Source organism: Streptomyces sp. NPDC030296 (assembly GCF_055572815.1).
In genome coordinates, this window is sequence record NZ_JBVICQ010000006.1 from 229057 (window position 1) to 286204 (window position 57148).

Annotated in this window: 48 protein-coding genes and 1 pseudogene (1 of these 49 cut by a window edge); 25 read left to right on the forward strand and 24 right to left on the reverse strand. The window is 70.7% G+C overall.

What is annotated here, in order from left to right:
- Positions 1-33 precede the first annotated feature (33 nt).
- The 4 genes from ACZ4Z3_RS19205 to ACZ4Z3_RS19220 form a co-directional block, all read right to left on the reverse strand.
- Positions 34-843 (reverse strand): carbonic anhydrase, encoded by an 810-nt coding sequence (locus ACZ4Z3_RS19205; protein WP_468502095.1) that lies wholly within the window; start codon positions 841-843, stop codon positions 34-36.
- 205 nt (positions 844-1048) lie between these two features.
- Positions 1049-1738, reverse strand: coding sequence for a class F sortase (locus ACZ4Z3_RS19210; protein WP_468502096.1), 690 nt, complete (start codon positions 1736-1738; stop codon positions 1049-1051).
- 132 nt (positions 1739-1870) lie between these two features.
- A complete protein-coding gene (locus ACZ4Z3_RS19215) occupies positions 1871-2359 on the reverse strand; it encodes a hypothetical protein (protein ID WP_468502097.1) in 489 nt (162 codons plus the stop codon).
- A gap of 238 nt (positions 2360-2597) precedes the next feature.
- Positions 2598-3134: a DUF4396 domain-containing protein gene (locus tag ACZ4Z3_RS19220; RefSeq protein ID WP_468502098.1), complete on the reverse strand. Its 537-nt coding sequence runs from the start codon at positions 3132-3134 to the stop codon at positions 2598-2600.
- Positions 3135-3332: 198 nt separating this feature from the next.
- Here ACZ4Z3_RS19220 and ACZ4Z3_RS19225 point away from each other — a divergent pair, with 198 nt between their 5' ends.
- Positions 3333-4040: a DUF5134 domain-containing protein gene (locus ACZ4Z3_RS19225; protein WP_468502099.1), complete on the forward strand. Its 708-nt coding sequence runs from the start codon at positions 3333-3335 to the stop codon at positions 4038-4040.
- Positions 4041-4072: 32 nt separating this feature from the next.
- Here ACZ4Z3_RS19225 and ACZ4Z3_RS19230 read toward each other — a convergent pair whose 3' ends face one another.
- Both ACZ4Z3_RS19230 and ACZ4Z3_RS19235 read right to left on the reverse strand, forming a co-directional pair.
- Positions 4073-5203 (reverse strand): sensor histidine kinase, encoded by a 1131-nt coding sequence (locus tag ACZ4Z3_RS19230; protein WP_468502100.1) that lies wholly within the window; start codon positions 5201-5203, stop codon positions 4073-4075.
- Positions 5200-5865: a response regulator gene (locus tag ACZ4Z3_RS19235; RefSeq protein ID WP_468502101.1), complete on the reverse strand. Its 666-nt coding sequence runs from the start codon at positions 5863-5865 to the stop codon at positions 5200-5202. Before ACZ4Z3_RS19235 ends, ACZ4Z3_RS19230 begins: the two co-directional genes overlap by 4 nt.
- Before the next feature lie 188 nt (positions 5866-6053).
- On the opposite strand from ACZ4Z3_RS19235, the gene ACZ4Z3_RS19240 reads away from it, so the two are divergent.
- The gene (locus ACZ4Z3_RS19240; RefSeq protein WP_468502102.1) at positions 6054-7283 is read left to right on the forward strand and encodes a DUF418 domain-containing protein; all 1230 of its coding nucleotides are present in this window, start codon (positions 6054-6056) and stop codon (positions 7281-7283) included.
- Positions 7284-7465: 182 nt separating this feature from the next.
- On the opposite strand, the gene ACZ4Z3_RS19245 is transcribed toward ACZ4Z3_RS19240, so the two are convergent.
- Positions 7466-8377, reverse strand: coding sequence for a M56 family metallopeptidase (locus tag ACZ4Z3_RS19245; protein ID WP_468502103.1), 912 nt, complete (start codon positions 8375-8377; stop codon positions 7466-7468).
- Positions 8374-8742: a BlaI/MecI/CopY family transcriptional regulator gene (locus ACZ4Z3_RS19250; RefSeq protein WP_055521724.1), complete on the reverse strand. Its 369-nt coding sequence runs from the start codon at positions 8740-8742 to the stop codon at positions 8374-8376. The genes ACZ4Z3_RS19245 and ACZ4Z3_RS19250 overlap by 4 nt, the downstream gene beginning before the upstream one ends.
- Before the next feature lie 111 nt (positions 8743-8853).
- Here ACZ4Z3_RS19250 and ACZ4Z3_RS19255 point away from each other — a divergent pair, with 111 nt between their 5' ends.
- Together ACZ4Z3_RS19255 and ACZ4Z3_RS19260 are read left to right on the forward strand one after the other, a co-directional pair.
- Positions 8854-9312 carry a DUF6153 family protein gene (locus ACZ4Z3_RS19255; protein WP_468502104.1) on the forward strand — a complete coding sequence of 153 codons (459 nt, stop codon included), beginning with the start codon at positions 8854-8856 and terminating at the stop codon, positions 9310-9312.
- A gap of 98 nt (positions 9313-9410) precedes the next feature.
- Entirely contained in the window at positions 9411-10058 is a 648-nt protein-coding gene (locus ACZ4Z3_RS19260) for a DUF305 domain-containing protein (protein WP_468502105.1), read from the forward strand.
- 179 nt (positions 10059-10237) lie between these two features.
- On the opposite strand, the gene ACZ4Z3_RS19265 is transcribed toward ACZ4Z3_RS19260, so the two are convergent.
- Entirely contained in the window at positions 10238-11767 is a 1530-nt protein-coding gene (locus tag ACZ4Z3_RS19265; protein WP_468502106.1) for a helix-turn-helix domain-containing protein, read from the reverse strand.
- Positions 11768-11984: 217 nt separating this feature from the next.
- Here ACZ4Z3_RS19265 and ACZ4Z3_RS19270 point away from each other — a divergent pair, with 217 nt between their 5' ends.
- The 3 genes from ACZ4Z3_RS19270 to ACZ4Z3_RS19280 all read left to right on the forward strand — a co-directional run bounded on the left by ACZ4Z3_RS19270 (position 11985) and on the right by ACZ4Z3_RS19280 (position 13944).
- Positions 11985-12290, forward strand: coding sequence for a hypothetical protein (locus tag ACZ4Z3_RS19270; RefSeq protein ID WP_468502107.1), 306 nt, complete (start codon positions 11985-11987; stop codon positions 12288-12290).
- Between the two features lie 133 nt (positions 12291-12423).
- Complete coding sequence (locus ACZ4Z3_RS19275) at positions 12424-13233, forward strand: sigma-70 family RNA polymerase sigma factor (RefSeq protein ID WP_468502108.1); 810 nt, start codon at positions 12424-12426, stop codon at positions 13231-13233.
- Positions 13234-13377: 144 nt separating this feature from the next.
- A complete protein-coding gene (locus tag ACZ4Z3_RS19280; protein ID WP_468502109.1) occupies positions 13378-13944 on the forward strand; it encodes a hypothetical protein in 567 nt (188 codons plus the stop codon).
- 373 nt (positions 13945-14317) lie between these two features.
- On the opposite strand, the gene ACZ4Z3_RS19285 is transcribed toward ACZ4Z3_RS19280, so the two are convergent.
- The gene (locus ACZ4Z3_RS19285; protein WP_185093521.1) at positions 14318-14521 is read right to left on the reverse strand and encodes a DUF4236 domain-containing protein; all 204 of its coding nucleotides are present in this window, start codon (positions 14519-14521) and stop codon (positions 14318-14320) included.
- Positions 14522-15317: 796 nt separating this feature from the next.
- Between ACZ4Z3_RS19285 and acnA the strand changes: the two genes are divergently transcribed.
- Entirely contained in the window at positions 15318-18035 is a 2718-nt protein-coding gene (gene acnA / locus ACZ4Z3_RS19290; protein ID WP_468502110.1) for an aconitate hydratase AcnA, read from the forward strand.
- Between the two features lie 289 nt (positions 18036-18324).
- Entirely contained in the window at positions 18325-19398 is a 1074-nt protein-coding gene (locus ACZ4Z3_RS19295) for a lytic polysaccharide monooxygenase (protein ID WP_468502111.1), read from the forward strand.
- 267 nt (positions 19399-19665) lie between these two features.
- On the opposite strand, the gene ACZ4Z3_RS19300 is transcribed toward ACZ4Z3_RS19295, so the two are convergent.
- On the reverse strand, positions 19666-23463 hold the full coding sequence (locus ACZ4Z3_RS19300; protein ID WP_468502112.1) for a GH92 family glycosyl hydrolase: 3798 nt from the start codon (positions 23461-23463) through the stop codon (positions 19666-19668).
- A 482-nt stretch (positions 23464-23945) separates the two neighbouring features.
- Between ACZ4Z3_RS19300 and ngcE the strand changes: the two genes are divergently transcribed.
- The 9 genes from ngcE (at position 23946) to ACZ4Z3_RS19345 (ending at position 36317) form a co-directional block, all read left to right on the forward strand.
- Positions 23946-25415: an N-acetylglucosamine/diacetylchitobiose ABC transporter substrate-binding protein gene (gene ngcE, locus ACZ4Z3_RS19305; protein WP_468502113.1), complete on the forward strand. Its 1470-nt coding sequence runs from the start codon at positions 23946-23948 to the stop codon at positions 25413-25415.
- Positions 25416-25551: 136 nt separating this feature from the next.
- Positions 25552-26481 (forward strand): carbohydrate ABC transporter permease, encoded by a 930-nt coding sequence (locus tag ACZ4Z3_RS19310; RefSeq protein WP_055540133.1) that lies wholly within the window; start codon positions 25552-25554, stop codon positions 26479-26481.
- 19 nt (positions 26482-26500) lie between these two features.
- On the forward strand, positions 26501-27433 hold the full coding sequence (locus tag ACZ4Z3_RS19315; RefSeq protein ID WP_468502114.1) for a carbohydrate ABC transporter permease: 933 nt from the start codon (positions 26501-26503) through the stop codon (positions 27431-27433).
- Between the two features lie 209 nt (positions 27434-27642).
- Positions 27643-28842: an ROK family transcriptional regulator gene (locus ACZ4Z3_RS19320; RefSeq protein ID WP_055517883.1), complete on the forward strand. Its 1200-nt coding sequence runs from the start codon at positions 27643-27645 to the stop codon at positions 28840-28842.
- A 136-nt stretch (positions 28843-28978) separates the two neighbouring features.
- Entirely contained in the window at positions 28979-30064 is a 1086-nt protein-coding gene (locus ACZ4Z3_RS19325; protein ID WP_468502115.1) for a sugar ABC transporter substrate-binding protein, read from the forward strand.
- A 270-nt stretch (positions 30065-30334) separates the two neighbouring features.
- Positions 30335-31126, forward strand: a complete 792-nt coding sequence (locus ACZ4Z3_RS19330) for an ATP-binding cassette domain-containing protein (protein ID WP_468094229.1) — start codon at positions 30335-30337, stop codon at positions 31124-31126.
- Positions 31123-32478 carry a sugar ABC transporter permease gene (locus ACZ4Z3_RS19335; RefSeq protein WP_468502116.1) on the forward strand — a complete coding sequence of 452 codons (1356 nt, stop codon included), beginning with the start codon at positions 31123-31125 and terminating at the stop codon, positions 32476-32478. Before ACZ4Z3_RS19330 ends, ACZ4Z3_RS19335 begins: the two co-directional genes overlap by 4 nt.
- 221 nt (positions 32479-32699) lie before the next feature.
- Positions 32700-34619, forward strand: a complete 1920-nt coding sequence (gene dxs / locus ACZ4Z3_RS19340; RefSeq protein ID WP_055540138.1) for a 1-deoxy-D-xylulose-5-phosphate synthase — start codon at positions 32700-32702, stop codon at positions 34617-34619.
- A gap of 183 nt (positions 34620-34802) precedes the next feature.
- On the forward strand, positions 34803-36317 hold the full coding sequence (locus ACZ4Z3_RS19345; protein WP_468502117.1) for an amino acid permease: 1515 nt from the start codon (positions 34803-34805) through the stop codon (positions 36315-36317).
- Positions 36318-36429: 112 nt separating this feature from the next.
- On the opposite strand, the gene ACZ4Z3_RS19350 is transcribed toward ACZ4Z3_RS19345, so the two are convergent.
- The 5 genes from ACZ4Z3_RS19350 to ACZ4Z3_RS19370 all read right to left on the reverse strand — a co-directional run bounded on the left by ACZ4Z3_RS19350 (position 36430) and on the right by ACZ4Z3_RS19370 (position 43902).
- Positions 36430-36798, reverse strand: coding sequence for a PIN domain-containing protein (locus tag ACZ4Z3_RS19350; RefSeq protein ID WP_468502118.1), 369 nt, complete (start codon positions 36796-36798; stop codon positions 36430-36432).
- A gap of 123 nt (positions 36799-36921) precedes the next feature.
- A complete protein-coding gene (locus tag ACZ4Z3_RS19355) occupies positions 36922-39051 on the reverse strand; it encodes a 3-hydroxyacyl-CoA dehydrogenase NAD-binding domain-containing protein (RefSeq protein ID WP_468502119.1) in 2130 nt (709 codons plus the stop codon).
- Entirely contained in the window at positions 39048-40265 is a 1218-nt protein-coding gene (locus ACZ4Z3_RS19360; protein WP_468502120.1) for a thiolase family protein, read from the reverse strand. Before ACZ4Z3_RS19360 ends, ACZ4Z3_RS19355 begins: the two co-directional genes overlap by 4 nt.
- Before the next feature lie 224 nt (positions 40266-40489).
- Positions 40490-41515 (reverse strand): LacI family DNA-binding transcriptional regulator, encoded by a 1026-nt coding sequence (locus ACZ4Z3_RS19365; protein ID WP_468502121.1) that lies wholly within the window; start codon positions 41513-41515, stop codon positions 40490-40492.
- Entirely contained in the window at positions 41512-43902 is a 2391-nt protein-coding gene (locus ACZ4Z3_RS19370) for a glycoside hydrolase family 2 protein (protein ID WP_468502122.1), read from the reverse strand. The genes ACZ4Z3_RS19365 and ACZ4Z3_RS19370 overlap by 4 nt, the downstream gene beginning before the upstream one ends.
- 159 nt (positions 43903-44061) lie before the next feature.
- Between ACZ4Z3_RS19370 and ACZ4Z3_RS19375 the strand changes: the two genes are divergently transcribed.
- The 3 genes from ACZ4Z3_RS19375 to ACZ4Z3_RS19385 are packed head-to-tail and all read left to right on the forward strand — an operon-like array spanning position 44062 to position 47182.
- Positions 44062-45378 carry an ABC transporter substrate-binding protein gene (locus ACZ4Z3_RS19375; RefSeq protein ID WP_468502123.1) on the forward strand — a complete coding sequence of 439 codons (1317 nt, stop codon included), beginning with the start codon at positions 44062-44064 and terminating at the stop codon, positions 45376-45378.
- A complete protein-coding gene (locus ACZ4Z3_RS19380; RefSeq protein WP_468502124.1) occupies positions 45378-46331 on the forward strand; it encodes a carbohydrate ABC transporter permease in 954 nt (317 codons plus the stop codon). Before ACZ4Z3_RS19375 ends, ACZ4Z3_RS19380 begins: the two co-directional genes overlap by 1 nt.
- On the forward strand, positions 46328-47182 hold the full coding sequence (locus tag ACZ4Z3_RS19385) for a carbohydrate ABC transporter permease (RefSeq protein ID WP_468502125.1): 855 nt from the start codon (positions 46328-46330) through the stop codon (positions 47180-47182). Before ACZ4Z3_RS19380 ends, ACZ4Z3_RS19385 begins: the two co-directional genes overlap by 4 nt.
- A gap of 174 nt (positions 47183-47356) precedes the next feature.
- Here ACZ4Z3_RS19385 and ACZ4Z3_RS19390 read toward each other — a convergent pair whose 3' ends face one another.
- The 3 genes from ACZ4Z3_RS19390 to ACZ4Z3_RS19400 all read right to left on the reverse strand — a co-directional run bounded on the left by ACZ4Z3_RS19390 (position 47357) and on the right by ACZ4Z3_RS19400 (position 50459).
- Positions 47357-48652: an HRDC domain-containing protein gene (locus tag ACZ4Z3_RS19390; RefSeq protein WP_468502126.1), complete on the reverse strand. Its 1296-nt coding sequence runs from the start codon at positions 48650-48652 to the stop codon at positions 47357-47359.
- 197 nt (positions 48653-48849) lie between these two features.
- Positions 48850-49509, reverse strand: coding sequence for a helix-turn-helix transcriptional regulator (locus ACZ4Z3_RS19395; RefSeq protein ID WP_468502127.1), 660 nt, complete (start codon positions 49507-49509; stop codon positions 48850-48852).
- A gap of 320 nt (positions 49510-49829) precedes the next feature.
- The gene (locus ACZ4Z3_RS19400) at positions 49830-50459 is read right to left on the reverse strand and encodes a DUF3000 domain-containing protein (protein ID WP_468502128.1); all 630 of its coding nucleotides are present in this window, start codon (positions 50457-50459) and stop codon (positions 49830-49832) included.
- Between the two features lie 229 nt (positions 50460-50688).
- Here ACZ4Z3_RS19400 and hemE point away from each other — a divergent pair, with 229 nt between their 5' ends.
- The gene (gene hemE / locus ACZ4Z3_RS19405; RefSeq protein ID WP_468502129.1) at positions 50689-51756 is read left to right on the forward strand and encodes a uroporphyrinogen decarboxylase; all 1068 of its coding nucleotides are present in this window, start codon (positions 50689-50691) and stop codon (positions 51754-51756) included.
- A 52-nt stretch (positions 51757-51808) separates the two neighbouring features.
- Here hemE and ACZ4Z3_RS19410 read toward each other — a convergent pair whose 3' ends face one another.
- Both ACZ4Z3_RS19410 and ACZ4Z3_RS19415 read right to left on the reverse strand, forming a co-directional pair.
- The gene (locus tag ACZ4Z3_RS19410) at positions 51809-51964 is read right to left on the reverse strand and encodes a hypothetical protein (RefSeq protein ID WP_468502130.1); all 156 of its coding nucleotides are present in this window, start codon (positions 51962-51964) and stop codon (positions 51809-51811) included.
- On the reverse strand, positions 51964-52287 hold the full coding sequence (locus ACZ4Z3_RS19415; RefSeq protein WP_468502131.1) for a DUF418 domain-containing protein: 324 nt from the start codon (positions 52285-52287) through the stop codon (positions 51964-51966). Before ACZ4Z3_RS19415 ends, ACZ4Z3_RS19410 begins: the two co-directional genes overlap by 1 nt.
- On the opposite strand from ACZ4Z3_RS19415, the gene ACZ4Z3_RS19420 reads away from it, so the two are divergent.
- Positions 52228-52470: a response regulator transcription factor gene (locus ACZ4Z3_RS19420; RefSeq protein WP_468502132.1), complete on the forward strand. Its 243-nt coding sequence runs from the start codon at positions 52228-52230 to the stop codon at positions 52468-52470. The two genes, ACZ4Z3_RS19415 and ACZ4Z3_RS19420, sit on opposite strands and share 60 nt — an antisense overlap.
- A 79-nt stretch (positions 52471-52549) precedes the next feature.
- On the opposite strand, the pseudogene ACZ4Z3_RS19425 reads toward ACZ4Z3_RS19420, so the two are convergent.
- A pseudogene (locus tag ACZ4Z3_RS19425) lies at positions 52550-53361 on the reverse strand (rhomboid family intramembrane serine protease).
- Positions 53362-53497: 136 nt separating this feature from the next.
- Between ACZ4Z3_RS19425 and ACZ4Z3_RS19430 the strand changes: the two are divergent.
- Positions 53498-53836: a hypothetical protein gene (locus ACZ4Z3_RS19430; protein ID WP_468502133.1), complete on the forward strand. Its 339-nt coding sequence runs from the start codon at positions 53498-53500 to the stop codon at positions 53834-53836.
- A gap of 56 nt (positions 53837-53892) precedes the next feature.
- Here the strand turns inward: ACZ4Z3_RS19430 and ACZ4Z3_RS19435 are convergent, their stop codons facing one another.
- On the reverse strand, positions 53893-55290 hold the full coding sequence (locus ACZ4Z3_RS19435) for an FAD-dependent oxidoreductase (protein WP_468502134.1): 1398 nt from the start codon (positions 55288-55290) through the stop codon (positions 53893-53895).
- 27 nt (positions 55291-55317) lie between these two features.
- Positions 55318-56283: a DUF4349 domain-containing protein gene (locus ACZ4Z3_RS19440; protein WP_468502135.1), complete on the reverse strand. Its 966-nt coding sequence runs from the start codon at positions 56281-56283 to the stop codon at positions 55318-55320.
- Between the two features lie 166 nt (positions 56284-56449).
- Here ACZ4Z3_RS19440 and hemG point away from each other — a divergent pair, with 166 nt between their 5' ends.
- Positions 56450-57148: the beginning of a protoporphyrinogen oxidase gene (hemG, locus tag ACZ4Z3_RS19445; RefSeq protein WP_468502136.1), read on the forward strand. It continues 756 nt past the right edge of the window; only the first 699 of its 1455 coding nucleotides appear in the window; it begins with the start codon at positions 56450-56452; the stop codon falls past the right edge of the window.

Genomic DNA, 57148 nt, shown 5'->3' on the forward strand with positions numbered 1-57148 from the left:
CGCCGGGGCCCCTTCCGTCCGTCTCGCGGCGGACTACTTCAGCAGGTGCACCCGCTGGGTGGTCAGGTCGTAGCGGGCGCCGACGATGGCCACCTTGCCCGTCTTCACCTTCGCGGCGAGGTCGGGCTCGGCCGCCAGCTTCGAGCGGACCAGCCGGACGTTCGCGTCGATGGTCGCCGCCACACGGGCGTCGCCCTCCACGTGGTGGTCGATCGCCGGGCGGATCTGGTCGGCCACGTACTGGATGTGGGCCGGCAGCTTCTCACCGGTGCTGTCCGCCTGGACCGCCGCCTTCACGGCCCCGCAGGACTGGTGGCCGAGCACCACCACCAGCGGGATGTCCAGTTCGAGCACGCCGTACGCGACACTGCCGAGCACCGCCTCGTCCAGCACCTCGCCCGCGCTGCGCACGGTCATGAGGTCACCGAGGCCCTGGTCGAAGACCAGCTCCGGGGGGACGCGGGAGTCGATGCAGCCGAGGATCAGCGCGAAGGGGTGCTGACCGGTCGTCAGGGTCTTGCGGGTGGTGCCGTCCTCGTGGGGGTGCCGCTCGTGGAAGGTCCGCCACCGGCGGTTCCCCTTCGACAGTTCCTTCAGCGCCTGCTCGGGGGTGTCCGGCCGGGTGGGGGTGGCGGCCGGGGTGGAGCGCGTGGTTCGGGAGCGGGGTTCCGCTTCGGCGGGGAAGGAGCCGACCGCGAGTCCGCCACCGATGACGGCGGTGCCGGCGAGCGCGGCGCGCAGCAGCGACCGGCGCCCACGGGGCCGCATGAGGGATATCGGGCCGTCGGCGGAACCGGACGCCACGGCGTCGTCGCCTCTGTGAGGTGCTTGGTCAGAGTTCACGCGGAGGAACGTACGTCCGGCCAAACGTCCGAACGTTCGCCTTGCGGAATCATGGACGAATGTTGATCAATCATGGTCGGCCGTTGAATCGTTCTTGGCCGACCGCGGGAAAGGTTTTGGACAGTCCGTCACCTGCCGTTCGCCGGGCGCGGGGTGCGCTCCCACCGCTGTGCCCGGCCCTGTCGTGGGCCGGGATCCGCCGGGCTCAGGTGAGGTGCCCGAAGACCACCAGATTGTCGGTGTAGTCCTTGGCGGAGTGGTCGTAGGCTCCGGCGCAGGTGATCAGCCGGACCTCGGGGCGGTTCGTGTCGGCGTACACGCGCTCGTCCGGGAAGTTGTCCTTGGCGAACGTCTCCACGTCGTCGACGACGAAGTTCGCCTTGCGCCCGTCGGCCCGTACGACATCGAAGACATCGCCCTTGGCGAGGGTGCCGAGTCGCGCGAAGACGGCCGGGGACGTGGCCGTGTCGACGTGCCCGGCGATGATCGCCGTGCCCGTCTCGCCCGGCGTGGCGCCGTCGGAGTGCCAGCCCACCAGGTTGACGTCGTTGGGGGGCGGGGCTTCCAGTTGCCCCGTGGCGCCGATCTTCAACGGGGTGAAGGGGGCGTCGACGGAGATCTTCGGGATGCGCAGCCGCACCGGGCGCGACCGGGGGAGGGGTCGGCTCGTCGTTCGGACGGAGGGGGAGGAGGCCGTGGCGGACGGAGGTGGCGTCGTGGCCTGCGGGGCGTGCCGGGCGTCCGGCGGTGGGGAGGCGTCGGGCGAGGAGCCCTCGCGGCCGAAGAGGATCAGGGAGACGATCAGCAGGCCCAGGGCGACCACTACGGTCACGTTCGGTCGGCGGCGGGTCGGTTCCGGACCGGTGCCGCCGGGGTAGGGGGGATGGGCTGCCATTGGACACCACCTCACAAGGCACGGCAGCGGAACGGGCGGGGCGGGGGACGGGAGCCGGGCGGCCGGGCCGCCACACGATGTACGGTGTGACGGCCGCGGCCGCTATCGGGCCGGATATCGCGCCGGGCATGGTCAGGCCGCGTTTCCGCCGATGTTCTTGCGACGCAGGGCGTACATGCCGGTGCCCGCGACGGCGAGGATCGCCAGCCCGCCGGCGGTCATGGTCGGTGAGGCGAGCGCGCCGCCGCCGGTGTGCATGCCGCCCCGCGGCTTGTCGTGGTCGCCCTTCCAGCCGCCCTTGTCGTGGTCGCCCTTCCAGGACTCCTTGTCACTGTCGTCCTTCCATGACTCCTTGTCGTAGCCGCTCTCCTCGCCCTTCTGCTTGTCCTCTTCGCCCCAGGCCTTGTGGCCCTTGTCCTCGGAGCTCCACTCGCCGTTCTGGGCGGTGGCCAGGGCGCCGCCACCGGTGTGAACGCCGCCGCGCGGGCCGTCGTGCACGCCGTCCTTGTGGTGCTCCTTGCTGTACCCGTGGTCCTCGCGGTCCCACTCGTCCCCGCCGGCGTAGGCGCCGGGAGCGGTGATGGCGAGGACGGCCGTGGCCGCCGCTGTCGCAAAAAGCATGCGGGCTGAACGCATTTGATGGTCCTTCCGCCATGACCGGGCAGCTGGTGCTTCATCAGCTGAAGGGACCCGGCCTTGACGTGATCAACCGTCAGTCGGTTTTCCGCTCGCCACCACTCAAGGCGCTCAGCCGGGTGAAACCGGCTGCCCGCGACCTCCCTTGACCACCCGTTCGGCGCCGGCCGCGCCCCCTCGGGCCACCGGGGCCGGGGCGGCGGAAGGAGGCGGGAGGGGGGCGTCAGTGGTAGGCGTGGACGACGGCGTGGCCCTTGCCGCGACCGATCATCCACTTGTTGACCGGCGTGGTGATCAGGAACGCGACCACGAACCCGCCGAGGAGCGCCGACCAGAACAGCCCGTCGGAGAGGTGGGCGTCCATCGCTCCCGGAGTCAGGGCGATGATCGCGTTGTCGACCGTCTCCATCACGGCGATGGAGACGGTGTCGGCGGCCAGCGCCACCTTGATCGCGCCCCGCAGGTCCAGGCCCGCGCGGCGTACCGCGAACAGGGTGAAGGAGTACCCGAAGACGAACGCGAGGGCGATGGCCAGCACCATCGTCGGCGCGTTGCCCCATCGCAGGGCCGTGCCGACGACCATCCCGAGGATCTCCCCGATGGCGCACCCGGTCAGGCAGTGCAGCGTCGCCTTCACCGCCGTGCCCCAGGAGGCTCCGCCGTGCCCGCCGGGGGCCATCGCGTGATCGGCGTGCCCTGCGTGTGCCTCGTGCGCGGCGTGGCCGTGCGCGTCGCCGCCATGGTGAGCGCTGTGGTCCATGACCTGTCATCCCCGTCCTTCGTCCGTGGTGCTCCGTCCTGACACCAGCAGGCTATACCCCTAGGGGGTATATGGCGAGGGGTGCGGGCGTCCGTGTCGGGCCCTTCCGCTGTGTACTTCCGAGTACCTCGCTGAGTCGGATCGCCGCCCTGCACGTACTAAGGAGATACGTAGTGGTCGACGAGCGGTGGTGGGGATGTGACGGGACACCTTCTGGGCTGGACGCTGGTGGTGCTGGGAGCGGGGGCGGCCCTCGGGAACCTCGTCCGGATGGCGCTGGTCGACGGCTGGGCCCGGTTCGAGGCGGGAGCCGAGGTCGCCATGGGCGCGGGCATGGCCGTGATGGCGGCGCCCCCGACGGCCCTCCACTACGGCACGTACGGCCTGTGGTGGGCGGTGGTCTTCGCTCTGTTCTGCCTCGGGGGCGTGGCCCTCTCCGTACGCCACGTCAGGCGGGGCGGGATAAGGCAGCTGGGGCACGGGGCGCATCTCGTGATCGGAAGCGCGGCCATGGTGCTCATGACCCTGGCCATGCCCGGCGAGAGCACCGGACCGAGCCTCGCCCTGGGCGCTTCCGGACACGGGCACGGCCACGGGGCGATGGCCGGCATGGCGGGCGAGGGCGGCGGCCACGGGGTGACCGAGGCCGCCGCGTCATCGGGCTCCGCCGTCCTGTGGCGCGTCGCCTTCTGGGCGCTGGCCGCCTACTTCGTGGTCTTCGTGGCCCTGGCGGTACGGGCCCATCTGCGCGGCCCGGTCGCGGCATCCGTGCCGCCCGCCCCGAGGGCCCGTCACCGCCGCGCCGCCCGTACGCCCGCGGTGCTCTCGGCGCCGAACGCCCGCCTGGCCGGTCACATCGGCATGGGCGGCTCGATGGCGACGATGCTGCTGATGATGACGGCGTGAGGGCGTGACGGCGTGACGGCGCCGTCCGGGGGTCAGGTCGCCGCCTCGACCGGGAGTTCCAGGCGGAGCGTGTAGCCGCCGTCGGGTGTGGGGCCCGAGGTGACCGTGCCGCCGAGGAGTTCGGCGCGCTGGCGCAGGCCCACCAGGCCGTGGTGGGCGCCGGGGAGGGGGAGGGCCGGGCGGGTGGGGGCCGTGTTGGCGACGGTGGCGTGCACGGTGCCGCCCCGGTGCCCAACGTGGATCGTGGCCGTGGCGCCGGGGGCGTGCTTGCGTACGTTGGTCAGGGCCTCCTGGACGGTGCGGTACACCGCGCGCTGCACGGCGGGCGCGAGGTCGTCCGGCAGGTCGGTGCGCAGCTCGGCCTCGATGCCGCTGGAGTCCACGAGGCGGCGTAGGTCGGCCAGGGACGGCTGCGGGGTCAGCTCGGTGGGGCGGCTGCCGGAGGCGCGCAGCACGCTCACCATGTGCCGCAGCTCCTCCAGCGTCTGCACGCTCAGCCGCCGGATGGTGGCCGCCGCCTCCCTCGTCCCGGGGTCCCGGCTGCCGACCTGGAGCGCCCCGGCCCGCACGGCGATCAGGCTGACCTGGTGGGACACCACGTCGTGCATCTCCCGGGCGAGCTGCGCGCGTTCCCGGGCCAGTACGCCCTGGGCCAGCAGCAGGCGCTCGTGCTCGCGGGCCTCCGAGATCTCGTCGAGCCGCAGCGACAGCTCACGGCGGGCCTGGACGAGCCGGCCGAGGAAGACGGGGGCGGCCCCCGTCGCCACGCTGTAGGTGACCGTCACGAGCGCCGAACTCTCGTGCGGTTCGAGGAACTCCGGCGAGGGCCACGACCACCAGGTCAGGTCGCAGGCGGCGTACGCCAGCGCGCACCCGGCCGGCAGGACCCGGTGCCTGGACAGGGAGGCGAGGGTGTACAGCGCGGCCAGCGTGGCGAACACCGCGTCGGAGACCAGCGCGGACGGCAGGGCGAGCAGGAACGTCAGCGACGGCAGTCGGCGGCGGGCCGGCAGGACGAGGGCGGCGAGCAGGGCGCAGACCATGCGCGGCTCCTCGTCCGGCGTGAAGTGGATCCGGACGTCCACCAGGGCCGCCGCCACCAGGACGGTGTCCCACAGCGCCGCCGGCGGACGGTACGACCGGACCGCGGGCCACCGCCTCACCCCGCCTCCCCGTCCCGCCGTGCCCGCAGCAGACCGGCGCGCTCGGCGAGCAGGGCCGCCTGGACACGGTTGCCCACCGCCAGTTTGCCGAGGACGGCGCTGACGTGGTCCTTGACGGTGCCCGTGCTCAGGTTCAGCCGGGTCCCGATGCCGGTGTTGGACAGGCCCTCGGCGAGGAGGACGAGCACGGCACGCTCCCGCTCGGTCAGCCCCGCGACGCGGTGGACGGCCTCCCGCCGCGGGCCGCCGTCGAGATAGCCGGCCACGACCGTGCGGGTGACCCGGGACGCCAGGACGACCCCGCCGTCCGCCAACGTGCGGACGAGATGCGGGAGCTGCTCGGGGTCGGTGTCCTTCAGCAGGAACCCCGCCGCACCCGAGCGCAGCGCGGCCGCCACGTACTCGTCCATGTCGAACGTCGTCAGCATGGCGACGACCGGCGGGTCCGGCAGCCGGCGCAGCTCCGCCAGGACGGTGAGACCGTCCACGTCCGGCATCCGGATGTCGAGCAGCACCACGTCGGGGCACAGCTCCCGCACCACGGCGACCGCCCGGCCACCGCCGACCGCCGCCACGACCTCGATGTCGTCCGCCGTGTCGAGGATGTGCTCGAACCCCGTACGGAGGAGGGCCTCGTCGTCGACCACCATGACGCGGATCACCTGAGCTCCCCTCACCCCGGGGCCGCCGTCGGAACCCTGTGACGGCGGCTGCCGCCCGCGGGTTCCGTCCGGCCGGGGTGGTGCGGGAGCGCGGCGCGCGACGGGGGCGGCTCCGGCCGGTCGGCGGGGGCGACTCCGGCCGCCCGCCGGATGGGCCGCGGCCCGCCCCGCTACCGACGCTGAGGTCCATGACACCCAACCCGCCACCGCCCGCCCCGCCCACGCAGGCGGGCCGCCCGACCGCCGTCCCCGGCGCCCCGCCACCGACGGGGCGACTCGTCGGCGTCGACCTGGCCCGGGGCCTCGCGGTCCTCGGCATGTACGCCGCCCATGTCGGACCGGACCCCGCCGTGGGCGGCCCCCTCGGCTTCGTCCTGGAACTGGCCCGCGGCCGTTCCTCCGCGCTCTTCGCCCTGCTCGCGGGCTTCTCGCTCGTCCTCATCACCGGCCACCCGCACCCGAGGACCGGGCGGCCCGGACGGCAGGCCGTGGGCAGGATCGTCATCCGCTCGGCCGTCCTGCTCGCCCTCGGTCTCGCCCTGACCGCCCTGGACACCGACGTCGACGTGATCCTCGCCTTCTACGCCCTGATCTTCCTCGCCGTCCTGCCGCTGTACCGGCTGGACGCCGTGCCGCTCGCCGTCGTCGCGGCGACGGGCGCGCTGGTCATGCCCCAGGCGCTGTACGCGGTCCGCCGGTCCATCGACGAGGGCACCTGGGCCGACACCGTCATCGCCGTGGACCCGCTGGCCCGGACCGGCGACACGGACGGCGTCGTCGAGCTGCTGTTCACCGGGGAGTACCCGGTGCTCACATGGATGCCGTTCGTCGTCGCGGGCATGGCGGTGGCCCGGCTCGACGTCGCCCGGAGCACGGTCCGCGTCCGCCTCGCCCTCACCGGCGGCGCCCTGGCCGTGCTCGGCCACGGCGGCTCCTGGCTGGCCCTGACCCTCGTACCCCACGCGCGGGCCACCGTCGCCGCCGCGACGGACGGCGACGCGGGCGCCTCGGCCTGGTGGTCCGACACGGTCGGCGAACTCCTCGACCACACCCCGCCGGCGTGGCTGCTGGTGGGCGCGCCCCACAGCCAGACGACCTTCTCGGTCCTCGGCAACACGGGCGTCGCGCTCGCCGTGCTGGCCGCGTGCCTCGCCGTCACCGACCGGATGCCACGCCTCACCCGATGGGCCGCCCCGGTGACCGCGGTCGGCACGATCGCGCTGACCGCGTACGTCCTGCACATCCTCGCGATCCGCGCCGTCGGCATGGAGGAGGAGACCGTCCCGGCGCTGCTCGCGCTGCTCGCGTTCACGGCGACGGCCATGCTGTTCGCGACCCTGTGGACCCGGTGCTTCCGCCGCGGCCCGCTGGAGCACCTCCTCCACGTGACCACGCTCGTGGCTCGCCGGATCACGTGAGGGGCAGAAGCGGCGGACGAGGGGCGGAGGGGAGGGCGGACGCGACCAGGGAGCGGGAGGTGTGTGGGGCAGCCGAGGCAGGCCGGGCAGACCGGCGGGCCGGGCGCAGGTCGGCCGCGACCGTGGCGGACAGCCGGTCGGAGGCGGTTGCCGAGGCCGAGGCCGGACGCGCGGCGGGGGGATCAGGTGAGGCCGGGTGGGCAGGTGGCGAGCAGGGGCAGCAGCGGCACCGTCACCGCCAGGGCGGCCATGGTGGGGGACAGCGCCCGGTGGGGAGCCCGGGGCGGGCCGAGTACGCGCCGCATCCGGATCAGCACCGCCCGGCCGCCCGCCCCGAACGCGCCCCGCGGTGCCCGGGCCGCCGCCATCTCGTACATCGCGGTCGCCAGGGCCTCGCGGGAATGCCCGCGCAGCGCGCGGTCGTCGGCGACCAACTCCAGCAGCAGCGCCGTCTGCTCCCGGACATGGCGGGCCACGGGCAGCAGGCGGAAGACGGAGTGGAACGCCTCCGCGGCGGCCAGCACCAGATGGTGACGGCCCGTGACATGGGCCTGCTCGTGCTCCAGCACGGCACCGAGCTGCTCGGCCGTCAGCTCACGGACGGCCCCGTCACTGACCACGATCCGGGGCGAGCGACCCGGCAGACAGTAGGCGGCGGGCACGTCGTACGGCAGGACGACGGCACCCAGCCGGTCCGACCGGCGCCCCACCAGATCCACCGCCCGCCGGTGCCGCGCCCGCGCCCGGCGGGCCCGTACGGCGTGGAAGGCGAAGCTCCCCGCCAGGGCGAGGCCCAGCGAGGCGGGCAGGGCCACGGCGACCCGGGCGGCGGTCCGCGGATCGGCGCCGCTCCCGAGGACGGCCAGCCCGCAGGAGTGCAGCAGACCCAGCAGTCCCGCGTGCGGATGCCCGGCGGGCATGGCCAGGTGGTACGCGGTCAGCGCGACGCCCAGCGCGAACGACAGGGCCAGCGCGTGCCAGACCGCGAGGGCGGCGGCGGGCGCCCGGTGCGGCCAGTCGGCCCGCACGAGCAGCGGCGGCGCGACGAAGCCCACCAGGGCCGTGTAGGCGACCAGGACGGGCGTCGCGTTCACGGCTTCGCCTGTCGTCCCATGGTCCGCAGGGCCTTGCGCAGGGCGGCCACCTCTTCCTCGGTCATGTTCTCCACGAAGTGGACCAGCGCGGCCGGGCGGTCCTTGCTCGCGCCCAGACCGTCCTCCATCAGCGCGGCGGCGTACGCCTCGCGGCTGCGGACGGGTGAGTAGAGCCACGCTCGGCCCTGCTTGCCGCGCAGCAACCAGCCCTTGTTGTAGAGGATGTTGGTGACCGTCATCACCGTCGTGTAGGCCACGGGCCGGGTCAGGTTGATGTCGTCGACGACCTCGCGCACCGTCGCGGGACGGTTCCACGTCCAGAGGCGGTCCATGATCTCCGCTTCCAGTTCCCCCAGCCGGCGCATGCCCTGACTCCCTCGTCCCACCCGACGTGCACAACGGATACGTAAGTCCATAGTAGGTTAGTAGAACTGACGGCCCTGCCCGCAGGGGTCGTCACGACACACAAGGGACCCATGAACCGTGCCCACGACGGGGCCGTGATCGGCCTCGGAACGCCGCACCGCCGGCCGCGCCAGCCCCTGCGGGCCCGCGGCCTTCTGGTGTGCGGGCTGCTGCTGGGCCTGCTCGGCATGCACGGTCTCGGACCTGTCCCCGCGCCCCACGAAGCCGCCGCCGGACACGACCGCATGACGGCGAGCGCGACGCGCGCGGGCGCGGAGGCGCCCGTTCGGGTGTCGATGCCCGGGGCGTGCGGTCACGACACCGACGGCGGCACGGGACACCTGCACCACGCGGACCCGACCTGCGCCTCGGCATCCGTCGGCCAGACCCCGGCCGTGGTGCCGGTGCTGGTGCCCGACGTGGTGACGTGGGCCGAACGGGCGCACGCTTGGGCGTCGTTGACGGGCTCCGGCCCCGAAGGCGGCCGCGCGCCACCGACCCTCGCCGAACTCCAACTCCTGCGGATCTAGAGAAGCCCGCACGCCGCCGCGCGCCCACCGGGCCGGCGCCGTGCCCCGGAACGCCCCCCTTCCGGCTTCTCGATCCGAACCAACGCAGGAGTACCACCATGACCGCATCCCGCGGATTCCTCCGTCGTGCCGCCCTCACCGTCACCGCCGGTGCCGCCGCCCTCGTCCTGACCGCGTGCGGCGGCGACAGCGACGGTGACAGCCACGACATGGGCTCGATGGCCTCCGAGTCCGGCTCCCCCAAGGCCGGTTCGTCCGGCAAGGCCGGGGCGGGCGGCCACAACAAGGCGGACGTCGGCTTCGCCGAGGAGATGATCCAGCACCACCGGCAGGCCGTGGACATGGCCGAACTCGCCGACAGCCGCGCCGCCTCACCGGAGGTCAAGGAACTCGCCACCAAGATCAAGGGTGCCCAGGCCCCGGAGATCGAGACGATGTCCGGCTGGCTCACCGCCTGGGGCGAGAAGGTCCCCGAGGACATGGCCGGCATGGGTCACGACATGGCGTCCGGCATGCCCGGCATGATGAGCGCGGAGGACATGGCCGCCCTGGAGAAGGCGTCCGGCGCGGCCTTCGACGAGAAGTTCCTGAAGCTGATGGTCGAGCACCACGAGGGTGCCGTGGAGATGGCCGAGACCGAGCAGGCGGAAGGGGAGTACGCTCCCGCGATCGACCTCGCCGAGGACGTCATCACGGCCCAGACCGCCGAGATCAAGCAGATGAACAAGATGCTCGACAAGAGCTGACGTTCGCGGGGCGGCGGGTATCGGGTGGCGGTCGGCCGGGCCAGGGGCGGCTCGTGTGCCTTCCCCCAGGGCCATCCCTACCAGCGATCCGGCCGCCCCGGCCACCGCCCCCGTCGCCCAGTCGCGCGACTTCCCGTCGCGCGACTCCCCGGCTGACGGCGGTCCCGGCCGTACGCCGCTCAGATGTCCCTGAAGGTCTCGATCTGTGCCCCCACCGTGTTGAGGCGCTCCGCGAGGTCCTCGTAACCGCGGTTGATGACGTAGACGTTGCGGAGGACGGACGTGCCCTCGGCGGCCATCATCGCGAGGAGGACGACCACGGCGGGGCGCAGGGCCGGCGGGCACATCATCTCGGCCGCGCGCCAGCGGGTCGGGCCCTCGACGAGGACCCGGTGCGGGTCGAGGAGTTGGAGGCGGCCGCCGAGGCGGTTGAGGTCGGTGAGGTAGATCGCCCGGTTGTCGTACACCCAGTCGTGGATGAGGGTCTTGCCCTGGGCGACGGCGGCGATGGCCGCGAAGAACGGGACGTTGTCGATGTTCAGGCCGGGGAACGGCATCGGGTGGATCTTGTCGATCGGCGCCTGGAGCTTCGAGGGCCGGACGGTGAGGTCCACCAGGCGCGTACGGCCGTTGTCGGCGAAGTACTCCGTCGTGCGGTCGTGGTCGAGGCCCATCTCCTCCAGGACCGCCAGCTCGATCTCCAGGAACTCGATCGGCACCCGGCGCACCGTCAGCTCCGACTCGGTGACGACCGCCGCGGCGAGCAGGCTCATCGCCTCGACCGGGTCCTCGGAGGGGGAGTAGTCGACGTCCGCGTCGATGTGCGGCACACCGTGCACCGTGAGCGTGGTCGTGCCGATGCCCTCGACCCGGACGCCGAGCGCCTCCAGGAAGAAGCACAGGTCCTGGACCATGTAGTTGGACGAGGCGTTGCGGATGACGGTCACACCGTTGTGGCGGGCCGCGGCGAGCAGCGCGTTCTCGGTCACCGTGTCGCCGCGCTCGGTCAGCACGATCGGGCGGCCCGGCGTCACGGACCGGTCCACCTCGGCGTGGTAGAGGCCCTCGGTCGCGGTGATGTCCAGCCCGAACCGGCGCAGTGCGATCATGTGCGGCTCGATGGTCCGCGTACCGAGGTCGCAGCCGCCCGCGTACGGCAGCTTGAAGTGGTCCATGCGGTGCAGCAGCGGACCGAGGAACATGATGATCGACCGGGTGCGGCGGGCCGCCTCCGCGTCGATCGCCGCCAGGTCCAGCTGGGCCGGGGGCACGATCTCCAGGTCGACGCCGTCGTTGATCCAGCGGGTGCGGACGCCGATGGAGCCGAGCACCTCCAGCAGGCGGTACACCTCCTCGATCCGGGCCACCCGGCGCAGTACCGTGCGCCCCTTGTTCAACAGGGAGGCGCACAGCAGTGCGACACACGCGTTCTTGCTGGTCTTCACATCGATCGAACCGGAGAGCCGGCGCCCGCCGACCACCCGCAGATGCATCGGACCCGCGTACCCCAGCGAGACGATCTCGCTGTCCAGGGCCTCACCGATGCGAGCGATCATCTCAAGGCTGATGTTCTGGTTGCCGCGCTCGATACGGTTCACCGCGCTCTGACTCGTCCCCAGAGCCTCCGCCAACTGCGACTGTGTCCAGCCACGATGCTGTCGGGCGTCACGGATGAGCCTGCCGATGCGTACGAGGTAGTCGTCGGTCATGCGGTGAGGCTATCTCAGATATGAGATGCGCATGACGTCCGGGTGGGCTGTTCGGGTGGGAGGTCGCCCGGTGGCGCCCGTACTCCCGTGTGAGGGATGCCACTTCTCCCCGGAGGGGTAACGGAAGTGTGCTCCGAACGGCGATTGAGGGTGCGGACGTCGCACGGGCCGAGCCCGGCCGCGATGCCGTGACGGTCCCCGACGCCAGGAGCCCACCATGACGAACCTCCCGTCCCGCCCCGCCGGAACGCGGCCTTCCAACGCCGAACTCGCCGAGATGGCGGCCCGTCTGGACCGCCTGGACCGGCGGATGGAGAGCGGCTGTGCCACCGCCGCCGGGCTGTTCGCGGTCGGCGGCACAGGGGCGCTGGCGTCCGCGGTCCACCAGTACGCGGTGGTGCACGACGGCTCCATGGCCTCCGCGGGGGTGGCGCTGGCGACGGCGCTCTTCGTGGCCGCGACCAGGCTCGCGCGCCGCGTACGTGCTTCCCGGCGCGCCCGAGTGCGCCGCTCGGTGGGGTGAACTTCCCTTGACGCGAAGCGAGTTGCGCCCTGCGGGGCGGCATTCGGCGCGGGGCGTAAAGACAACCGTCCGGCTGTCCCGATTCCCCAGTGAAACAACCCGCAGCACAAGCTCCGCAACACCAGGAGGAAGTATGACCGGACTGGTACCCGAGCCGGTGGACGGGGTCCCGTGCGAGACCACGCCGCCGGCCGCCCCGGTGCCGGGTCCACAGCGGCGCGGCGAGACCGGGACGGACGCCGGTCCGGCGGCGGACGACGGCGACGTGCCGAGTCCCGTGGCGGCGCGTGACGGCGCGGCGGCGCTGGTCGGGGCCGCCGTCCCGGACGCCGTCGCGGTGCCGCCGCCCGCCGCCGTGCCGCCCACCACGCCTCCCGCCGCTGTGCCGGACCCCCGTACGGAGCCGGACGCCGGCCCGCCGCGCTCCCTCACCCCCGAACAGGGGTCGAGGCTGGAGGCCGAGGGCTTCGCGTACGCCGTGGCGCGGGGCGTCGGCGCGCCGGACGCCCGCTACTTCGCCAAAGTGGCGAGCCACGCGGCGGTCACCCGCGTGCCGCCGCTCGCGGAGAAGGCCGCCATCGGCTACACCATCCGCGCGGTCCGCAACCAGATCGCCGACCTGCGGCGCACCCATCCGCGCGAGGTCCCCGTCGAACGGTTCCCCGACCGCGCCACCGGTGACACCACCGCGGAGCAGGTCATCCGCCGCGACGAGGTCCGCCGCGCGCTCCGCATGGTCAGAGAGCTGTTGACGGAGCGCCAGTTCGAGGTTTTCTGGCTGCGTCGGGTCAAGGAGATGACGCTGGACGAGACCGCCGACATCCTCGGCATCCGTCCGGGCACGGTCGCCGCCACCCTCAACAAGGCGGAACGGAAGATCGGACGGCACCTGGCACGCCAGGGTGCCCGGGCCCCGGGGAGGCAGCGGCGCCACCGCGGGTAGCGCGCGTACGGGGATCACGGATTCCGGTGGCCTTCGCCCGGACGGGCCCGGGCCCGAGCCGCGGAGGCGACCAGAGACCGTGATCCCCGGGCGGGCCTTACCCGGGCCCTGGCAAGCCCAACGATCGGGGGAAAAGGGGTTCGAATGGATGAATCGGAGAACGAGGCCATGACGGCGCTCGTCGGCCAGTTGAAGGAGGCCGACGCCGAACTGGTGGCCTATCACCTGGCCGACGGCGTACAGGACGAGGAACTCGTCGTTCACGAGGAACTCGTCGTCCACCACCGCGCCGACGCCGTGGGGGGCGAAGGGGGCCTTCATACGGTCGGTGCCGCCACCGGCCGTCGCGCGGGTCCGGCGGTCGCGGAACGCGACGGCACGCCCGCGGAACGAAGGTCCGGTGCGGGCGGCGGCGAGGACACGAAGGGGGGCCAGGCACACATCGGGGGAGTGTGGGTGGCCCGCCATCTCGTGACCCTGGCCGGCGCGATGGGGGCGGTCGCCGTCGCGGCCGCGCCCGCACCGTGGAGCGTGGTGCTCGGCGTGGTCGTCATCGCGGTCGCCTTCCTCGGCGTGCCGTTGGCGGCGCTGCTGCACGGGCGCCGCGAGCACGACGCGAGGCGCCGCGCGGGGCTGGACCTCATGGCGGGTGGGGCGGCCGCGGTCATCGTCACCGTCGTCGCCGCGTGGGCCGCCGGCCAGCGCAAATAGGGGTGCCGCGAGGAGGGCGGCACGGCACGGGCAGGGCCCCACACGGGGGAGGGGGCGCTGCCCGGTCCCGCCGCCCTCACGCGTCCGCTCCCGCGGCGCACGACGAGGAACGGCCGAAGCGGGAGGGGCCCGGCGAGCTGAACTCGCCGGGCCCGCGAGACCGACGGGGCGGTCGGAAGAGGCGGACACGGGGGGGAAGAGGCCGACACGGGGGTCGGGAGAGGCGGACACGAGGGTACGGCGCACCGGGCCGCCACCGGTCTGGCCCGGGCGACGGGTCAGGTCGTGCGATGACCCTGGCCGCCCGCGACGGTCGACGGGTCGCACCTGGGAGGGTGCGGCGCGGCTCTCCCGACCGCCGCCCCCTCCCCGTTCACCCCCGGCGTGACCGGGTCGAGCGTGTGCGGCGCCAGCCGAAGGGGCCGGGCAGGTCCATGGAGGTCGTACGGCGTCCCGTGCTGCTGCGGGTGTGGCGTGGCCCGTGGTCGCCACCGGTGGTGATGGACCACGAGCGCTTGTTGATGTTCAGGCGCACGCCCGGCAGGATCCGGAAGCTCTTGCGAAAGGTGAGCGGCATGCAAGCCTCCCCTCGAAGGGTCACTGACGCCTTCCGGATACCCCGACTCGGCGAACTGATGGCCGAACACACGGAGTTCGCCGGAACACACCGCGGCCGGCTCATCGTCTGCCGTCCCCGCCCGCGGACATCACGGCTCATCCGGCCGTAGCCGCGGCCCGCTGACCGCGGCCCCAGCCGCTCTCCGGCCGCCGCTGCCCGTCCGTTGACCGCGGTCCCAGCCGCTCTCCGGCCGCCGCTGCCCGTCCGTTGACCGGGGTCCCAGCCGCTCTCCGGCCGCCGCTGACCGTCCGTTGACCGGGGTCCCAGCCGCTCTCCGGCCGCCGCTGCCCGTCCGTTGACCGGGGTCCCAGCCGCTAACCCGGCCGCCGCCCCCCGACCGCGGTCCCAGCCGCTCATCCGGGCGTAGCCGTAGCCGCCGCCCGCCCGCCGACCGCGGTCCCAGCCGGTCGCCACCCGCAGACGCCACCACCTGCGGAGCTCGGACACGCCCATCCCCGACCTCGGACGCGGCCACTCGCCCGCTTCAGACACGGGCGCTCCCGCCCCGGAACACCCGGCACGCACCGGCCCGCCCCCCTCCGGCCGCGGACATGGGCGCACGCCACATCCGCCCGGGCATGACCTGTCCGCGCCCATGTACTAGAGTTATCTCGACATCGAGATATCTGCCGAGGCGCACTGCGGCCGCCACCCCGGTAAGGGGAGCCTAACTTAGCCTTACCTTAGCGGACCGGCCAAGAGGGCGTGGCGGCAGGATGCGGTGGAACGCGCACATGGAATGAAGGAGACTGTCGTGTCGGCGAACAGCTTCGACGCCCGCAGCACGCTGCAGGTGGGCGACGAGTCGTACGAGATCTTCCGGCTGGACAAGGTGGAGGGCTCGGCTCGCCTGCCCTACAGCCTCAAGGTCCTGCTGGAGAACCTGCTCCGCACGGAGGACGGCGCGAACATCACCGCCGACCACATTCGTGCCCTCGGCAACTGGGACTCCCAGGCTCAGCCCAGCCAGGAGATCCAGTTCACGCCGGCCCGCGTGATCATGCAGGACTTCACCGGCGTTCCCTGTGTGGTGGACCTCGCCACCATGCGTGAGGCCGTCAAGGCCCTCGGCGGCGACCCGGCGAAGGTCAACCCGCTCTCCCCGGCCGAGATGGTCATCGACCACTCCGTCATCGCCGACAAGTTCGGCACCAACGACGCCTTCAAGCAGAACGTCGACCTGGAGTACGGCCGCAACAAGGAGCGCTACCAGTTCCTGCGCTGGGGCCAGACCGCGTTCGACGACTTCAAGGTCGTCCCCCCGGGCACCGGCATCGTCCACCAGGTCAACATCGAGCACCTGGCGCGCACCGTCATGGTCCGTAACGGCCAGGCCTACCCCGACACCCTCGTCGGCACCGACTCCCACACCACCATGGTCAACGGCCTCGGTGTGCTCGGCTGGGGCGTCGGCGGCATCGAGGCCGAGGCCGCGATGCTCGGTCAGCCGGTGTCGATGCTCATCCCGCGCGTCGTCGGCTTCAAGCTGACCGGCGAGCTGACCCCCGGCACCACCGCCACCGACCTCGTGCTCACCATCACCGAGATGCTGCGCAAGCACGGTGTCGTCGGCAAGTTCGTCGAGTTCTACGGTGAGGGTGTCGCCGCCACCTCCCTGGCCAACCGCGCCACCATCGGCAACATGTCGCCGGAGTTCGGCTCCACCGCCGCGATCTTCCCGATCGACGCCGAGACGATCAGCTACCTGAAGCTCACCGGCCGCTCCGAGCAGCAGCTCGCGCTCGTCGAGGCGTACGCCAAGGAGCAGGGCCTCTGGCTGGACCCGGCCGCCGAGCCCGACTTCTCCGAGAAGCTGGAGCTCGACCTCTCCACGGTCGTCCCCTCCATCGCCGGCCCGAAGCGCCCGCAGGACCGCATCGTCCTCGCGAACGCCGCCGAGCAGTTCAAGCAGGACGTCCGCACCTACGTCAACGACGAGTACGAGGCCAGCAAGGAGTCCTTCCCCGGCTCCGACGCCCCGTCGACGATCCCGAACGGCACCCCGTCCAACCCGGTCACCGTGACCGCGCCCGACGGCTCGTCGTACGAGATCGACCACGGCGCGGTGACGGTCGCGGCCATCACCTCCTGCACCAACACCTCCAACCCGTACGTCATGGTCGCCGCCGCGCTCGTCGCGAAGAAGGCCGTGGAGAAGGGCCTGACCCGCAAGCCGTGGGTCAAGACCACCCTCGCCCCGGGCTCGAAGGTCGTCACCGACTACTTCGACAAGGCCGGTCTGACGCCGTACCTCGACAAGGTCGGCTTCAACCTCGTCGGCTACGGCTGCACCACCTGCATCGGCAACTCCGGCCCGCTGCCGGAGGAGGTCTCCAAGGCCGTCAACGACCACGACCTCGCGGTCACCTCGGTCCTCTCCGGCAACCGGAACTTCGAGGGCCGGATCAACCCCGACGTCAAGATGAACTACCTGGCCTCCCCGCCGCTGGTCGTCGCGTACGCCATTGCGGGCTCCATGAAGGTGGACATCACCAAGGACGCCCTCGGCACCGACCAGGACGGCAAGCCGGTCTACCTCCAGGACATCTGGCCGACCGAGGCCGAGGTCAACGACGTCGTCGCCAACGCCATCGGCGAGGACATGTTCTCCAAGTCCTACCAGGACGTCTTCGCGGGCGACGCCCAGTGGCAGGCGCTGTCGATCCCGACCGGCGACACCTTCGAGTGGGACCCGGAGTCGACCTACGTCCGCAAGCCCCCGTACTTCGAGGGCATGACGATGGAGACCACCCCGGTCACCGACATCGTCGGCGCCCGCGTCCTGGCCAAGCTGGGCGACTCGGTCACCACCGACCACATCTCCCCGGCCGGTGCCATCAAGGCCGACACCCCGGCCGGCAAGTACCTCACCGAGCACGGTGTGGAGCGTCGTGACTTCAACTCCTACGGCTCCCGCCGAGGCAACCACGAGGTCATGATCCGCGGCACGTTCGCCAACATCCGCCTGCGCAACCAGATCGCGCCGGGCACCGAGGGCGGCTACACCCGCGACTTCACGCAGGAGGGCGGCCCGGTCTCCTTCATCTACGACGCGTCGCAGAACTACCAGGCCGCCGGCATCCCGCTGGTCATCCTGGGCGGCAAGGAGTACGGCTCCGGCTCGTCCCGCGACTGGGCGGCCAAGGGCACCGCGCTCCTCGGCGTCAAGGCCGTCATCACCGAGTCGTACGAGCGCATCCACCGCTCGAACCTCATCGGCATGGGCGTCCTCCCGCTGCAGTTCCCGGCCGGCCAGTCGGCCGACACGCTCGGTCTGACCGGCGAGGAGACCTTCTCCATCACCGGCGTCACCGAGCTGAACGAGGGCACGACCCCGAGCACGGTGAAGGTCACCACCGACACGGGCGTCGAGTTCGACGCGGTCGTCCGCATCGACACCCCCGGTGAGGCCGACTACTACCGCAACGGCGGCATCATGCAGTACGTGCTGCGCAACCTGATCCGCAACTGAGCGATCCGGTAGGGCAGTTGAGGGTCGCATCCCCGGCGACGGGGGTGCGGCCCTCCGTCGTGCACCGGGGCGGACGGCCCTCCGCCGCGCCCACGTTCCCCTCCTCGCGCCAACGGTTTACAACCGAACCACTTCGCGCTAGCTTCCGAAGCAGGTGGGGGTGGGAGCGCTCCCATTCGAGCGGCGGACCGGAACCCGCCCCTCGGGGGACCGTTCCCGCCCCGCACCACTCATGTGTACGCACGCACCCGCACGTTCCTCAAGGCCGTACACCCAAGGAGCGTTTGTCATGCATATGACAACATCGCGATTGAGGCTGCCCGAACGGCACCGCGCGCTGCTGCTCGTCCTGCTGGCCCTCGTGACGACGATCCCGGCGCTCGGCCTGGTCGTCACCGCCGCCAGCGGCAGGGCGGAGGCGCACGGCACGCCGATGAAGCCCGGCAGCCGTACCTTCCTGTGCTGGCAGGACGGGCTGACCGACGCCGGTGAGATCAAACCGGTCAACCCGGCCTGCCGGGCGGCACAGCAGACGAGCGGGACGACCCCGTTCTACAACTGGTTCTCGGTGCTCCGCTCGGACGGCGGCGGCCGCACCCGGGGCTTCGTCCCGGACGGCCAGCTGTGCAGCGGTGGCAACACCAACTTCACCGGCTTCAACACACCCAGCAGGGACTGGCCGCTGACCCACCTCACCGCCGGCGCGAACGTCGACTTCTCGTACAACGCGTGGGCCGCGCATCCGGGCTGGTTCTACGTGTACATCACCAAGGACGGCTTCGACCCGACGAAGACGCTCACCTGGAACGACATCGAGGACCGGCCGTTCCTGAGCGTCGACCACCCGCGGCTGAACGGCAGCCCGGGCACGGTCGAGGCCAACTACTCCTGGCGGGGTCAGCTCCCCGCGAACAAGTCGGGCCGCCACATCATCTACATGGTCTGGCAGCGCTCCGACAGCCAGGAGACCTTCTACTCCTGCTCCGACGTCGTCTTCGACGGCGGCAACGGCGAGGTGACCGGCGTCAAGGAGCCGGGCAACCCCACCGAGCCGGTACCGGGCCAGTGCTCCGCGACCCGCCGTACGACGGGCACGTGGAGCGGCGGCTACCAGTCCGAGGTCGTCGTCAAGAACACCGGTGACGTACCGATGCTCGGCTGGATGGTCGACTGGACCCTGCCGAGCGGCCAGCGGGTCGACAGCCTCTGGAGCGGCACCGCCACCTACAGCGGACAGAACGTGATGGTCCACAACGCCAACTGGAACGGCTCGTTGGCCCCGGGCGCGACGGCGACCTTCGGGTACGTGGTCCAAGGGCCGGGAGGCGATTCCAGTACGACGCTGCCCTGCCGGGTGGGGTAGGGGCTGAGCGCTCCGGCGAGGGCCTGAGGTGCTCGGGCGGACCGGGTGGGCGGGCGGTGCGTGCCCACCCGGTCCGTGAGCCGAGCCGGTACGGGGGAGACCGGCTCGGGGGAGGAATGGCTCGGCGACCGTCGACGACACGGACAGACAACGTTGTCGAGTGGTCTATACAACACTCTATCCCCTCAACGTCCCACGCCGTCAAATCAGTTGGGGCCCGACGAGCCGCCGGGCCCCTGGTCTCTCACCGTGTTGGCGCGCTCGGTGTCACGACAGCAGTTCCACCTCCGCGAGGGTCGACCGGGTGTCGAGGAGCAGGCGGTAGTGGCGGTAGGGCCTCGGGGTGGGGACGGAGAAGGCGCGGGTCTGGCGGTTCCAGGTGAAGGACTCACCGGAGCGCCTGTCGAGGGTCCGCCAGGTGGTGCCGTCGGCCGAGCCCTGGAGGGTCCAGCCGGTGGGGGCCTCGGCGCGGTCGGCGGACGTCAGGGTGTACTGCACGGCCCTGGTGCGGGCCGGCACCGGCAGGTCCGCCGTCGTCACCGTGGCCTTCGTCGACGACGTGTCGTCGAACAGCTCCCCGTCACCTTCGATGGCGTCCGAGCGCGGCGACGGCACCTTGTCGTCCTTGGTGATCGACACCGGCGCGGCGTTCTCACCCGTGCCCCACCGCGACGGCCTCGGGCCCATGTCGAACTCCAGGAGCCCGCCCTTCGCGAGCAGCGCGTGCGGCAGCGACGTCGACCGCCATGTCTTGCCGTTGACCTTCAAGCCCTGAACGTAGACGTTCCTCGCGCTGTTCTTCGGGGCCCGGACCACCAGGTCCCGGCCGTTCTCCAGATGGACCGTCGCCTCGGTGAACAGGGGCGAGCCGATGGCGTACTCGCCGCTGCCCATCACCAGCGGATAGAAGCCGAGCGCCGAGAAGAGGTACCAGGCCGACTGCTCGCCGTTGTCCTCGTCGCCGTGGTAGCCCTGCCCGATGCCGCTGCCGACGTACAGCCGGGACAGCACCTCGCGGACCTTCTCCTGCGCCTTCCACGGCTGCCCGGCCGCGTCGTACATGTAGATCGCGTGATGGGCGACCTGGTTGGAGTGGCCGTACATGCCCATCCGTACGTCTCGTGCCTCGGTCATCTCGTGGATGACGCCGCCGTAGGAGCCGGTGAAGTCGGGCGAGGCCGTCTCCGGCGTGGAGAAGTAGGTGTCCAGCTTTTTCGCCAGCCCCGCGCGGCCGCCGTACAGGTTCGCCAGGCCCTTGCTGTCCTGGGGCGCGGTGAACGCGTATCCCCAGCCGTTGGTCTCCGTGTAGTCGTGGCCCCAGACCCGCGGGTCGTACGCCGACGAGTCCAGCCGCCACTTCCCGGTGGCGTCCCGCCCCTGGAAGAACCCGGCGTCCTTGTCGAACAGCTGCACGTAGTCCCGCGCCCGGTCGAGGAAGTACGCCGACTCCTCCCGGTACCGCTTCTCACCCGTCCGCTCGTACAGGGCCCGGCCCATCCGGGCGATGCCGTAGTCGTTGAGGTAGCCCTCCAGCGCCCACGACAGGCCCTCGTGGGTGTCGGTGGCGGTGTAGCCGAGGAAGGGGGAGGAGGCCATGCCCTTGCGCCCGACGCCCGGGTTCGGGGGGACGACCGTGGCGTTCTTCACGGCCGCCTCGTACGCCGCCTTCGCGTCGAAGTCGACGCCCTTGACGTATGCGTCCGCGAACGCCACGTCCGAGGAGGTGCCCGTCATCAGGTCCGCGTACCCGGGGGAGGACCAGCGGGAGGTCCAGCCGCCGTCCTTGTACTGCTGCACGAAACCGTCCACCAGCTCGCCCGCCCGGGACGGCGTCAGCAGCGAGTAGGCCGGCCACGTCGTCCGGTAGGTGTCCCAGAAGCCGTTGTTGACGTACACCTTGCCCTCGACGATCTTCGCGCCCGTGTGGGTCGGGGTGTCCGGGCCCGGCATGGGGGAGAACGGCGAGGCGTACCGGTGGGTCGAACCGACCTTCTCGAAGCCCGAGTTGGGGTAGAGGTACAGCCGGTACAGGTTGGAGTACAGCGTGGTCAGCTGGTCGGGGGTCGCGCCCTCGACCTCCACCCGGCCGAGGAGCCGGTCCCACTGCGCCCGCGCCCGGTCCCGGACCCTCTCGAAGGCGGTGCCCTCCGGGATCTCCTGGCGCAGATTGTCCTTCGCCTGGTCGAGGCTGATGAGGGAGGTGGCCAGGCGGAGGGTCACCGTCCGGTCCGCGCCCGCGTCGAAACGGAGGTGGCCCCTGACCCCGGCGGAGTCGCCGCCGGTCACCGGCTTGTCGAACACCCCGTACACGAAGAGGCGGGTCGCGCCCGTCGACAGCCCGGACTTCACATCTGAGAATCCCGTGACGACCCCGGCCTCCTTGTCGAGGGTCAGGCCCGCCTGGTCGGTGACGTTGTCGAAGAGGACACTCGCGTCGTCCCCCGGATAGGTGAAGCGGAGCACCGCCGCGTGGTCCGTCGGCGCCATCTCCGCCTTGATCCCGTTCTCGAAGCGGACCCCGTAGTAGTACGGCCGGGCCGTCTCGTTCTCGTGCCGGAACGCCAGCGCCCGCGCCGTGCGGCCCAGGTCGGGGGTGCCGGCGGCGGCCGACGGCATCACCTGGAAGGTCTGCCGGTCACCCATCCAGGGGCTCGGCTCATGACTCGCGCTGAACGCCTGGACGGTCGGCAGGTTGTCCCCGTTGTTGGCCCGCGCGTAGTCGTACAGCCAGCTGAGCGAGCCCGCGTTGGTCACCGGCGTCCAGAAGTTGAAGCCATGGGGGACCGCCGTCGCCGGGAAGTTGTTGCCGCGGGAGAAGCCGCCGCTGGAGTTCGTTCCCCTGGTGGTCACCGCGTAGTCGGAGAGATGTGCCTTCGGCCGCTCGGGCGCCCGCACCCGCAGGGTCACGTCGTCGAGCCAGCCGCGGAACCTCGCCGGTCCCTTCGGGGAGTCGTACGCCACCAGGACCCGGTCCACCGTCTTCCCGGCCGCGACCGACCCGATCCGGGAGACGACGTCGTTCCACTGGTTGACGTACAGCACCTTCGCCGCGCCCTGTCCACGCGGCGTGAGGGGGAACCCGTGCTGGTCGACGGCGCGCAGCTCACTGAGCGAGGTGCCGTCCGTGAAGACCAGGTCGACCGCGACATGGGTGGCGTCGTAGTCCAGGTCGCCGTCCGCCATGGACGGGAAGATCCGATATGCCAGCTCGGTGTCCCGCCCGACGGCCACGTCCACGTCGAAGACCTTGTTGTACGAGTGGGCCGGGCCGTCCGCCGTGTGCCGGCCGGCGTAGCGCAGCGCCCGCTTCCCGGTGAAGCCCACCCCGGCCTTGGCGGTCGCCGAGCCGCTCGGCCCCCGGTCGGTGTGGGTGCGCATCTCCTTCGGCGCGGGCGTCTGGCCGCCGCCGGTGGAGAACTGCACGTCGGCGAGCTGGGTGATGGTGGAGGCCCCGTTGTTCCGGGTGATGTCCAGCCGGAAGTGCCGGTACCCGGCGACCGCGTCGGCGGCGATGTCGTACGACTTGGTCAGATACCGCTCGGGGAAGGACTCGCCGGTGCGGGTGTCGAGGGTCCGCCACTCCTTGCCGTCGGTGGAACCCTTCAGGGTCCAGTCCTTCGGATCGCGCCCCTCGGCGTCGTTCGCCGAGGTCAGCGCGTACGTCACCACCTCGACGGGTCGGTCGAGGTCGAACTCCAGCCAGGCGGTGGGCTGGAAGGAGAGCCACTTGGTGCCCGGCTCCCCGTCGACCAGGTTCTCCTTCACCTCCCCGCCGGAGGTGTTCTCGCCGCTCGCCCTGACCTCCGTCACCCGGTCGGTGATGTTGCCGGGGATGCCCGTGGCGTAGCCGCCGTCGACCCCTGAGGCGCGGGGGGAGCCGTCCGGCGCCGTGTCGACGGTGTCGGTCCAGTCGGGTGCCGGATCCCCCGACTCGAAGGAGGAACTGAACTCCCGGTCGGCTGCCGCCGGTCGGGCTGGTAACGCGACGGCGGCCCCCTGCGAGGCCACCACCAGAGCGAACGCGGCGGCGCCGAGCGCCACCGTGGAACCCCATCCGTGCCGCATCCGCGAGCACCCTCCCTGCGCCTGATCACCCGCCCGACCGCCTGGACGATCAAGGGACGACCCGAAGTGGACAACGTTGTCTGCCGTGTTGCGCAGGGACCAGTAGGGGTTCAAGTGCTGTGTGGTGTCAAGGGTGTTGAGTGAGCCATCCGGGTCGGACGGCGGGGAATTTGTGGTCGAGCGGCGCGCGGACGCTCGTATTTCCGCGAGGTCTCAACTCGGAAAAGACCGACGGCCAACCTTGCATTCGATCTTGCTCCCTTGGCGGGAAGTGGACTATACCTGTCGGCGTCCGCATCGTGGTCGCACGACGGTGGACGGGCACTACCTGGGGGGAATTACCGGTGGGCGCGGACGTGTCCGCGCGCGGACCGCCGTCTTGCCCCTGTTGAATCCTCACGCACGACCCCAGCTTGAACCGATCGCGGTGCCGGGAGGATCCGGTTCACCGCCTGAGTCCTGGAGAAGGCGAGGACTTGAGCATGGGATCCACGACCGCTGAGAACAACGAACCCGAGGCCCCCGGCACCACCACCGCGGAGGGTGTGGGCCGCCGCGATCTGATCAAGCGATCCGCCGCGCTGGGCCTGATCACCGTCCCCACGATGAGCTTCCTCGCCGCCTGCGCGAGCGGCGGCGGGGACGACGACTCCTCCGAGGACGCCCAGGGCGAGACGTCCAAGTCCAACCCCTTCGGCGTCAAGAAGGGCAGCAAGCTCGACGTCGTCATCTTCAAGGGCGGCTACGGCGACGCCTACGCCAAGGCGTGGGAGGCCGCCTTCCAGAAGAAGTGGGGCGTCACCTCAACGCACACCGGCACCCAGGAGATCACCGGCAAGCTCCAGCCCCGGTTCAACGCGGGCAACCCGCCGGACATCGTCGACGACTCCGGTGCCCAGCAGATCCCGATCGACGTCCTCTACAAGAACGACCAGCTTCTCGACCTGGCCGCGGTCCTGGACGCCCCCTCGATCGACGACCCCGCCAAGAAGGTCCGCGACACCCTCATCCCCGGCACGCTCGACGCGGGCATGCAGGAGGACAAGGTCGTCGCCCTGAACTACATCTACACGGTGTGGGGCCTGTGGTACTCCGGCAAGCTGTTCAAGGAGAACGGCTGGGAGGAGCCCAAGACCTGGGCGGACTTCCTGACCATCTGCAAGGAGGCCAAGGCCAAGGGCATCGGCGGCCTCGCCCACCAGGGCAAGTACCCGTACTACATCAACGTCGCCATCATGGACCTGATCGCCAAGACCGGCGGCCTCGACGCGATGAAGGCAATCGACAACCTCGACCCGAAGGCGTTCGTCGGCTCCGACGCGGCGAAGGCCGGTGTCGAGGCGATCTACGAGGTCGTCGAGAAGGGCTATCTGATGCCCGGCACCAACGGCCTCACCCACACCGAGTCCCAGACCCGCTGGAACCAGTACAAGGCCGTGTTCATCACCTCCGGTTCCTGGCTGGAGAACGAGCAGCTCAAGCAGACCCCGGCCGACTTCGACATGAAGTTCATGCCGATGCCGCTGCTGCCCGACAGCAAGATGCCGTTCGAGGCGATCCGGGCCGGCTCCGGCGAGCCGTTCATCATCCCCGCCAAGGCGAAGAACCTGCCGGCGGCCAAGGAGTTCATGCGGATGATGCTGTCGAAGGAATGGTCGACGCTGTTCGCCAAGGAGGCGAACTCCCTGACCATCCTCAAGGACGGTGTCGACCCCGGCGTACAGCTGCGGCCCGGCACGCAGTCCACGGTCGAGGCGTCCAAGGCCGCCGGTGACAACACCTTCCGCTACCTGTACACCGAGTGGTACAGCGAGATGGACACGGCGATCCAGAACGCGTCGAACGAGCTGATGGCGAAGCGGATCCAGCCGGCCGAGTGGCTGAAGCGGGCGCAGGCGGCCGTGGACAAGCAGGCGAAGGACCCGGATTCCAAGAAGAACCGCCGGGACTGAGCGGGCCTTCGGGCGTCGTGGGGGGCTGAGTGGTGCGGTGGGCCGGCGGTCCACCGTGGATGGCTGTCGCACAGTTCCCCGCGCCCCGAAGCGTGCGGGCCCTTCGTCTCAAGTAACCCAAGGCAGGATCACGCCAATGCGCAAAGGGCAGTACCGGTTCGTCGCGGGGTTTTTGTTCATCCCCGTGGCGCTTTATCTGATCTTCGTCATCTGGCCCTATCTCCAGACCTTCGGCTATTCGCTGACGGACTGGAAGGGGCAGTCCCAGACGTTCAACTTCGTCGGGCTGGACAACTACACCGCGCTGTTCCAGGACGACATCTTCCTCAAGGCCATCTGGCACAACATCCTGTTCCTGGTGTTCATCCCGGTGATCACCATTCTGCTCGCGCTGTTCTTCGCGTTCATGCTGAACGCGGGCGGGCGCGGCCGGGCCGGCGGTGTCTCGGGGGTCGCCGGATCGGGCTTCTACAAGATCGTCTACTTCTTTCCGCAGGTCCTGTCGCTGGCCATTCTCGCGGTGCTGTTCGGCGCCGTGTACCGCAGTGACAGCGGCGGCATGCTCAACGGCTTCCTCATGAAACTGGGGCTGGTCGACGAGAGCGGCCCCGTCGAATGGCTGAACGAACCGAACTTCGTGCTCTGGGCGCTGATCGCGGTGGTCGTCTGGCACGGCGTCGGCTTCTATCTGGTGCTGTTCTCCGCCGCCATGCAGGCCATTCCGAGGGACATCTACGAGGCCGCGCTGATCGACGGCGCCGGCCGCGCCCACACCTTCTTCCGGATCACCCTGCCCCTGCTCTGGGACTCGGTGCAGACCGCCTGGGTCTACCTCGGCATCGCGGCGATGGACATGTTCATCCTGGTCTCCACGATGACGGCGGGGGAGTACGGCGGCGGCCCCGATCACCACAGCGAGGTCATGGCGACCGTGATGATGCGGAACTTCCTGCTGTACGGCAAGAGCGGCTACGCCTGCGCCATGGGCGTGGTGATGCTGCTCCTCACCCTGATCGTCTCGGTGGTCATGCTGCGCGCCACCCGCCGTGAACGCATCGAGTTCTGAAGCCGGAGATGACGGAACGATGAGCGCACCCCTCAAGACCGCCTCCCCCGGCGACTCGGCCCCCACCGGTCCGGCCGTGACCAAGAGCGGGACCAGCCCCGGTGACGAACGCGGGGAAGGCGTCGTCCTGAACGTCTTCTCGCACGGCTTCCTCGCCCTGTGGGCCCTGATGATCGTGCTGCCGCTGCTGTGGCTGATCCTCAGCTCCTTCAAGACCGACGCCCAGATCGGCGGCTCGGCCTTCGGCTGGCCGCAGAACTGGTCCCTGGACGTGTTCTCCCGCGCCTGGGACAAGGGCATCGGCGACTACTTCCTCAACACGGTCATCGTGCTGGTCTTCTCCGTGCCGCTGACCATGCTGTTCGGCTCGATGGCCGCGTACGTCCTGGCCCGCTACCAGTTCTGGGGCAACCGGCTGCTGTACTTCTTCTTCGTCGCCGGGGCCATGTTCCCGGTGTTCCTGGCGCTGGTCCCGCTGTTCTTCATGGTCAAGCGCCTCGACATGCTGAACAGCTACCAGGGCCTGATCCTGGTCTACGTCGCCTACTCGCTGCCGTTCACCGTGTTCTTCATGCACGCCTTCTTCCGGACCCTGCCCACGGCGGTCTTCGAGGCGGCGATCCTGGACGGGGCCTCCCACACCAGGACCTTCTTCCAGGTGATGCTGCCCATGGCGAAGCCGGGCCTGATCAGCGTGGGCATCTTCAACACCCTCGGCCAGTGGAACCAGTACATCCTGCCCACCGTCCTCATGCAGCCGCAGAGCGGTGACGATCCCGAGCGCTATGTCCTCACCCAGGGCCTGGTCCAGCTCCAACAACAGCAGGGATACGCCTCTGACCTGCCCGTTCTCTTCGCAGGTGTCACCATCGCGATGATCCCCATGCTCGTCGTCTACCTCTCGTTCCAGCGCCAGGTGCAGGCCGGCCTGACGTCGGCGACCCTGAAGTAGTAAGGAGGGCTTCCGGACGACCCCGACGTAGCGCCCCAGTGACATTTAGTGGTCGATTGGCGACGCCAGTTTCCGTCAAGGACTTGACTGCGGTAACCCGTTCAGCGGAGCTTGGAGTTCACAACTTGTAAGTGACCCGGGATCCGCGGCTTTGACCTGGGTCACGGGCGGCGGGGGCCGTCCGGCCTGGGACAGGAGTGGATGAGTCGATGGAGACTCCGGGGTCGCAGTCGTCGCTGCACCGAGCAAATCTCGAACGCGTCGTCCGAGCGGTGCGTCTCGCCGGCTCGCTCACGCAGGCGGAGATCGCCAGGACGACGGGTCTGTCCGCGGCCACGGTCTCCAACATCGTCCGCGAGCTCAAGGACGGCGGAACGGTCGAGGTCACGCCCACATCGGCGGGTGGACGCCGGGCTCGCGCGGTCTCCCTCAGCGGCGACGCCGGGATTGTCATCGGCGTGGACTTCGGGCACACCCATTTGCGCGTCGCGATCGGGAACCTCGCTCATCAGGTGCTGGCCGAGGAGTCCGAGCCGCTCGACGTGGACGCCTCCTCCACCCAGGGGTTCGATCGTGCGGAGCAACTGGTCACCCGGTTGATCGAGGCCACCGGGGTGGATCCCACGAAGATCGCGGGCGTGGGCCTCGGTGTGCCCGGACCGATCGACGTCGAGTCCGGGACGCTGGGCTCCACCGCCATCCTGCCGGGCTGGACCGGCACCAACCCGGCCGCCGAGATGGGCCACCGTCTGGGCGTCCCGGTCCACGTGGACAACGACGCCAACCTCGGCGCCCTCGGTGAGCTGGTCTGGGGCAGCGGACGCGGGGTGCGCGACCTGGCCTACATCAAGGTGGCCAGCGGTGTCGGCGCCGGCCTGGTCATCGACGGCAAGATCTACCGGGGCCCCGGTGGCACAGCGGGAGAAATCGGGCATATTACTCTTGATGAATCCGGACCGGTCTGCCGCTGCGGAAACCGCGGCTGCCTGGAGACCTTCGCCGCGGCGCGCCATGTGCTGCCGCTCCTCCAGTCCAGCCACGGGACCGATCTGACGATGGAAGGCGTCGTGCGGCTGGCGAGGGACGGGGATCCGGGCTGTCGCCGGGTGATCGCCGACGTCGGCCGCCACATCGGCAGTGGAGTCGCCAATCTCTGCAATCTGTTGAACCCGAGCCGCGTGGTCCTCGGTGGCGATCTCGCCGAGGCCGGGGAGTTGGTGCTCGGGCCCATAAGGGAGTCGGTCGGCCGGTACGCGATCCCGAGTGCCGCACGTCAACTCTCGGTGCTGCCAGGGGCGCTTGGCGGCCGCGCGGAGGTCCTCGGGGCCCTCGCGCTGGCGCTCAGCGAGATGGGTGATTCAACCCTTTTGGACGGAACCCTGTCCGCAGCAACCCCTGCCTTCACTTAGAGAACGAAACACGCCGTTGCCAACCCGTTAAGGATTTACTTCTTGACGTCGCACGTGTGGCCGAGTTGACTTCCAGCCACCTCGGCCGCAGTGCTGCGGCCCGTGTCAGGGAGGCACAACCCAAATGAACGCAACGATGCGTAGAGTCGTGATCGGCGCCACCGCGGTTTCGCTGGCGCTCTCCGTGGCTGCCTGTGGGAAGGCCGGCGACGACAACGACTCGGACAGCGGCAGTGGCTCGGACAGCAAGTCCATCGGTCTGCTCCTGCCCGACAACGTCACCGCGCGCTACGAGAAGTTCGACAAGCCGTACTTCGAGGCGAAGGTCAAGGAGCTCTGCTCCGACTGTGACGTCCAGTACGCGAACGCCGCTGCTGACCCGAACAAGCAGGCTCAGCAGATGAGCACCATGGTGACCAAGGGCGTCAAGGTCATCGTCGTCTCCGCGCAGGACTCCGCCGCGATCAAGTCCTCCATCCAGTCCGCGGTGGACAAGGGTGTCAAGGTCGTCGCCTACGACCGCCTCGCCCAGGGTCCGGTCTCGGCCTACGTCTCCTTCGACAACGTCAAGGTCGGCGAGCTCCAGGGCCAGGCCCTGCTCGACGCGCTCGGCGACAAGGCGACCAAGAAGTCCAAGGTCGTCATGATCAACGGTGACGACGCCGACCCCAACGCCGCCCAGTTCAAGGAAGGCGCCCACAAGGCGCTGGACGGCAAGGTCGACATCGCCTACGAGCAGTCCGGCCTCTGGAAGGACACCGTCGCCGCCGAGAAGATGTCCGCGGCGATCACCCAGCTGGGCGCCAAGAACATCGCCGGTGTCTACGCCGCCAACGACGGCATGGCCGGTGGTATCGCCAACACCCTCAAGGGCGCCAAGATCGGCGACATCCCCCTGACGGGCCAGGACGCCGAGCTCGCCGCCATCCAGCGGATCGTCGCCGGCACCCAGTCCTCCACGGTCTACAAGGCCTACAAGCCGGAGGCCGACACCGCCGCCGAGCTCGCGGTCGCGCTGCTCGAGGGCAAGGAGATCAAGAACCTCGCCGACACGCAGGTGACGAGCGGCTCCGGTGACAAGGTGCCCGCCAAGCTCCTGACCCCGGTCTCGGTCACCAAGGACAACATCAACGACACGGTCGTCAAGGACAAGCTGTACACGGTCGCGGACATCTGCACCGCCGAGTACGCCAAGGCCTGCAAGTCCGCCGGCCTGGAGTAGTCACGCCACCGCGCGTCATCCGGTCCGGGTCCCGCTGAGGGGCCCGGGCCCGGACGGCCGAGCGGCCCCGTGAAGCCCCGCCGGCGCCCGCCCCGCCAACAGACCCCGCTGCGGGGCGGGCGCCGGACGGAACCCGCCGCCGAGCGCGGCGGATCCAGGCATGTTCACCCTGTAAACCACGGTGCGAGCGCGGCCCTCCCGCCGCGCTCCGCACGTCACTCCGCGCACACCCCCAAGCGCGGCATCCCCGCCGGTCAGGCGGCGAAGGAGATGGTTCACGTGTCCGCTACGCCCGTGCTGGCGTTGCGCGGAGTCTCCAAGCGATTCGGTGCGGTCCAGGCCCTCACCGACGTCGATCTGGAGGTCCACGCCGGAGAAGTGGTCGCCCTGGTGGGCGACAACGGCGCAGGCAAGTCGACTCTGGTCAAGACGATCGCGGGTGTCCACCCCATCGATGACGGTGTCATCGAGTGGCAGGGCAACCCGGTGAGGATCAACAAGCCGCACGACGCCCAGGGACTCGGCGTCGCGACGGTTTACCAGGACCTGGCTCTCTGCGACAACCTCGATGTCGTCGGCAACCTCTACCTCGGTCGCGAGCTGCTGCACCGAGGCGTCATCGACGAGGTGACGATGGAGAAGAACTCCCGCGAGCTGCTGTCCACGCTCTCCATCCGCATCCCGAGCGTGCGTATCCCGATCGCGAGCCTGTCGGGTGGTCAGCGCCAGGTCGTGGCGATCGCCCGCGCCCTGATCGGCGACCCCAAGCTCGTCATCCTCGACGAGCCCACCGCCGCCCTCGGTGTCGAGCAGACCGCGCAGGTCCTCGACCTCGTCGAGCGGCTGCGGGAACGCGACCTCGCCGTCATCCTCATCAGCCACAACATGGCCGACGTCAAGGCGGTCGCCGACACCGTCGCCGTGCTGCGGCTGGGCAAGAACAACGGCTCCTTCCCCGTGAAGGACACCAGCCACGAAGAGATCATCGCCGCGATCACGGGTGCCACGGACAACGCCGTGACCCGTCGTGCGGGGCGGCGCACCGCGGAGGCGGCAAAGTGAGTGACACGTCCAAGACCGTGAAGAGCGACTCCGCGACGACCGGCAAGGTCACCGAGGGCGAGGGCGTGGTGGAGCAGCAGGACACCGTCGCACCCGCCGACGACCCCACGGCGGCCCCGGTCTCCGTCACGGACCCGCGGCTGCTGATCCGCGAGGAGGGCCTCAAGGGCTACCTCACCGAGTTCAAGCGCAAGGTCAAGGGCGGCGAGCTGGGCTCGCTGCCGGTGGTCATCGGCCTGATCGTCATCTGGACGATCTTCCAGCTCCAGAACGACCTCTTCCTGAGCGCCGACAACCTCTCGGACATCAGCTACTTCCTCTCGGCCACCGGCATGCTCGCCATCGGCCTGGTCTTCGTGCTGCTGCTCGGCGAGATCGACCTGTCCGTGGGTTCGGTCAGTGGTCTGGCCTCCACCCTGTTCGCCGTGCTCGCGGTGAACCACGGCATGAACTCCTGGTTGTCGTTGGTCCTCGCGATCCTCACCGGTATCGCCATCGGCGCGCTGCACGGCTGGTTCTTCGCCAGGATCGGCGTACCCGCGTTCGTCGTCACCCTGGCAGGCTTTCTCGGCTGGAACGGCGTGATGCTGTGGCTGCTGGGTGACAGCGGCACGATCAACATCCCCTCCGACGAGGGCCCGGTCCGCCTGCTCGGCAAGAGTTCCTTCTTCATGGACCAGGCCATCATCGGCGCGTACATCCTGGCCGGCCTCGCCGTGGTGCTCTCCCTCGTCGGCAACGTCAACGAGCAGCGCCGCCGTCGGGCCGCGGGTGTGCCGTTCCGGCCGACCAGCGAGATCGCGCTGCGGGTCGGCGCGCTCGCCGTCGTGTCCTTCGTCGCCGCCGCCGTGCTCAACGACGCGGCCGGTGTCTCCAACGCGCTGGTGATCTTCCTCGCCGCGCTGGTGATCGTGGACTTCGTGCTGCGGCGCACCACGTACGGCCGTCAGGTGTTCGCGGTCGGTGGCGGTATCGAGGCGGCCCGTCGTGCCGGCATCAACGTGCCGATGGTCCGGATCACCGTGTTCGCGATCTCCGGCATGTTCGCGGCGATGGGCGGTATGTTCTTCGCCGGTCAGACCGCGAGCGCGACGCTCTCCGCCGGTGGCGGCAACACGCTGATGCTCGCGATCGCCGCCGCCGTCATCGGTGGCACCAGCCTCTTCGGCGGACGTGGATCGGTGTGGTCGGCCCTCCTCGGCATGCTCGTTATCCAGTCGATCACGACGGGCCTGAACCTGCTCAACATGAACACGTCGATCCAGTACATGATCACCGGTGCGGTGCTCCTGGGCGCCGTGGTCATCGACTCGGTCTCCCGCAGGAGCCAGAAGGCGGCGGGTCGCGCCTAGACGGGCAGACGGCCCTCGCACAGAAGTGCCCGGCATCGCATCCGATGCCGGGCACTTCTCTTGTGGGCCGGACGTTTTCGTGTGCGGGGACCGGTGCAGGATGGTTTACGGCCGTTCGCGCGATGCGGGTTCCCCCCGCCCGGCGGTCGGCGGTGCACGCGGAAGATTAGACTTCGACGAGCCCGGCAACGCTCGAACAGCACTATTGCAAGGAGGCACGGGTGCCGCTGCTGACCCGCATCAGGGGACCGCGCGATCTGGACCGGCTCAGCCTGGAGGAGTTGGACCAGCTGGCGGAGGAGATCCGGACCTTCCTCGTGGAGGCGGTGTCGAAGACCGGCGGTCACCTCGGCCCCAACCTCGGCGTGGTCGAGCTCACCATCGCGCTGCACCGTGTCTTCGACTCGCCGAAGGACAAGGTGCTGTGGGACACGGGCCACCAGTCCTACGTCCACAAACTCCTCACCGGCCGACAGGACTTCTCCCGGCTGAAGATGAAGGGCGGCCTGTCCGGCTACCCCTCGCAGGCCGAGTCCGAGCACGACGTCATCGAGAACAGCCACGCCTCGACGGTCCTCGGCTGGGCCGACGGCCTCGCCAAGGCCAACCAGGTGCTGAAACGCGACGACCACGTGGTCGCCGTGATCGGTGACGGCGCCCTCACCGGCGGCATGGCCTGGGAGGCGCTCAACAACATCGCCGACGCCAAGGACCGGCCCCTGGTCATCGTCGTCAACGACAACGAGCGCTCGTACGCGCCGACCATCGGCGGCCTCGCCAACCACCTCGCCACCCTGCGCACCACCGACGGGTACGAGCGGTTCCTGGCCCGCGGCAAGGACCTGCTGGAGCGCACGCCCGTCGTCGGCCGGCCGCTCTACGAGACGCTGCACGGCGCCAAGAAGGGCCTGAAGGACTTCATCGCCCCGCAGGGCATGTTCGAGGACCTCGGCCTCAAGTACGTCGGACCGATCGACGGACACGACATCGAGGCCCTGGAGTCCGCCCTGTCGCGCGCCAAGCGCTTCGGCGGCCCGGTCATCGTGCACTGCCTCACCGAGAAGGGCCGCGGCTACCAGCCCGCCCTCCAGGACGAGGCGGACCGCTTCCACGCCGTCGGCAAGATCCACCCGGACACCGGTCTGCCGATCGCCTCCTCCGGCGCCGACTGGACCTCCGTCTTCGGCGAGGAGATGGTGAAGCTCGGCAAGGAGCGCGAGGACATCGTCGCCATCACGGCGGCCATGCTCCAGCCCGTCGGCCTCGACAAGTTCGCCAAGGCCTTCCCCGAGCGCGTCTACGACGTCGGCATCGCCGAGCAGCACGGCGCGGTCTCCGCGGCCGGCCTCGCCACCGGCGGGCTGCACCCGGTCTTCGCGGTGTACGCGACCTTCCTCAACCGCGCCTTCGACCAAGTCCTCATGGACGTCGCCCTCCACAAGTGCGGTGTGACGTTCGTCCTGGACCGGGCCGGCGTCACCGGCACCGACGGCGCCTCGCACAACGGCATGTGGGACATGTCGATCCTTCAGGTCGTCCCCGGGCTGCGGCTCGCCGCGCCGCGCGACGCCGACCAGGTGCGGGCGCAGCTGCGCGAGGCCGTCGAGGTCACGGACGCGCCGACCGTGGTGCGCTTCTCCAAGGGCGCCGTCGGCCCCGCCGTACCGGCCGTGGGCCGGGTGGGCGGCATGGACGTGCTGCGGGAGCCGGGCACCGACACACCGGACGTGCTCCTCGTCTCCGTCGGCGCCCTCGCGCCGATGTGCCTGGAGATCGCCGCCCTCCTCGACAAGCAGGGCATCACCACCACCGTCGTCGACCCGCGCTGGGTCAAGCCGGTCGACGAGCACATGGCGCCGCTCGCCGACAAGCACCGTGTGGTCGTCACCGTGGAGGACAACTCCCGTGTCGGCGGCGTCGGCTCGGCGATCGCGCAGGCCCTGCGCGACGCGGGCGTCGACATCCCGCTGCGGGACTTCGGCATCCCGCCGCGCTTCCTCGACCACGCCTCCCGCGCCGAGGTGATGGCCGAGATCGGGCTCACCGCGCCCGACATCGCCCGTCAGGTCACGGGCCTCGTCTCCAAGCTCGACGGGCGGCTGGACGGCACGCCCTCCGAGGTCGAGCCCGCGCGCGACTGACCGCCCGTCTGGGCCGTCCGGGCCGGTCCCACCATCCTTTACGGTGGTGAGACCGGCCCATTCGCGTGAAACCGCCCGTGCCGGGGCATACGCTCTCCCAGCTCTCGGCTTCGCTCGACCCGGGGGGACCCCCATCGCCCCCTCTCGATCATGTCGAGGACGACAAGCGTGGGAGGTAACCCTGTGAGCAGCACACTCTTTCGGACGAAGAAGGTCGAGCAGTCCATCCTCGATACCGAGGAGCCCGAGCACGCGCTCAAGAAATCCTTGTCCGCGCTGGATCTGACGGTCTTCGGGGTCGGCGTCATCATCGGCACCGGCATCTTCGTCCTCACCGGCAAGGCCGCCAAAGAGAATGCGGGGCCGGCAGTCGCGCTGGCTTTCGTTGTGGCGGGTATTGTTTGCGCCTTGGCTGCGCTTTGTTACGCCGAATTCGCCTCGACCGTCCCAGTGGCGGGCTCCGCGTACACCTTCTCGTATGCCTCCCTCGGGGAGCTGCCCGCCTGGATCATCGGCTGGGACCTGGTCCTGGAGTTCGCGCTCGGAACGGCGGTGGTGGCCGTCGGCTGGTCCGGCTACATCCAGTCCCTCATGGGAAACGCGGGCTGGGAGATGCCCGCTGCGCTAGGCAGCAGGGAGGGCGCCGATACTTTCGGCTTCGACATCCTCGCTGCGGCGCTCGTTCTGTTGCTCACCGCCGTCCTCGTCATCGGCACGAAGCTCTCGGCGCGGGTCACCGCTATTGTCGTCGCCATCAAGGTGACCGTCGTTCTCACCGTGATTGTCGCGGGCGCGTTCTTCATCAAGGGCGACAACTACGATCAGTTCATTCCCAAGGCGGAGACCGTACCTGCGGGAGAGAGTCTTCAGTCCCCGCTCATCCAGTTGATGTTCGGCTGGGCTCCCTCCAATTTCGGTGTCATGGGCATCTTCACCGCCGCCTCCATCGTCTTCTTTGCCTTCATTGGCTTTGATGTCGTGGCGACCGCAGCCGAGGAGACCAGGAACCCGCAGCGGGACATGCCCCGTGGCATTCTGGGCTCGCTCTTCATCTGCACCACCCTGTACGTCGCCGTGTCGATCGTGGTGACGGGAATGCAGAACTACAGGGCACTCGACGTGAGCGCCCCCCTTGCGGAGGCGTTCAAGGACACCGGGCATCCCTGGTTCGCTGGCTTCATCAGCTTCGGCGCTGCCGTAGGCCTCACGACGGTCTGCATGATTCTGCTGCTCGGCCAGACGCGCGTCTTCTTCGCCATGAGCCGGGACGGCCTTCTGCCTCGTTTCTTCTCTCAGGTGCATCCGCGTTTCAGGACCCCGCACCGGCCGACCATTCTGCTCGGTGGGCTCATCGCGATCCTGGCCGGCTTTACCCCGCTGGGCGAACTGGCCGAACTGGTGAACATCGGCACGCTGTTCGCCTTCGTTGTGGTCGCGATCGGTGTGATCATCCTCCGCAGGACCCGCCCCGATCTGCACCGGTCGTTCCGCACCCCGTGGGTGCCGGTCATCCCGATCCTGTCGGTCTGCGCGTCCCTCTGGCTGATGATCAACCTGCCCGCCGAGACGTGGGTGCGGTTCGGGCTGTGGATGGCCGCCGGGTTCGTCGTGTACTTCCTCTACGGCCGCTCCCACAGCCGCCTGGGCCGCCACGAGGAGACCACGCCTGGCGACGTCATCGAACCGCCGGGACGCTAGCGCTGTGCCGCTCCGGCCCCGTACAGCCGCTTTCCGGGCACGTACGGGGCCGGACCGCGTGGCCCTACAGTCCGTCAGCTGTCAGCCGTCAGCCGTCAGCCGTCGTCAGGTGTCAGGCGTCGCCGCGGACCGTGCGCGGGCCCGCCACCTCGGCGCCCAGTTCCCCCACCCGGCGGCGCAGTTCGCGATCGGCGGTGACGACGAGGATCGGACGGTCCCGGCCCTCCTCGGCGACCAACTGGACGATGCGGTCGTCGCCGCTGCCGGGGGCCGTGTCGACCCGTACACCGGGGACGGACTCCACACCGCGGGCCGCGCCCTCCACGACCATGACGAGCTCCACGGGCCCGTCCCGGCCCGGTACCCCGTCACGGGCGAGCCGGTCCCGCAGACGTTCCGCCGCGCCGCGCCGGTCGCGCCACCAGCCGTCGGGGACGGAACCGATCACGTTCGCGGCGTCGATGATCACGAGGGTCGTCATGCTTCCCCATTGTGGACCCGGGACGGCGACACCCGGTCGGCCGCCCACCGGCGTACCGGCGCGGGCCGGGCACGGAAAGAGGGCCTCCGTCCGGGGACGGAGGCCCTCTTCACACGGCTGCGGTCACGCCGGGACCGATGCCACGCCCGGCTCCAGGAACTTCTTGCCGTTCACCCGCTCGCTGACGCCCTCGCGGTCCAGGTACGGCGTGATGCCGCCCAGGTGGAAGGGCCAGCCGGCGCCGGTGATCAGGCAGAGGTCGATGTCCTGCGCCTCGGCGACGACACCCTCGTCGAGCATTAGGCCGATCTCCTGCGCCACGGCGTCCAGGACACGGGCGCGCACCTGCTCCTCCGTCAGGACGACGTCGCCCTGCTTCAGGAGCGCGGCGACCTCGGGGTCCAGCTCCGGCTTGCCGGAGTCGTAGACGTAGAAGCCGCGCTTGCCCGCCTTGACGACGGCCGCGAGGTTCGGGGAGACCGTGAAGCGGTCCGGGAAGGCCCGGTTGAGGGTCTCCGAGACGTGCAGACCGATCGCGGGTCCGACCAGCTCCAGCAGGACGAGGGGAGACATCGGCAGGCCCAGGGGCTCCACCGCCTTCTCCGCGACCTCGACCGGCGTGCCCTCGTCGATGACGTTCTGGATCTCGCCCATGAAGCGGGTGAGGATGCGGTTCACGACGAACGCCGGGGCGTCCTTCACCAGCACCGCGGTCTTCTTCAGCTTCTTGGCGACGGCGAAGGCCGTGGCCAGCGAGGCGTCGTCGGTCTTCTCGCCGCGGACGATCTCCAGCAGCGGCAGGATCGCGACCGGGTTGAAGAAGTGGAAGCCGACGACCCGCTCGGGGTTCTTCAGCTTCGACGCCATCTCGGTGACCGACAGCGAGGAGGTGTTGGTGGCGAGGATCGCGTGCGCCGGGGCGACCGCCTCGACCTCCGCGAACACCTGCTGCTTGACCCCGATCTCCTCGAACACGGCCTCGATGATGAAGTCCGCGTCCGCGAAGCCCTCGGCCTTGTCCAGGACACCGGTCACCAGCGCCTTGAGGCGGTTGGCCTTGTCCTGGTTGATGCGGCCCTTGAGCAGCAGCTTGTCGATCTCGGCGTGGACGTAGCCCACACCCTTGTCGACGCGCTCCTGGTCGATGTCGGTCAGCACGACCGGCACCTCCAGGCGGCGCAGGAACAGCAGCGCGAGCTGCGAGGCCATCAGACCGGCGCCGACGACACCGACCTTGGTGACCGGACGGGCGAGCGACTTGTCCGGCGCGCCGGCCGGGCGCTTGCCACGCTTCTGCACCAGGTTGAAGGCGTAGATGCCGGCGCGCAGTTCGCCGCCCATGATCAGGTCGGCGAGGGCCGTGTCCTCGGCGTCGTAGCCCTGCTGGAGGTCGCCGTTCTTGGCCGCGGCGATGATGTCCAGCGCGCGGTAGGCGGCCGGGGCCGCACCGTGCACCTTGGAGTCCGCGATGAAGCGGCCCTTGGCGACGGCCTGGTCCCAGGCCTCACCGCGGTCGATGACCGGGCGGTCGACGACGATCTCGCCCTTGAGGACGGACGCCGTCCACAGCAGCGACTGCTCCAGGAAGTCGGCGCCCTCGAAGATGGCGTCGGCGATGCCCAGGTCGTAGACCTGCTCGCCCTTGAGCTGCTTGTTCTGGTTGAGGCTGTTCTCGATGATGACCGAGACGGCCTTGTCGGCGCCGATCAGGTTCGGCAGCAGCGTGCAGCCGCCCCAGCCGGGGACCAGGCCGAGGAAGACCTCGGGGAGCGAGAACGCGGGCAGGGCCGCGGAGACGGTCCGGTAGGAGCAGTGCAGACCGACCTCGACACCGCCGCCCATCGCGGCACCGTTGTAGTACGCGAAGGTCGGGACGGCGAGCGTCGCCAGCCGCTTGAAGACCTCGTGGCCGCCCTTGCCGATGGCGAGCGCGTGCTCGTGCTCCTTGAGGAGCTCGACACCCTTGAGGTCGGCGCCGACCGCGAAGATGAACGGCTTGCCGGTGATGCCGACACCGACGATCTCGCCGGCGGCGGCCTCCTTCTCGACCTGGTCGATGGCGGTGTTCAGGTTCGCCAGCGAAGCCGGGCCGAAGGTGGTCGGCTTGGTGTGGTCGAAGCCGTTGTCCAGCGTGATCAGGGCGAAGCGCCCCGCGCCGAACGGCAGGTCGAGGTGGCGTACGTGCGCGCTCGTCACGACCTCGTCCGGGAACAGCTCCGAGGCCTGCTTGAGAAGCTCGGCGGTGGTGGTCACTTGTCCCCCTCGAAGTGCGGGTTCTCCCAGATGACGGTGGCGCCCATGCCGAAGCCGACGCACATGGTCGTCAGGCCGTAGCGGACGTTCGGCTGCTCCTCGAACTGGCGGGCCAGCTGCGTCATCAGACGCACGCCGGAGGAGGCCAGCGGGTGACCGAAGGCGATGGCGCCGCCGTACTGGTTCACGCGCGCGTCGTCGTCGGCGATGCCGTAGTGCTCCAGGAAGGCGAGGACCTGGACGGCGAAGGCCTCGTTGATCTCGAACAGGCCGATGTCGTCGATGGTCAGGCCCGCCTGGGCGAGCGCCTTCTCCGTGGCCGGGATCGGGCCGTAGCCCATGACCTCCGGCTCGACACCCGCGAAGGAGTACGCCACGAGGCGCATCTTCACCGGGAGGTCGTGCTCGCGGGCGAAGTCCTCGGAGGCGATGATCGAGGCGGTGGCGCCGTCGTTCAGACCGGCCGCGTTACCGGCGGTGACCCGGCCGTGGACGCGGAACGGCGTCTTCAGACCCGCGAGGTTCTCGATGGTCGTGCCCGGACGCATCGGCTCGTCGGCGGTGACCAGGCCCCAGCCGGTCTCGCCGCCCTCGGGGTTGGTGCGACGCACCGAGATCGGCACCAGGTCCTGCTGGATCTTGCCGTTGGCGTACGCCTTGGCGGCCTTCTCCTGCGAGCGCACGGCGTACTCGTCGGCGCGCTGCTTGGTGATGGTCGGGTAGCGGTCGTGCAGGTTCTCGGCGGTCATGCCCATGAACAGGGCGGACTCGTCGACCAGCTTCTCGCTGACGAACCGCGGGTTCGGGTCCACGCCCTCACCCATGGGGTGGCGGCCCATGTGCTCGACACCGCCGGCGATGGCGACGTCGTAGGCACCGAAGGCCACGGAACCGGCGACCGTGGTGACGGCGGTCAGGGCGCCGGCGCACATGCGGTCGATGGAGTAGCCGGGCACGGACTGCGGCAGACCGGCGAGGATGCCCGCCGTGCGGCCGATGGTCAGGCCCTGGTCACCGATCTGCGTGGTCGCGGCGATGGCCACCTCGTCGATCTTCGCCGGCTCCAGACCGGGGTTGCGGCGCAGCAGCTCCCGGATCGCCTTCACGACGAGGTCGTCGGCGCGGGTCTCGTGGTAGATGCCCTTCGGGCCCGCCTTGCCGAACGGGGTGCGGACGCCGTCGACGAAGACGACGTCCCTGACGGTACGAGGCACGATGGCTCTCCTCCAGGGTGCGGGATGGCACTACTGCTGCACGACACGCTGAGCGCGCGCTCAGGCCCATGCTACTTACGAGTAACCGGACTGCCCACCCCTGAGGGCGGGAGCGGTGAACGTCACACACCCTCGGCGTGTTACCGCCGGTTACATGCACCCAGCTTAGGGGTGCGGGGAACGGTGCGACCAGCCCGAAACGCCTCCGCGGTCCCATCTCGCGATCACGCCGCGGGAGCGGTGGATCCCCTGGGCACCAGGACCGGGGTCGCCACCGGGTGGGAGGAGGCCTCCCCGGCGATCACCTCGAACAGCGTGCGCGCGACCTCCGCCCCGAACCCGTGCACGTCGTGGCTCATCGCCGACAGGGTCGGCCGGGTGAGCCGGCACAGCTGCGAGTCGTCCCAGGCCAGCAGCGAGACGTCCGCCGGCACCCGCACCCCCATCTCCGCGGCCACCGACAGGCCCGCCACCGCCATGATGTCGTTGTCGTAGAGGATCGCGGTCGGCCGGTCCCCGTCCGGCGCGCTGAGCAGCGACCGCGTCGCCCGGGCCCCGTCCTCCCCGGAGAAGTCGGTCGTCACCTGGCGTACCCCGGCCAGCCCCAGCCGCCGCGCCGCCTCGTCGACCGCGGCCGTCCGGATGGCCGTGTGCCCCAGCAGCGCGGCGCCCCCGACCCGCGCGATCCGCCGGTGTCCGAGCGCCGCGAGATAGCGCACCGCCTCCGACACGGCGGTCGCGTCGTCCGTCCACACCGAGGTGAGCCCCCCGGTCAGGGACGGATGCCCCACCGCGACGACCGGCATGCCGAGCCGCCGCGCCGACGCCGCCCTCGGATCGTCCGCGCGGAAGTCCACCAGGATCGACCCGCTGATCTGCCGTCCCCGCCACCACGCGTCCTGCACCGCCATCTCCTCGTCCACGTTCCGCACGAGGCGCAGCAGCAGCGAGCAGGACCGCTCGGTCAGCACGCTCTCCACCCCGGAGACGAACTCCATGTAGAACGGCTCCAGCCCCAGCAACCGCGCCGGCCGACAGATCGCGAGCCCCACGACGTCCACCCGCCGGCTCGACAGCGACCGGGCCGTCAGGTTCGGTGTCCAGCCGAGCTCCCGCGCCGCCGCGAAGATCCGGTCGCGCGTGGCGTCGGACAGTCCCGGCTTGCGGTTGAAGGCGAGCGAGACCGCGCCCTTGGACACTCCGGCACGCGCGGCGACGTCCTTGATCGTCACCCGAGGGGGTGTGCTCATCGGGCGGGCTCCACACAGAACAGGGCCCGCCGGACGGCCGCCTCGTCCGGCACGGCCGCCCAGCCCGTCACCCCGATGGTGACCCGCTCGCCGGGCAGCAGCGTGACCCGCCCGGTGTCGGCCCGGGCCCCCGGATCCAGCCGGTCGGCCTGGAGCAGCAGGTCCCGCAGCAGGGTCCGCGCGGTCACGGTCACCGCCCCCGGTGCCACCTCCACGTCGAACTCCGGCCGGGGGTAGGGCACTTCGCGGTCGGGTGCCGGAAAACGCAGCGCCCGCAGTCCGTCCACGTCCGCCACCAGGAACTCCCTCGCGCCCACCGGCTCCACCTCACGCGGCACCGGCACCCCGACGACCGCGCGAGGGCCGACGGCCGCACCGGGGACCGAGAACTCGGCGATCACCTCGCCGTCCACCGACATCCGCCGCAACCGCGGCCCGGCCGGCTCCCACACCTCACCCGCCTGGTTCACGACGGCCAGCACCAGCGCTCCACCCCGCTCCTGAAGCGTCACCAGCCGGTCCGCGTAGAGCCGCCGCAGCTCGTGGTAGAGCGGCTTCTCCCTGCCGTCGCCGTCGATCGCAGCCCAGGACGTCACCGGCCAGCAGTCGTTGAGCTGCCACACGATCGTGCCCGCGCACACCGGCCAGTGCGACCGCCAGTGCTCGACACCGGCGGCGACGGCCCGCGCCTGGTTCAGCTGCGTCAGATAGTGCCACCGGTCGAAGTCCCCCTCGGGCAGCACGAAATGGCGGGCGAGGCCCCGCTCCAGCTTCCCGTTGCCGTCCTCCGCCTTCTGGTGGTGCAGCATCCCCGGCGAGTCGGCGGCCAGTTCCTCCCCGACCTCGGCCAGCGCCCGCCGCAGCGTCGCGTACGCGGGCGGCGCCTGCCAGCCGAACTCCGCAACGAACCGGGGCACGTTCGCCCGGTACTCCGCGTAGTCCTCCCGGTTCCACACCTCCCAGGAGTGGTGCGTGCCGTGCGCCGGGTCGTTGGGATGGCGGTCCCAGGACCCCGACCATGGGCTGCCCGCCGTGTACGGCCGCGTCGGGTCCAGCTCCGCGACGATCCGCGGCAGCACGCCCAGGTAGTACCCCTCACCCCAGGACTCCCCGGCGAGCCGCTCCTCCCAGCCCCAGTCCCGGAACCCCCACAGGTTCTCGTTGTTGCCGTTCCACAGCACCAGCGAGGGATGCGGCATCAGCCGTACGACGTTCTCCCGGGCCTCGGCCTCCACCTCGCCCCGCAGCGGCTGCTCCTCCGGGTAGGCGGCGCACGCGAAGGGGAAGTCCTGCCAGACCAGCAGCCCCAGCTCGTCGCAGACGTCGTAGAAGTCGTGGCTCTCGTAGAGCCCGCCGCCCCAGATCCGCACGAGGTCGACACCCGCGTCGGCCGCCTGGGTGAGCCTCGCGCGGTAGCGGTCGCGGGTGACGCGGGAGGGGAAGGCGTCGTCCGGGATCCAGTTCACGCCCCGCGCGAACAGCCGCTCGCCGTTGACGACGAAGGTGAACCCGGTGCCGTGCCCATCGGCCCCCCGGTCGACCTCCACGGTCCGGAACCCGACCCGCCGCCGCCAGGTGTCGAGCCCCTGGCCCTCGTCCTCGCACAAGGTCAAGTCCACGTCGTACAGCGGCTGTTCACCGTAACCGCGCGGCCACCACCGTTCGACGCCGGGCACCTCCAGCCGGACGACGCCGCTCGCGCCCTCGACCTCCGCGACCGCGTCGACGCCCCCCACCCGCGCCCGGAGCCGCAGCCCCGCCTCCACGGCCGCCCGCTCCACGTCGACGTGCAGTTCCACCGTCCCGGTCGTGCCCTCGACCGTCACCAGCGGCCGGACGCGGGCGATCCGGGCCGTCGACCAGTGCTCCAGCCGCACCGGCCGCCAGATCCCCGCCGTCACCAGGGTCGGCCCCCAGTCCCAGCCGAACGAGCAGGCCATCTTGCGGATGAACTGGAAGGGCTCGGGATACGCGTTCGGCCGGTCGCCGAGCCGTTCGCGCACCGCCTCCGCCTCGGTGTACGCGGAGGCGAACCGCACCGAGAGCCGGCCGCTCATCCCGGTGACGTCGAAACGGTACGACCGGTGCATGTTCCGCACCGACCCCAGCAGCCGCCCGTCGAGCCGGATCTCGGCGGCCGTGTCCAGCCCGTCGAAGACCAGGTCGGTCCGGTCCCGCCCGCCGACCACCCCCGGCAGATCCACCTCGTACGTCCACTCCCGGCGCCCCACCCACGCGACCTCGGTCTCGGCGCGCCCGAGGAAGGGGTCCGGGATCAGCCCCGCCGCCAGCAGATCGGTGTGCACGCACCCGGGCACGGCGGCGGGCAGCTCCCGCCCCTCGTACCGCAGGATCCAGCCCTTGGTGAGCGGGGTGGCGTCGAGCATGCGCCCTCCTAAACCGGTCCAGTCGATGACGCGGCAGCACCACGAAAAGTTTCGGCACCCTTGGCGGGATTGGGACTTTACCGGTTCAGTGAACGGCTGCCAGAGTGCCGAACCAGCCAACCCACCCGTGCTCGTCCGTCCCGAACGGAGCTGGTGCACATGAACCACCGAAGGACGCTCACCGGAACACTGCTCGCCGCCGCGCTCCTCGCGTCGGGCTGTACAGGCAGCGGAGGAGGCGCGAAGGCCGCCGACGCGAAGGCACCCGACGATCCGTCGAAGGTGTCCGGAACCATCAAGGTCCTCACCCATCGCACCGACATCGTGCAGGACGGCACGATGAAGAAGTACGCGGCGGAGTTCAACAAGATCTACCCGAAGGTGAAGGTCGAGTTCGACGCGATCACGGACTACGAGGCCGAAGTCAAGATCCGTATGAACACGAAGAACTACGGCGACGTCCTCATGATCCCCGGCGTCATCAAGAAGAACGACTACCCCAGGTTCTTCGCCTCCCTCGGCACCCGGGACGAGCTCGCCGAGAAGTACCGCTTCACCGGCTTCACCACGGTCGACGGCAAGGTCTACGGCCAGAGCCCCATGGGCGCGACCCCCGGCTTCCTCTACAACAAGCGGATCTGGGCCGAGGCCGGCGTCACCGACTGGCCCACCACGCCCGACGCGTTCCTGACCGCGCTGAAGGCCATCAAGTCCAGGACCGACGCCGTCCCCTACTACACCAACTTCGCCGCCCAGTGGCCGCTCACCCACTGGACGTTCGTCAACGGCTCGGTCAGCTGCGACACCGGCGCCACCACCGCCCTCGCCGAGACCGACCCCTGGGGCGAGAACGGCGAACTGCGGGTGGGAGACACGCTGTTGTACGACATCGTCGAGCAGGGCCTCGCCGAGAAGGACCCGACCACCACCAACTGGGAGGAGTCCAAGCCCAAGCTGGCCAAGGGCGAGATCGCCACGGCGTGGCTCGGCAGCTGGGCGGTCATCCAGTTCCGGCAGGCGGCCGAGAAGGCCGGGGCCGACCCCGACGACATCGGCTTCATGCCGTTCCCCGCCCGCGTCGACGGCAAGGCGTGCGCCACCGCCAACCCCGACTACAACCAGGCCGTCAGCATCCACTCGAAGCACAAGGCGGCCGCCCGCGCCTGGGTCGACTGGTTCACCGACAAGTCCGGCTACGCCGAGGACAACCTCTCCATCGCGACGCTGAAGAACGCCCCGCTGCCCGAGTCGCTCAAGCCGTACGAGGAGCAGGGCGTGAAGCTCATCGAGCTCGACGACGCCGAGGGCGGCCGGGTCAAGGAGATCGACAACGCCTCGGAGGTCGGCATCTACGCCCCCGAGTACCGCCAGGACCTCGTCGACCTCGCCCGCGGCGCCAAGGACGGCACCCTCGACGACTTCCTCGACGACCTGGGCGAGCGCTGGACCGAGGCGCAGAAGACCGTGGGCTCCTGATGCCCGCCACACACACGACCGAGAAGGTGGCGCGGCCCCCGTCGGCCGCGCCACGGCCCCCGGTGCCGGCGCCGGCGCCCCGCACGGTGCGGCTGTGGCGAAGGCTCACCCCGTGGCTGTTCCTCGCCGCCCCGCTGGCCCTCCTGGTCGCCTTCACCTACGCGCCGGTCGTCAACATGCTGGCGTACAGCTTCACCGACTGGGACGGCGTCAGCCCCGAGCTGAGCTACACCGGCGCCGACAACTACGTGGAGATCGTCACCCGCCCCGAGCTGTTCCAGGTCTTCTTCGTCAGCGGCTACTACCTGGCGGCCTCGGCGGTGCAGATCGCCCTCGCCCTCTACTTCGCGACGGTCCTCAGCTTCAACGTGCGCTTCCGGAACTTCTTCAAGGGCGTGCTGTTCTTCCCGTACCTGATCAACGGCGTCGCGATCGGCTTCGTCTTCCTCTACTTCTTCCAGGACGGCGGCACCCTCGACTCGGTCCTCGCCCTCGTCGGGTACGAGTCCGACCGCGCCTGGCTGGGCACCCCGGCCTCCGCGAACATCTCCCTCGCGAGCGTCTCCGTCTGGCGCTACCTGGGCCTGAACTTCGTGCTCTTCCTCGGCGCGATCCAGTCGATCCCGGGCGAGCTGTACGAGGCCGCCGAACTCGACGGGGCGGGCCGCCGGCACCAGTTCCGGTACATCATCGCGCCCGGCATCAAACCGGTGCTGAGCCTGAGCGTGATCCTGTCGATCTCGGGGTCCCTCTCGGTCTTCGAGATCCCGTACATCATGACCGGCGGCGCCACCGGCACCGAGACCTTCGTGATCCAGACCATCGACCTGGCGTTCCGCTTCAACAAGACCGGCCTCGCCTCGGCCGCCGCCGTGGTCCTGCTGCTGATCATCCTCGCGGTGACCTGGGTGCAGCGCCGTCTCGTCCCGGACGACAAGGTGGACCTCACATGACGCTCGCGCACCCGACCCCGGTCGTACGCCGCCGGGTCGCCCGGACGCTCACGCAGCTCTCCCTGGTCGTGGCGTCGGTGGTCGTCCTGCTGCCTCTCGCCGTGGTGTTCCTGACCTCGCTCAAGTCCGAGCGGGAGATGGCGAAGGGCAGCCGGGCGCTCGGCCTGCCCGACGACCTGCTCAACTTCCGGAACTACGCGACCGCGTTCCGGGACGGCGAGATGCTCGCGGCCTTCGGCAACACGGCCTTCATCCTGCTGTTCGCCGTCACCGGCACGGTGGTCATCGGCTCGATGGCCGCCTACGCCATCGACCGGTTCACCTTCCGCTTCCGCAGGCTGGTCGTCGCGCTCTTCCTCGTCGCCACGCTGGTGCCGGGCGTGACCACCCAGGTGGCGACCTTCCAGATCGTCGACAGCTTCGGCATGTTCGACAGCCTCTGGGCGCCGATCGCCCTCTACATGGGCACCGACATCGTCTCGATCTACATCTTCCTGCAGTTCGTCCGGTCGATCCCGATATCCCTGGACGAGGCGGCCCGCCTGGACGGCGCCAACGCGTTCACCATCTATCGGAAGATCATCTTCCCGCTGCTGAGGCCGGCGATCGCCACCGTCGTCATCGTGAAGGGGATCACCGTCTACAACGACTTCTACATCCCCTTCCTCTACATGCCCTCGGAAGACCTTGGCGTGATCTCGACATCCCTGTTCCGCTTCAAGGGCCCCTACGCCGCCCACTGGGAAACGATCTCGGCCGGAACGGTCCTGGTCATCCTGCCGACCCTGATCGTCTTCCTGGCCCTGCAGAGGTTCATCTACAACGGCTTCATGAGGGGAGCGACGAAGTAGGGGGCGATGAAGAGGGCTGTGCAGGGGGGCGCGCCCCGCGACTCCCGGGAGCCCGTCGGGGGCGCGGGGAACCGCGCGACCAGCCCCCACGCACCCGCACCCGTGCACGCACCGGCACTCGCGCAGGCACCCGCACCCGAGCGCACCCCCCGAAGCACCCCCTCCGCGGAGCGGCTACGCGCGCTTGCTCACCGCCGACAGCGCCCCCACCAGCACCGGCGTCACCAGCTCCACCTGCCACGCCCGCGCCCCGTGCCCCGCGAGCGAGGCGGAGACCGAGTCGGCGTCGACCGTGGCCGGCGGCTCCCAGCACAGACGCCGCACCGTGTCCGGCGTGATCAGGTTCTCCTGCGGCATGTTCAGCTGCTCCGCCAGCGCGCTGACCCCGGCCCGCGCCGCGGACAGCCGCGCGGCGGCCGCCGGGTCCTTGTCGGCCCACGCCTTCGGCGGCGGCGGCCCCGTCACCGGCTGCCCGTGCGCCGGCAGCGCGGTCTCGGGCAGCGCCTTCGCCCGGTCCACCGCCGCCTGCCACTGCTCCAGCTGCCGCCGCCCCATGCGGTGCCCGAAACCGTTCAGCGCGGCGAGGGCCTGGGCGCCCGCCGGCAGCGCCAGGGCCGCCTCGACGATCGCCGCGTCGCTGAGCACCTTGCCAGGCGAAACGTCCCGCCGCCGCGCGATACGGTCCCGGGCCTCCCACAGCTCCCGCACGACCGCCATCTGCCGCCGGCGCCGTACCTTGTGCATCCCGGACGTACGCCGCCACGGGTCCTTGCGGGGCTCGGCGGGCGGCGCCGTCGCGATCGCGTCGAACTCCTGGCGGGCCCATTCGAGCTTGCCCTGCCGGTCCAGCTCCTTCTCCAGCGCGTCCCGCAGGTCGACGAGGAGCTCCACGTCGAGGGCGGCGTAGCGCAGCCAGGGCTCGGGCAGCGGGCGGGTCGACCAGTCGACCGCGGAGTGGCCCTTCTCCAGGACGTAGCCGAGGACGTTCTCCACCATCGCGCCGAGGCCGACGCGGGGGAACCCGGCGAGCCGGCCGGCCAGCTCGGTGTCGAAGAGACGGCTGGGGACCATGTCTATCTCGCGCAGACACGGCAGGTCCTGGGTGGCCGCGTGCAGCACCCACTCCACGTCGGAGAGCGCCTCACCGAGGCCGGAGAGGTCCGGGCAGGCGATGGGGTCGATGAGCGCGGTGCCCGCGCCCTCACGGCGCAGCTGCACCAGATAGGCGCGCTGGCCGTAACGGTATCCGGACGCGCGTTCGGCGTCGACGGCGACGGGGCCGGAGCCGGCGGCGAACGCGGCGATCACCTCGGCCAGCGTCGCCTCGTCGGCGATCACGGGCGGAATGCCGTCCCGCGGCTCCAGCAAAGGGATCGGCGCCTCCGCGTCAGAAGATCCGGCGTCGTCCGGAGGGGCGCCTCCGGTGGTTCGCAGGGTGCTGTCTGCTGCGGTCTCTTGGGCGTCGGTCACCTGTCAAGGGTATCTGTGTATGGACATGGCCCGCCGACGGAACGTTCCGTCGGCGGGCCACGCAGGGGCGTAAACAAGTCATGTGTCACACGTGTCAGTGAAACTTCCCGGTGAATCGGGATGGACCGGGCGTCATTGAGCGATCTCGGCCTCCTTCCGGCCGCTCCGGCGCGATTCCGGGCCGCTCCGGTTCGAAGTCAGTGGATGATCCCGGTCCGCAGGGCCACCGCGACCATTCCGGCGCGGTCACCGGTGCCGAGCTTGCGGGCGATACGGGCGAGGTGGCTCTTGACGGTGAGCGCGGACAGGCCCATCGACACGCCGATCGCCTTGTTCGACTGGCCCTCCGCGACCAGACGCAGCACCTCGACCTCGCGGCCCGACAGCTCCCGGTAGCCGCCCGGGTGGCTCGGGGCACCCGGGGGGCGGCGGTGCATACGGGCGGCGGTGCCGAGGGGGGCGGCGCCGGGACGGGTGGGCAGTCCGATGTTGGTGCGGGTGCCGGTGACGACGTATCCCTTCACGCCGCCCGCGAGGGCGTTGCGGACGGCGCCGATGTCGTCGGCGGCGGAGAGCGCGAGGCCGTTGGGCCAGCCCGCGGCTCGGGTCTCGGAGAGGAGGGTCAGGCCGGAGCCGTCCGGCAGGTGGACGTCTGCCACGCAGATGTCGCGGGGGTTGCCGATGCGGGGACGGGCCTCGGCGATGGACGAGGCCTCGATGACATCGCGGACACCGAGGGCCCACAGGTGCCGGGTGACGGTCGACCGGACACGTGGATCGGCCACCACCACCATCGCGGTCGGCTTGTTCGGACGGTAGGCGACCAGGCTTGCGGGCTGCTCGAGGAGAACGGACACCAGGCCTCCTGGGGTGCGGGACGAGGGGGCCGGTTCGCTGGGCTCGTGGGGTCGAAGCCGGGACGAACCGTGCTTTCAAGGTCACAGAGGTCTTCGGCATCAAACCTCTGCTCCTTTAGAGAATGATCACGATTTGGTGAGTAACAATCCGTGCAATTCGGACACGCCTTCGATCATTCGAAGACCGAACGGTGTCGCTTCCCGTCGATACGAGGCCGAAAGTGGCCGTATCGACAAAGTGATGGTTTCGATCGGCGTGGCGACGCGCGCAAGAAAAGGACCGTGCCCCTCAGGGCACGGTCCTCGGACGGCGGCGGATCTCAGCGTGACTGGGGCCCCCGCCGCTGCGGCAGCGTCACCACGGCGGCGTCCCCCGGATCGACGGCGGGCGGCAGCCCGGCGACCTGGGCGAGCAGATCGCACCAGGACGCGAGGTGCGCCGCGGTGTCCGGGACACCGCCCAGCACCTCCCGCGGGGTCCAGGACGCCCGGATCTCGATCTGGGAGGCGGCGGGCCGTGCCGCCAGCCCGCCGAAGTAGTGCGAGCCGGCCCGGGTCACCGTCCCGCTCGGCTCGCCGTACGACAGTCCACGCGTCTGCAGCGCGCCGGTCAGCCAGGACCAGCACACCTCGGGCAGCAGCGGGTCCGCGGCCATCTCCGCCTCCAGCTCCGCGCGGACCAGTGTCACCAGCCGGAAGGACCCCTGCCAGGCGTCGTGGCCCGCCGGGTCGTACAGCAGGACGAGACGGCCGTCGGCCAGGTCCTCGTCGCCCTCGACGACCGCGGCCTCCAGGGCGTACGCGTAGGGGGCGAGCCGCTGCGGCGGCCGGGTGGGCTCGATCTCGATCTCCGGCCGCAGGCGTGTGGCCCTCAGCGCGTCCACCGCGGAGCGGAACGGCAACGGGGCCGTCCCGCCCGCATCGCGCTCCCCCTCCTTCGCGTCGTCCATTCCGCCAGCGTCGTCCGACAGTCGTCCCTGAGCCGCAGCCATGCCGGAACAGTAAGGGGAACGGAGCCCCGGCGCAGGGCAAGACACCCGTGCGCTCGGTCACGGTCGGATCGCGCTCAGCGAACGCGGCCGGGCAGCGACCCGGCGGAGGTGGCCGGAAATATTCGGTGCCCCGCGTTGTCCACAGCCCGGGCCGTCCCTGTCAAGCAGGCGTGGGAGACTTTGCCTCGTGAGTGCCAACGCCAGCCCCTCGGGCCACCAGCCGACCGCCACGTATGACTCCGCCTTCCTCAAGGCGTGCAGGCGCGAGCCCGTGCCGCACACGCCGGTGTGGTTCATGCGGCAGGCCGGGCGCTCGCTGCCGGAGTACCTGAAGGTGCGCGAGGGCATCCCGATGCTGGAGTCGTGCATGCGGCCCGAGCTGGTCACGGAGATCACCCTCCAGCCGGTCCGCCGCCACCACGTGGACGCGGCGATCTACTTCAGCGACATCGTCGTCCCGCTCAAGGCCATCGGCATCGACCTCGACATCAAGCCAGGCGTCGGCCCGGTCGTCGAGCACCCGATCCGCAGTCGCGCCGACCTCGACCGGCTGCGCGACCTGACCCCCGAGGACGTCTCGTACGTCACCGAGGCGATCAAGCTGCTCACCGCCGAGCTGGGCGGGACCCCGCTCATCGGCTTCGCCGGCGCCCCCTTCACCCTGGCCAGCTACCTCGTCGAGGGCGGCCCCTCCCGCACGTACGAGAACGCCAAGGCGATGATGTACGGCGACCCGGAGCTCTGGGCCGACCTGCTCGACCGGCTGGCCGAGATCACCGCCGCGTTCCTCCGCGTCCAGATCGAGGCCGGCGCCTCCGCCGTCCAGCTGTTCGACTCCTGGGCTGGCGCGCTCGCCCCCGCCGACTACCGCCGCTCGGTGCTGCCCGCCTCCGCGAAGGTCTTCGGCGCCGTCGCCGGATACGGCGTCCCGCGCATCCACTTCGGCGTCGGCACCGGCGAGCTGCTGGGCCTCATGGGCGAGGCGGGCGCGGACGTCGTCGGCGTCGACTGGCGCGTCCCGCTCGACGAGGCCGCCCGCCGCGTCGGCCCCGGCAAGGCGCTCCAGGGCAACCTCGACCCGACGGTCCTGTTCGCCGGCCCCGAGGCCGTCAGGACCAAGACCCGCGAGGTGCTCGACTCGGCCGCCGGGCTGGAGGGCCATGTCTTCAACCTGGGCCACGGCGTCCTGCCCTCCACCGACCCCGACGCGCTGACCCGCCTCGTGGAGTACGTCCACGAGCAGACCGCCCGCTAGGGAGTGTTGCCAAGTCCCGTCTGCCCGGCGGCGCCGGGCAGGTGAGGCGCCGCTATGAGGCGCTCAGGGAAGCGTCCTTCTCGCGCTCGCGCCGCTCGTGTGCACGCGCCCGGTCCACCTTGCGGAAGGGCGCGTCCACGGCCGCTCGCCATACCAGTTCGAACGGCCCCTGCCGGAAGCGCCGCAGCCCCAGGGACGCGGCGAGCATCAGCAGGCCGCTGATCCCGGCCCAGGCGGGATCGTCCCGACGCTGCCCAACGGCCCCAGGGCAAGACCCCATCCGCTGAAGAGGACCAGGGCGACGACGTTCCGCAGCATGTAGCACGACAGCGCGGCCCTGCCGACGTCGGCCAACCGGCGGGCGAGGAACCCGGAGCCGCCGCGGCGCCGACTCTGCTCGACGGCATCCGTGCCGTCGCCCGCGGCAATGGCTTCGTCTCGCCCGGACCGACCAGGAGACTGATCGCCCGGGTGTCCGGCGTGGGCGGCGGCCCGTGCGCGCTGCCCGCGGAGTTGACACCGCGTGAGCATGACGTACTGGTCCTGCTCGGGCACGCCCTCAGCAATACGCAGATCGCCCGCAGACTGCACATCGAGGAGAGCACCGTGAAGTCCCACGTGCACAACGTGCTCACCAAGCTGGGCGCCCGCACCCGTGTGCAGGCGGCACTCATCGCGAGCCGGGCCGGGCTCCTGGACGGGCCGACTCCGTAACCGACCCACCGACCCACCGACCCACCGGCCCACCCACCGGACCGGCGACCGGTGGCGTCCCGGGCCGACCCGATCGTGCTCACCAGTGCGGCCGGGCGTGCCGTCCGAGGAGCAGGCCGCGTGGTTCCGGCGGCGGCGTGGTCCCGGCGCGCAGCGGCCAGGCGATGAGCGTGCCCGCGAGGAAGCCGACGATGTGCGCCGCGTACGCCACGGTGCCGGTACCGGAGACGCCCTCCCCGGACGAGTAGACCGCCTGGAGCCCGAACCAGGAGCCGAGCACGATCCAGGCCGGCAGGCGCAGCGGCAGGAACAGCAGGAACGGCACGAGGATCCAGACCCTGACCCTCGGATACAGGACCAGATAGGCGCCCAGCACCCCGGCGATCGCTCCGGACGCGCCGATCAGCGGGTCCGACGAGGTGTCGTTGAGGTAGGCGAAGGCGTACGTCGCCGCGTAGCCGCAGGCGACGTAGAAGAGGAGGAACCTGAGTGCCCCAGCCGGTCCTCGACGTTGTTGCCGAAGATCAGCAGGAACAGTAGGTTGCCCAGCAGATGCAGCCAGCCGCCGTGCAGGAACAGCGCGGTGAGGACGGACAGCGCGGGCGACTTGTCGTAGCCCGGCGCGCCCACGAGGCAGCCGCCCGTGCGGGGATCGACCGCGCCCGTGGGCACCAGCTGAGGCAGTTGATTGTGGATCAACTCGCGTGGCACCGCCGCGTAGTGCTCGACGAACGCCTGGAGATGGCACAGCTGGGCCGGACCGCTGTCACCGGCCGTCGAACCGGCGAGGCCGGGCATGAAGAGGAAGACGAAGGCGTTCGCGGCGATCAGTGTGTACGTCACGTAGGGCGTGCCGCGAACGGGGTTCACGTCGTGCACGGGGATGACCACAAGGATCGTGTGCCCGCGATACGGGGCCGGAACCGGCCCGCGCCCGCGTAGGCGCACCCGGCCGTCGGACGGGTGAACGCTCGTGCACGGTGGTGCGTATGTGTCCTCAACCGCGGATCTACGTGAGGAACAGGCGATGAACGACCGAGTCACTCCTTCGATGCACGCCACCCCCGACGGTGAGGCGGAACTGTCCCTGGTGGTGAAGCTCACCTGGGAAGACGTGGCCGCGCTCGGCCAGGAGGCCGGGCGGCTGTCCGCGCGGATGCAGCGACCGGTGACGCTGGACGAGGTGGTGAGCCACCGGCTGCGGTCGGTGCGGGCGACCGCGGCGCACGCCAAGCCGGCGACGCCGCCCACGGCCCCCGCCGCGGTGACCTCCTCCGCGTCCGTGTCGTCGCTGCCGTCGCGTCCGGGCACGGACCAGGCGATGCAGGCCATCGACCGGATCAGCGGGACCTCGTCGGCCGTCTAGTCAGGGTGTGCGCGGTTTCCCGCGCACCCGACAGGACCAGGCGCCCGACCGCAGGCCTAGGCGTCCGACCTCACCGCCGTCACCGCCTTTCTCGCCGCCACCAGAACCGGGTCCCAGACCGGCGAGAAGGGCGGGGCGTAGCCCAGGTCCAGGGCTGTCATCTGTTCGACCGTCATGCCCGCCGTCAGCGCCACGGCGGCGATGTCGACGCGTTTGCCCGCCCCCTCCCGGCCGACGATCTGCACACCCAGGAGGCGGCCCGTGCGGCGTTCGGCGAGCATCTTGACCGTCATGAGGGCGGCGCCCGGGTAGTAGCCGGCGCGGCTGGTCGACTCGATGGTGACGGCCACGAACTGGAGGCCCGCGCGGCGGGCGTCCTTCTCGCGCAGGCCCGTGCGGGCGATCTCCAGGTCGCAGACCTTGCTGACGGCGGTGCCGACGACGCCGGGGAACGTGGCGTAGCCGCCGCCGACGTTCGCGCCGATGACCTGCCCGTGCTTGTTGGCGTGGGTGCCCAGGGGGATGTGCCGTTCACGGCCGGAGACCAGATCGAGGACCTCCACGCAGTCGCCGCCCGCCCAGATGTCGTCGTGGCCGCGGACCCGCATCGACAGATCGGTCAGCAGGCCGCCGTGGTCGCCGACGGGCAGGCCCGCCGTCCGCGCCAGCTCCGTCTCGGGGCGCACCCCGATACCGAGGACCACGACGTCCGCCGGGTACTCGGCGTCGTCCGTGGCGACCGCGCGGACCCTGCCGTCGTCGCCCGTGAGGAACTTGGTGACCTCGGAGTCGTCGACCATGGTGATGCCCATGCCCTCCATGGCCCGATGCACCAGGCGGCCCATGTCCGGGTCCAGCGTCGACATCGGCTCCTTGCCGCGGTTGACGACCGTGACCTCGTACCCCAGGTTGATGAGCGCCTCCGCCATCTCCACGCCGATGTAGCCGGCGCCGACGACCACCGCGCGGCGTCCCTCGGTGGCGGCGAGCGTGTCGAGGAGGGCCTGCCCGTCGTCCAGGTTCTGCACCCCGTGCACCCCGGGGGCGTCGACGCCGGGCAGGTCGGGGCGGATCGGGCGGGCCCCGGTCGCGATCACGAGCTTGTCGTACGGCGTCCAGTACGTGTCGCCGGTGTCCAGCTCACGCGCGCGGACGCGCCTGCCCTCGACGTCGATCTCCACGACCTCCGTGCGCATCCGGAGATCGATGTCGCGGGCCCGGTGCTCCTCGGGTGAGCGGGCGACGAGCCGGTCCCGCTCGGGGACGTCGCCGCCGACCCAGTACGGGATGCCGCACGCCGAGTACGAGGTGAAGTGGCTCCGCTCGAACGCCACGATCTCCAACTCGTCGGCCCCTCTCAGCCGGCGTGCCTGCGACGCGGCGGACATGCCCGCCGCGTCGCCCCCGACGACGACCAGGCGTTCCCTCGAACGTTCCGTACGGCTCATGTTCATGGGAACACGCTACGACCGCCCCGCATTTCAGCTCTCGTCGCCGCCTTCCGGCTCGGCGGTCGGGGCGGCGGCGGCCGGGGCGGGGCGCCGCGAACGGCCGAAGAAGCGGAACCACAGCAGCAGGACGAGGGCCGTGGCCGCCGCGAACGGCAGGATCGCGGCGAGCGCCATGCCGAGCCAGCGGAACACCGCGACGAACGCGTTCCAGCCGCCCGCCAGCGCGTCCACGAACCCCGGCTCGTCGTCCTTGTCTGCCTTCTTCACCGCGGTCTGCGACAGCGACAACTTGACGGTCGCGAGGCTCGTGCGGTCCTTCAGGGACTTCTGCCGGGCGAGCAGCGACTCCAGGTCCGCCTGGCGCGTGCTCAACTCCCCCTCCAGCGTGACCACATCGCTGATCTTGGTCGCCCGGTCCATCAGCTCACGGATACGGGCCACACTCGCGCGCTGCGTCGTGATGCGGCTCTCCACGTCCACGACCTGCTCGGTGACGTCCTCCGCCTTGGCCTTGCGCTCGATCAGCCTGCCGGTGCCCGCCAGCGCGGTGAGGACCTCCTCGTACTTCTCGGTGGGCACCCGCAGCACCACCCGCGTGCGCTCACGGCCCTTGCCGTCGCGGGTCGTGGACTCGTCGCCCACGTACCCGCCCGCGTTCTCGGTGACCGTCCGCGCCTCGTCCAGCGCCTTCGGTACGTCCTGCACCCGCACGGTCAGGCTCGCGGTACGGATGACGTGGCTCGGTCCGAGCTTCGGCGCGGTGTCGGCGGACTGGTCCTTCGTCGAGCCGCCGCCGCTCTCGGTGTCCACGCCGCTCCCGGTGTCCAGCGCCCCCTTCTGCCGGGACGCGGCGCCGGCCTTGCTGTCGGAGGTCGTCGTGCCGCCCGAACTGTCGTCGTTGGCGCCGCACCCGGTGAGCGCCAGCGCGGCGGCGAGGAACAGGGCGGCGAAGGCCCCTGCGGGCCGTCGGGACCGTCGTACGTGTGTCTGAGCCATGGCGGCGTACCCCCGGGAGTCGTGTCCTGCTTCCTGATGACGCTCCTTCGACGCCGGAGGGCGGCGGAACGTTGGCGCGCGGTGGTCCCGAAGCGGTCACGGTCGGGACTCGGCGGGGCCACACGGCCCTACCAGGGCCGTCGGGGGCGTCTGAGAAGGTGGACCCATGAGCGGATCACGTCCGGAAGCCGGACATGTCGTCGTCGTCGGAGCCGGGATCGCGGGGCTGGCCGCCGCGCACGGACTGCTGGAAAGGGGCGCCGGGGTGACCGTCCTGGAGGCCTCGGACCGGGTCGGCGGCAAGCTGCTGCCCGGCGAGATCGCGGGCGCGCGGGTCGACCTCGGCGCCGAGTCCCTGCTGGCGCGCCGCCCGGAGGCGGTCGCCCTCGCCCGGGAGGTCGGACTCGCCGACCGGCTCCAGCCGCCCGCCACCGCCACCGCCTCCCTGTGGACCCGGGGCGCGCTGCGCCCCATGCCGAAGGGCCACGTCATGGGCGTCCCCGGCACCGCCTCCGCGCTCTCCGGGGTGCTGTCCGACGAGGGCCTCGCCCGTGTCGAGCGCGACGCGGACCTGCCCCGCACCGAGGTCGGCGACGACGTGGCGGTGGGGGAGTACGTGGCGGCCCGCGTCGGCAGGGAGGTCGTGGACCGCCTGGTGGAGCCGCTGCTCGGCGGCGTCTACGCGGGCGACGCGTACCGCATCTCGATGCGCTCGGCCGTCCCGCAGCTCTACCAGGCCGCCCGGACCCACACCTCCCTCACCGAGGCCGTCCGCGAGATCCAGGCCCGCGCGGCCGCCGCGCGGCAGACCGGCCCCGTCTTCATGGGCATCGAGGGCGGCGTGGGCCAACTGCCCCTCGCCGTC

What these genes read in the sequence shown, in the direction of transcription:
- ACZ4Z3_RS19295 (WP_468502111.1), top strand. Translation starts at nt 18,325, where the DNA reads ATGCATATGACAACATCGCGATTGAGGCTGCCCGAACGGCACCGCGCG.
- ACZ4Z3_RS19275 (WP_468502108.1), top strand. Translation starts at nt 12,424, where the DNA reads ATGACCGGACTGGTACCCGAGCCGGTGGACGGGGTCCCGTGCGAGACC.
- ACZ4Z3_RS19210 (WP_468502096.1), bottom strand. Translation starts at nt 1,738, where the DNA reads ATGGCAGCCCATCCCCCCTACCCCGGCGGCACCGGTCCGGAACCGACC.
- ACZ4Z3_RS19350 (WP_468502118.1), bottom strand. Translation starts at nt 36,798, where the DNA reads ATGACGACCCTCGTGATCATCGACGCCGCGAACGTGATCGGTTCCGTC.
- ACZ4Z3_RS19320 (WP_055517883.1), top strand. Translation starts at nt 27,643, where the DNA reads ATGGAGACTCCGGGGTCGCAGTCGTCGCTGCACCGAGCAAATCTCGAA.
- ACZ4Z3_RS19220 (WP_468502098.1), bottom strand. Translation starts at nt 3,134, where the DNA reads ATGGACCACAGCGCTCACCATGGCGGCGACGCGCACGGCCACGCCGCG.
- ACZ4Z3_RS19300 (WP_468502112.1), bottom strand. Translation starts at nt 23,463, where the DNA reads ATGCGGCACGGATGGGGTTCCACGGTGGCGCTCGGCGCCGCCGCGTTC.
- ACZ4Z3_RS19430 (WP_468502133.1), top strand. Translation starts at nt 53,498, where the DNA reads ATGAACGACCGAGTCACTCCTTCGATGCACGCCACCCCCGACGGTGAG.
- ACZ4Z3_RS19410 (WP_468502130.1), bottom strand. Translation starts at nt 51,964, where the DNA reads ATGCTCGCCGCGTCCCTGGGGCTGCGGCGCTTCCGGCAGGGGCCGTTC.
- ACZ4Z3_RS19330 (WP_468094229.1), top strand. Translation starts at nt 30,335, where the DNA reads ATGGTTCACGTGTCCGCTACGCCCGTGCTGGCGTTGCGCGGAGTCTCC.
- ACZ4Z3_RS19265 (WP_468502106.1), bottom strand. Translation starts at nt 11,767, where the DNA reads ATGACCGACGACTACCTCGTACGCATCGGCAGGCTCATCCGTGACGCC.
- ngcE (WP_468502113.1), top strand. Translation starts at nt 23,946, where the DNA reads ATGGGATCCACGACCGCTGAGAACAACGAACCCGAGGCCCCCGGCACC.
- ACZ4Z3_RS19215 (WP_468502097.1), bottom strand. Translation starts at nt 2,359, where the DNA reads ATGCTTTTTGCGACAGCGGCGGCCACGGCCGTCCTCGCCATCACCGCT.
- ACZ4Z3_RS19325 (WP_468502115.1), top strand. Translation starts at nt 28,979, where the DNA reads ATGCGTAGAGTCGTGATCGGCGCCACCGCGGTTTCGCTGGCGCTCTCC.
- ACZ4Z3_RS19385 (WP_468502125.1), top strand. Translation starts at nt 46,328, where the DNA reads ATGACGCTCGCGCACCCGACCCCGGTCGTACGCCGCCGGGTCGCCCGG.
- ACZ4Z3_RS19380 (WP_468502124.1), top strand. Translation starts at nt 45,378, where the DNA reads ATGCCCGCCACACACACGACCGAGAAGGTGGCGCGGCCCCCGTCGGCC.
- ACZ4Z3_RS19365 (WP_468502121.1), bottom strand. Translation starts at nt 41,515, where the DNA reads ATGAGCACACCCCCTCGGGTGACGATCAAGGACGTCGCCGCGCGTGCC.
- ACZ4Z3_RS19270 (WP_468502107.1), top strand. Translation starts at nt 11,985, where the DNA reads ATGACGAACCTCCCGTCCCGCCCCGCCGGAACGCGGCCTTCCAACGCC.
- ACZ4Z3_RS19435 (WP_468502134.1), bottom strand. Translation starts at nt 55,290, where the DNA reads ATGAACATGAGCCGTACGGAACGTTCGAGGGAACGCCTGGTCGTCGTC.
- ACZ4Z3_RS19240 (WP_468502102.1), top strand. Translation starts at nt 6,054, where the DNA reads ATGACACCCAACCCGCCACCGCCCGCCCCGCCCACGCAGGCGGGCCGC.
- ACZ4Z3_RS19375 (WP_468502123.1), top strand. Translation starts at nt 44,062, where the DNA reads ATGAACCACCGAAGGACGCTCACCGGAACACTGCTCGCCGCCGCGCTC.
- ACZ4Z3_RS19370 (WP_468502122.1), bottom strand. Translation starts at nt 43,902, where the DNA reads ATGCTCGACGCCACCCCGCTCACCAAGGGCTGGATCCTGCGGTACGAG.
- ACZ4Z3_RS19260 (WP_468502105.1), top strand. Translation starts at nt 9,411, where the DNA reads ATGACCGCATCCCGCGGATTCCTCCGTCGTGCCGCCCTCACCGTCACC.
- ACZ4Z3_RS19400 (WP_468502128.1), bottom strand. Translation starts at nt 50,459, where the DNA reads ATGGACGACGCGAAGGAGGGGGAGCGCGATGCGGGCGGGACGGCCCCG.
- ACZ4Z3_RS19280 (WP_468502109.1), top strand. Translation starts at nt 13,378, where the DNA reads ATGGATGAATCGGAGAACGAGGCCATGACGGCGCTCGTCGGCCAGTTG.
- ACZ4Z3_RS19250 (WP_055521724.1), bottom strand. Translation starts at nt 8,742, where the DNA reads ATGCGCCGGCTGGGGGAACTGGAAGCGGAGATCATGGACCGCCTCTGG.
- ACZ4Z3_RS19285 (WP_185093521.1), bottom strand. Translation starts at nt 14,521, where the DNA reads ATGCCGCTCACCTTTCGCAAGAGCTTCCGGATCCTGCCGGGCGTGCGC.
- ACZ4Z3_RS19440 (WP_468502135.1), bottom strand. Translation starts at nt 56,283, where the DNA reads ATGGCTCAGACACACGTACGACGGTCCCGACGGCCCGCAGGGGCCTTC.
- ACZ4Z3_RS19315 (WP_468502114.1), top strand. Translation starts at nt 26,501, where the DNA reads ATGAGCGCACCCCTCAAGACCGCCTCCCCCGGCGACTCGGCCCCCACC.
- ACZ4Z3_RS19255 (WP_468502104.1), top strand. Translation starts at nt 8,854, where the DNA reads ATGAACCGTGCCCACGACGGGGCCGTGATCGGCCTCGGAACGCCGCAC.
- ACZ4Z3_RS19310 (WP_055540133.1), top strand. Translation starts at nt 25,552, where the DNA reads ATGCGCAAAGGGCAGTACCGGTTCGTCGCGGGGTTTTTGTTCATCCCC.
- ACZ4Z3_RS19415 (WP_468502131.1), bottom strand. Translation starts at nt 52,287, where the DNA reads ATGCTCACGCGGTGTCAACTCCGCGGGCAGCGCGCACGGGCCGCCGCC.